Below are 57671 nucleotides of genomic sequence, written 5' to 3'. Positions count from 1 at the left end.
AGGCATAGCACAACCAGTACCGTCCATGCATAGGTCAGCAATGCCGCAGCCATGAAGGCAAAGCCCACAAGCAGGTACTTAACATTCTCTCGTGAAATTTTAACCGCTTTCGGGGACCAGGTCGGAATGTGGCTGATCATTGCCAGCCCCACCAGCACCATGGTGAGGCAGATCAGCAGCTCATGCAGCACCGGTTCGCGGCCGCCATAGGCAAAGGAGGCGAACATCGGCAGCAGCGCCAGCAGCGCTCCGGCGGGCGACGGGATGCCCTCGAAATACCCTTTTCGCAGCTTCGGCGCCTCGTCCTCCGACTTGCTGCTGACATTGAACCGCGCCAGCCGCACCACACAGCAGACCGAGAACACCAGCACCGAAATCCAGCCGATCCCGCGCATGTCCTGCAGCGCCCACAGGTAGATCACCATCGGGGTCGCCACGCCGAAGTTCAGGAAATCAGCCAGCGAGTCCAGCTCCGCCCCCATCTTGCTGACGCTGCGCAGCGCCCGCGCCAGCCGTCCGTCCAGGCCGTCCAGAACCGCCGCCAGCAGGATCAGCATCACCGCCAGCTTGAAGTTGCCGGAGATGGCAAAGCGGATCGCTGACAGCCCGGCGCAGATGGCGCCGATGGTCATCAGGTTCGGCATCAGCTGGATCAGCGCAAATTCCGATTTCTTCTTTTCCGGGGCGTCATACATGGCGGTGGCTCTTTCTTCCTCGCGGGGCGCGCACGCGCGGACATGCGGGCGTCCTCAGCAAGAGGGTAACAACGGGGCAGGATATGCCGTGGCGCACATATGCCCCAAGACCCGCCCCGGCGCAACGGCTCTGCCGCGGCCGTTGCCCTCTGTTCCAGCCGGACACAAGCCAATTTAGCCCCTGCCCCTTGCAGCCGCAGCAGACCACCCGCGCTTTTTTGCGGGCACCAGCATCCCTTCACCAATTGTTAGACACGCCCGTGGAATATGCAGGTCAGTGGCATTTGCTTCAAATGAGGAAAAAACTTGCCTGAAAGACTTCCCCCTGCCCGTTTCCCGGAAAATCCCCTTCTCAACGCCCAAGACGCAGACAGACTCGTCGAAACCGCAAAGACCGCCCCGCTGACCGATGGCGGCCTCCAGACCGCGCAACGCCTCTCCGAGGCTCTCAGCCTGGATCCCAGCCACCACGAAGCGCAGATCCTGCAGGAGCGGCTGCACCAGACATTTGTGCCCCGCTGGCATTTTCCGATGCTGTCAGACACGGCACGCAACAAGGCCTATGCCAAGGCCATCGCAGCCAAGGTGAAACCTGGCGATGTCGTACTGGACATCGGCTGCGGCGCCGGCTTGACCGCCATGCTGGCGGCGCGTGCGGGCGCGAAACATGTCTACACCTGCGAACAGCAGCCGCTGATCGCCCAGGCCGCCACCCGGGTCATCGCGGCAAACGGCCTGAGCGACTGTATCACCGTCATCCCGAAATGGTCGCACGACATCGTCATCGGCACCGACATTCCGGAACAGGCAGATGTGGTGATCTCGGAAATCGTTGACACGGTTCTGCTGGGCGAAGGCGCGCTTGCCACCCTGACCCACGCCATGTCGGCGCTGGCCAAACCTGGCGCACGCGCCATCCCGGAACGCGGGACATTGTTGGCCCAGCCGGTGGAAAGCTCCGGCCTCTTGGACCTCTGGCGCCCGCAGGAGGCAGAAGGTTTCGATCTCAGCGCCTTTCACCACTTCGCCCGCGTGGCGCAGCTCACCCCGAACGATTTCGAAGCCTGCAAGCTCCGCCCCTTGGGCCCGGCGGCAGAGTTGTTCGAGTTCGACTTCACCCGGCCGAATATCAATCCGGCGCGGGTTGCAAAGGATCTGGCCTGCACCGCACCGGGCAGCATCCACGCGGTGCTGGTCAGCTTCGAAATGAACCTGGCACCTGGGGTGCAAGTGGCGAACGGGTTGACGTCCGGGGGGCATTGGGGGCGCACCGCGTTTCTGCTGGATCACCCGGAAACGGCCAAGTCCGGGGACCTTCTCAGGGTGACTGCCCAGCACGACGCCGCGCAGCTGAGCCTGTCGGTGCACGAACTGCTGCACGCTGCACAAGAACCTGCTACTGCCGCCCTGTGGATGACGCGGGCGTGGAAAGCGACCCCCCCGCTGCAAGCCGACCGTGATGCGGCGGTTCCGCAGGCCCCGGTTTGCCCGCGGTCCCAACCCGCGCAGACCCGGCCTTTGGACCAAGCCTATCACTAGACTAAACCCCCTGTGCACCTGCCCGGTGCACAGGGGGTGTACAGGGGGTGCACGCATGGCACCCCCTGCATTTTCGTGTTTAGCCGGCCTCAGCCGACAACGTTGAACTCCGGCCCATAGGGGTATTTGGTGATGTTCTCGTTGCCGTCCTCGTGGATGATCAGGATGTCATGCTCACGGTAGCCGCCGGCACCCGGCTGGCCGTCGGCGATGGTCAGCATGGGCTCCATCGAGATCACCATGCCCGGCTCCAGCACCGTGTCGATGTCCTCACGCAGCTCCAGCCCAGCCTCGCGGCCATAGTAGTGCGACAAGACGCCGAACGAGTGGCCATAGCCGAAAGTGCGGTACTGCAGCAGATCCTGCTCTTCAAAGAAGGCGTTGATCTTATGGGTGATTTCCGCACAGCTCGCACCCGGTTTCAGCAGCGAGATACCCAGCTCATGAGCCGCCACATTGGCCTCCCAGATGCGCAGAGAGTCGGCATCCACTTCCTTCACGAACATGGTCCGTTCCAGAGCAGTGTAATACCCTGAAATCATGGGGAAAGTGTTGAGGGACAGGATGTCGCCGCGCTCCAGTCGGCGACCCGTCACCGGGTTGTGGGCGCCATCGGTATTGATGCCGGACTGGAACCAGACCCAGGTGTCGCGGTACTCCGCATCCGGGAAGCGCTTGGCAATCTCCAGCTCCATCGCATCGCGGCCCGCCATCGCCACGTCGATCTCCCGCGCGCCTTCCTTGACCGCATCGCGGATCGCAAAGCCGCCGACGTCGGCCACCGCCGCACCGGCCCGGATCATCTCCAGTTCAGCGGCGGACTTGCCCATCCGCTGGCGCATGGTCGGCTCATAAAGGTCAACCAGTTCGGACGGTTTCAGGAACCCTTCCAGCTTAGCCTTCTGCAGCAGGGTCAGGTGGTCGCTTTCATAGCCGACCACCGCACCCTCGCCCGATACCGACTTGATTGCACGCCAGAAATTGTCGCGCTGCCAGTCGGTATAGGTGATGTTGTCGCAGAACGATCGGCGCCAGGGCTGGCCCGCGTCGATGCCGGCCGAGATGGTCACGGCTTCGCTTGCGGTCACCACTAGGCCGTAAGGGCGGCCAAAGGCGCAGTAGGTGAAGCCCGAGTAGTAGGAGATGTTGTGCATCGAGGTGAAGACCGCGGCGCTCACCCCTTTGTCGGCCATGATCTTGCGCAGGCCAGCGATCCGCGCCTCATACTCGGAGACAGCAAATTGCAGCGGCGCCTTCTCACCGTTGTGAAAACGGTACATTTCAGGACGTGCAGTCATATCAGACCCTTCCTTCTTACAAGAAAGGTCCCGGCGTTCAGGACAGTTTTGGAATGTGGGGGCTGGCATGTATTCCATGCGGCGACGCCATCGCCTGGCCCTTAAACCGGAAAATGCGGCGGAAAGGGGATTCTGGCAAGAACTATTTTCGCCCTGTTCAGAGGGGGCGTTTCCGCCCCCTCCAAGCGCTCAATTCACGATCAGAGCCACCAGATCGCTGTCCGGGTCGGCCAGCGGGTCAATCACGTTGAAATGATGCTTTCCGAAAGCAATCACATGGTCCGTCTCCCAGGCTTCCACCAGCCAGACCGCCTGATCCAAAAACGCCGGACGCTCCTCGCCGCCGACCCAGACGGTGACCTCCGCCGAATAGCGATCCTGCATCTCAACCGGGCTTTCGGCCACAGCTGCAGCCGAATCCATCTTGAACTTCTGGTTCATCGAGGTGCGCAGCAGCGGCAGCAAGTCCGACAGCGGCGAAATCGGGATCACTGTCTTGATCCGCTCCCCCACGTCCGCTGGCAGCAGCGCTTTGTCCAGCATCCGCGCCACAAGGTGACCACCCGCCGAATGGCCCGCCAGTGCAATTGGTCCATCAACTTCGGCCGCAGCTTGCTTGACGGCCGCTGTTACCTGCCGGGTGATATCGGCAATCCGCACCTCCGGGCACAGGTCGTATGATGGCATCGCTACAGCCCAGCCGTGTGCCAGCGCGCCGCGCGCCAGATGCGACCAGGAACTTTTGTCGAAAGCCAGCCAATAGCCGCCGTGAACAAAGACAAACAGTCCCTTGGCGGTGCCTTCAGGCAGGAACAGGTCGAAAGTCTGCCGCTCCCCTTCGCCATAGGGAATGTTCAGCCGGGCGCGCTCATGCAGGCTGTTGCGGAAATCCTCCGCCGAGGCCGCCCAGCGCGGCGGATACTTGTCTGCATTCTCGATATAGGCCCCATTGGCATAGGCATCATCCAATTCCATGCCCAATCTCCCCTGTTCTTATTCTTTGCGGCTACCAGACAGTCTGGCACAGAACATGTCAAATTTCTTGACCCAAAAATCTTTGTCGGAAATTTGATCAAATTCTGGACTCATCAATGCTTCTGGACATATCAATGCGCAGCTGATTTCCATTCCAGCAATAGAACACCCGGGAGGCCCGCAATGCTTGACGCTAACACTGACCTGAAATCCCTGCTCAAAGACCCCAGCCTGCTGGAAACCCGCGCCTATATCGGTGGCCAGTTTACCGATGGCGAAGGCACCTTTGACGTGACCAACCCGGCCCGCGGCGACGTGATCGCCCAGGTCTCCGACACCAGCCGCGCGCAGGTCGCGGGCGCCATTGCCCAGGCAGATGCCGCCCAAAAAGAGTGGGCCAAGTGGACCGGCAAGGAACGCGCCACAGCAATGCGCAAATGGTTCGACCTGATGATGGAGAACCAGGAGGATCTGGCGGTGATCCTGACCGCCGAGATGGGCAAACCGCTGGCGGAATCCCGCGGCGAGATCGCTTATGGCGCGTCCTTCATTGAGTTTTTCGCGGAAGAGGCCAAACGGATCTACGGCGAAACCATCCCCGGCCACCAGCGCGACAAGCGCATCACCGTGCTGAAACAGCCGATCGGCGTTGCAGCCTCGATCACGCCCTGGAACTTCCCCAACGCGATGATCACCCGCAAGGCCGGCCCGGCGCTGGCCGCAGGCTGCGCCTTTGTCGCCCGACCCGCCGCGGAAACCCCGCTGTCGGCCATCGTGCTGGCGGTACTGGCTGACCGGGCCGGCATTCCGGCAGGCGTGTTCAGCGTGGTGCCGTCATCGCGCGCCTCCGACATCGGCAAGGAATTCTGTGAGAACGACGCGGTGCGCAAGCTGACCTTCACCGGCTCTACCGAGGTCGGCCGCATCCTGCTGCGCCAGGCCGCCGACACCGTCATGAAATGCTCGATGGAACTGGGCGGCAACGCGCCCTTCATCGTGTTTGACGATGCTGATCTCGATGCCGCGGTCGAAGGCGCTATCATGTGCAAGTTCCGCAACAACGGCCAGACCTGTGTCTGCGCCAACCGGATCTATGTGCAGGCCGGCGTTTACGATGCCTTCGCGGAGAAGCTGAAGGCCGCAGTTGCAGCGATGAACGTCGGCGACGGCCTCAAGGACGGCATCCACTTCGGCCCGCTTATCAACATGGAAGCGGTCGAGAAGGTGCAGGAGCATATTGCCGATGCCACCTCGAAGGGCGGCGAAGTAATTCTGGGCGGCAACCCGTCGGAACTGGGCGGCAGCTTCTTCCAGCCGACCATCGTCAAGGGCGCAACCCAGGAAATGGCTTTTGCCACCGATGAGACCTTCGGCCCCCTCGCCCCGCTGTTCAAGTTCGAGGACGAGGACGAGGTGATCGCGATGGCCAATGACACCATCTTCGGCCTGGCCTCCTATTTCTACGCCAAGGACCTCTCCCGCGTGCACAAGGTGGCCGAAGCGCTTGAATACGGGATCGTCGGGGTGAACACCGGCATCATCTCAACCGAGGTGGCCCCGTTCGGCGGCGTCAAGCAGTCGGGTCTGGGCCGTGAAGGCAGCCATCACGGCATCGATGACTATCTGGAGATGAAGTACATCTGCATGGCGGTCTGATCAGCCCCTCGGACCGGCAAGGCCAGATGCTCAGTGCCGGGTCAGTGTCCCGGCCACCCGGCTGATGGCACTGGCCCAGGCAAACTCGGTCTCCGTGTCCAGTTCCGCCCCCAAAACATCGCGCAAAGCGGCGATCAGCGCCCGCTTTGCCGCCTCCGCTTCCCGCAGGCCAATGTCCAGATGAGCGTGTTCCTGCGCCAGCTGGGCGCTGATCTCCTCCAGCATGCGGGGATCATCCAGGTTGCGCACACAGGACGCGATCATCGCCGTCAGCATCGTTTTCTGCTTCACGAAGTTACCGCGGAACATCCCCCGTGCTTCCGGCAGGCGGGTGAACAGATGCACATAGAACCGTTCCGCCAGATCAGCCTTGCGGGCGAAGATGCCTGCAAAGCTCTGCTGAACATGCTGAATCTGCTGTGGTCCCATGCGGCTCACCCGGACCGCGCTTTGACAGCACCGGCGGGCGGTCAGACACCGGCGCAACAACCATTCACCGCCTCAGTGTGCCGCCAAATTCCTAACAAGCAGTTGCCTTGCAACTCCTGACCGTTTCCGCAGGGACAGCCCCAAAACAAAAGCCCCCTGGCAAAACCAGGGGGCTTCGTGCGCACGAACCGTTGTCCAGGGGATCAGTTGACCGCTTTGGCCTCGATCTCCGGGCGGCCCGGGCGGGAGGAGGAGATTTCGATCCGGCGTGGTTTCAGCGCCTCTGGCACCTCGCGGTGCAGATCGATATGCAGCATGCCGTTTTCATGGCTGGCCCCGGTCACATGGACATGGTCGGCCAGGGTGAAACGGCGTTCAAAGGCACGGGTAGCAATGCCACGGTGCAGGAAGGTGCGGCCGTCGCCGTCGTCCGCTTTTTTCGCGGACACCACCAGTGCGTTTTCCTTCACTTCGACGTTCAAGTCCTCGTCAGAGAACCCCGCAACAGCGATTGAGATGCGGTAGCTGTCGGCGTCGGTCTTCTCGATGTTGTAGGGCGGGTAGCTGGACTGCGCGGCATCGGCGCTCAGGGCGCGGTCCATCAGGCTGGCGATCTGGTCAAAGCCGATAGTGGCACGGTGCAGCGGTGCAAAATCAAAAGTACGCATTTTCCATCCTCATTCATGAGCGATTTCAGAGTGCCTTCCCCGCGGGGACAGGCTGGTTTTGCGCCGGGCCCCAATCAGCGGCTGCCCGGACAATTCTGAGATAGGAAACGCGATTTACGGCTTCAAGAGGTTTATCAGTCGCCAACGCTGACAAATTTTGCACCGCCAGCAGAGGTGCCGCCGCCAACCTGGATCCGCTTGATCCGCCGGTCCGGCGAGGCCACCGGATTGCGGCGCAGCTGTGCTTTCAGTTCGGCCACCCGCTGTGGCAGCTTCATGCCGAAGGCCACTTGCTTGCCCCGGAAATTGCCGCCGCCGGACACCAGCGACAATATCCGCCCGCGGCCGCCCACCTGCGAAAACACCGGCGCCCCGGAGGAGCCGAAGGTGACATTGCAGTCAATCATCAGCACGTCCCTGTGCTCCCCCATCAGGTTGCACTGACGCTGGCGCGACAGCGCTTCGTCCCGGCCTTTGCCATAGGAGGTTACGGAGATACCGCTCCCGTAATCCTCGCCCGAATGCAGCACAAACGCATTCGCCTGGCTGCTGAGAATGGGCTCCGCTAGACGGATCAGCGCCACATCGTGACGGATGTTTTCCATATTCAGGCGGCGGCGCGGGTCATAGCCTGGATGGGCCGCAATCTGCAGTGCCTGGCGGTCGGCAACCGCAACCCCGTCGCGCAGCCCGGCGCGGAACCTGATCTGCTCTGCCGGGCGCAACCCGCCGTCCTTGCCGTAAACACAATGCGCCGCCGTCAGCACCAGCTCCGGCGCAATCAGCGTGCCGGTGCAGTAGCCCTTACCGTTCAGCTCCAGCCGCCCGACGGCTTCCCAGCCCAACAGGTCGTCGCGGTCGGTCAAGCGGCGCAGGCCGGTCCCCTGTGCCAGCGCGCTCCCGGCATAGGCCAGCATGACCGCCCCCAGTATCAGCGCCCGCCAGCTCATTGCTTGACGAACTTCGCGCCAAAGGAACCGCCCCGTTCCCCCGCTTTCACCCGGCCCACACCAGGCGGCAGCTGCCCGCCAGTGTTCACACCGGTCAGCTGCGCCTGCAGCAGCGTCAGCTCCTCTGCCAGGGCAGATCCAAGAGACACCTGCTCACCGCTGACTTCCGCCTTGGCAGAGATCACCGAAACAATCCGCGGGGTTCCGTTCTCAAAGGAAAAGACCGGCGCGCCGGAGGACCCGAAGTCCACGTCGCAGGACATCACCAGAACCCCCTGCTGGCGGGCTTTCACTGCGCAGACCTCCTGCAAGGACGGCGCCTCCGAGCGGTCATGGGCGTATGAGACCACACCGATCTTGGCGCCCTTGCGCGGGCGTTGTTCGGTCTCAAAAGGGGTCACGGTGGTATTGCGGATCGGGCGCTGCAGTTGCAGCAGGGCAATGTCATTGCGCACCCGGTCCGTCGACAGTTCACCGTCATAGACATAGGAGGGATGCTGCACCGCCCGGCGCACGGAGCGGTAGGCCGAGGCGCGCCCGTTGCGCCAGCCGGCCAGGAATTCGATCCTGGTGGGGTCGATCGGCGCCTTGGTGCGGCTGTCATAGAGGCAATGCGCGGCGGTCAGCACCAGATCGGGCGCAATCAGCGCGCCGGTGCAGAACCCCTCGCCGTTCACATCGAGCCGCCCGACGGCCTCCCACTTGCGGCCCGCATCCAACGTGTCCATCCGCTGCAGCCGGCTGTCCTGCGCCATCGCCGCGGCTGGCAGCAACACTGCTGCAACCGCAAGAATCCACTGCCTCACATGCGTCTCCTCTTATCCACCGGCTGGGAGATTATTTGTCTGTTCAGGCAAAATTACGGCAAGCCTGCGGTGAATGCAGCCCGATTCTTTCTGCCGCCGGTTTCAGCGCAGCACCGGCACCTCCGGCGCGCGTTTACCCGGTGCAGTCAGCGCAGGCGGCTGCGGGCCGCCGGTGGCCCAGTCCAGCAGTTCCACCGTATGCACGATGGGCACTTCGGTGCCCCCTCCGATCTGCATCATGCAGCCAATATTGCCCGCGGCAATCAGATCAGGCTGCTTCGCCTCCAGCGTTTTCACCTTGCGCGCCTTCAACTGGGCGGAGATTTCCGGCTGCATCAGGTTGTACGTCCCGGCCGAACCGCAGCACAGATGGCTGTCGGCGGGTTCCACAACCTTGAAGCCCGCACGCTTCAGCAGCGTTTTGGGGTGGGTCTTGATCTGCTGACCGTGCTGCAGCGAGCAGGCCGCGTGATAGGCAACCGTCAGCCCTTTGTCCGCGCCTTCCGGCAGCTCCAGCTGCATCAGCAGCTCCGAGATATCCATCGCAATCCCTGCGATCCGCGCCGCATCTTCCGCCAAGGCATCATTGCGGAACATATGCCCGTAATCCTTGACCGAGGTGCCGCAGCCAGAGGTGTTGATGACGATTGCATCCAGCCCCTGCCCGTCCAGCTCTGCTGTCCAGGCGCGGATGTTTCTGGCGGCGGCGGCGTGGCTCTCCTCCTCCCGCCCCATGTGGTGGGTCAGCGCGCCGCAGCAGCCTGCGCCCTTGGCAACCACCACCTCACAGCCCAGCCGGGTCAGCAGCCGGATGGTAGCGTCGTTGATATCCGTGTTCAGCGCCTTCTGCGCGCAGCCCGTCATCAGCGCCACACGTTTTTTGCGCGGCACCTCCGGCACAAAACTTTGCGGGTCGTCGTTTCGGCTGACCGGCGGGATGGTTCTTGGCGCCATCTCCAGCATCGCACGCAGCCGCGCATCCGGCAGCAGACCCTTGAACGGTTTCGCCAGCTTCGCTCCCAGCAGCGCCAGCCGGAACCGGCCCGGATAGGGCAGGATCCGCGCCAGCAGCCAGCGCAAGGCGCGGTCGCTCCACGGGCGGTCATAGTGCTTTTCGATATAGGCACGGGCATGGTCCACCAGATGCATGTAATGCACGCCTGACGGACAGGTGGTCATGCAGGCCAGGCACGACAGGCAGCGGTCGATGTGCTTGACGGTCTTTTCGTCCGGCACCCGTTCGTTTTCCAGCATGTCCTTGATCAGGTAGATCCGCCCGCGCGGGCTGTCGAGTTCGTCGCCCAGCACCTGATAGGTCGGGCATGTAGCGGTGCAAAAACCGCAATGCACGCAAGAGCGAAGGATTTCGTTGGCTCGTTTGGTGGCGGGGTCTTGCAGTTGCTTTTCTGTAAAGGTGGTCTGCATATCTTACCCCATCAGCCCCGGATTAAGAATGCCGCGCGGGTCGAATTGCCGCCGCAGCCCTTCGGAGACGGCCGTCAGGGGACCGGGCTGCGGCTGGAACACGCCGAGCCGCGCCCGGGTCTCCTGCGCGGCGCGCACCAGCGTGGCATGGCCCGGCACATTGATCCGGTTTCGCAGCTCCGTCCCAGCGGGGACAAGCGCCCAGATCAGCCCGCCGCCCCAGTCGAACTGCAGCGCCTCTGCCTCCAGATGCGGCACCAGTTCCACCGCATCCGTGGGCTTCACCGAAATCCTCCAGACATCGCCATCCCGTCCCTGGAAGGCCGCAACATCCCTGATGCCCCGCCACAGGCTTTCTGCATCCTCCAGCACCTCCGCCATGGCAAAGGGCGACAGCAGCTTGACCAGTTCCGCACTGCGGTAGGCAGCGGAGTCCCGGAACCCCTCCACCCGGATGTGCGCCTGATAGGTTTCCGCATCATAGGCCGCGCCGGTCACGTCATAAGGGGAACCCAAAGCTGCAGACATCGCCCGCACCGCAGCAGGGAGGTCGAGGCCGGTCAGGGTCACGGTGGCGGCGGCTTCAGCCCGCGGCAGCACCTTCAGCGACACCTCTGTCAGCACCCCAAGAGTGCCGTGGGCGCCGCACATCAGCTTGACCAGATCATAGCCGGTCACATTCTTCATAACCCGGCCGCCGTTCTTGACCACTTGGCCGGCTCCATCCACGAACCGTACCCCCAGAAGGTGGTCCCGCGCGGCACCGGTTTGAATCCGCCGGGGGCCGGAGACATTGGCCGCAATCATCCCGCCGATGGTCGGCTCTCCGCCTGTACCCAGCAGTCCGCGGTGGTCCATCGGCTCAAACGCCAGCCGCTGGTTTTCCGCCGCCAGCAGCGCCTCAACCTCCGCCACCGGGGTGCCCGCATTGACCACAAGCGTCAGCGCTCCGGGCTCATACAACTCCACGCCGGACAACCCGCGTGTGCTCAGTACTTCCCCTTCCACAGCTAGCCCGCGGGTGCCGCCGCCCTGGATACACAGCGGCCCGCTTGCGCCTGCAATGGCCTCGGCTAGCTCTGCCTCGCTCCCTGGTGTCATCATTTTCATCTTTCCGGAAATACTCTGGGGGTTTGGGGGCTAACCCCCATCACTCGGCAGCCAACGCGACCGCGCGGCGGCTTTCGGTTACTTTCAGCGGAAACACCTTGGCCGGGTTCAGAAGCCACTTGGGGTCAAACACGTCCTTGACCTTCAGCTGCGCTTCCAGATCCGCCGCACTGTACTGATGCAGCATCAGGTCGCGTTTCTCGATCCCGACCCCATGCTCACCGGTCAGACATCCGCCTGCTTCAACGCAAAGCTTTAGGATTTCGGCTCCAAAGGCTTCGCAGGTTTCAAGATCGCCCGGCTTGTTGGCGTCAAACAGGATCAAGGGGTGCATGTTGCCGTCGCCTGCGTGGAAGACATTGGCTACAGCCAAGCCGAATTCCTTGCTCATCTCACCGATCCGGCGCAGAACGAAGGGCAGCGAGGAGACGGGGATGGTCCCGTCCAGGCACATGTAATCGTTGATCTGCCCCATGGCGCCAAAGGCGGATTTGCGGCCCAGCCAGATCCGGGCCGCCTCATCCGCATCCCCAGCCTCGCGCAGCTCCACCGGGTTGTGGGAGCGGGCGATCTCCGTGATCAGCCCCAGCTGGTGATCGATTTCCGCTTCGCTGCCCTCGACCTCGATGATCAGCAGCGCCTCGCACATCGGGTAACCCGCCTTGGCAAAGGCCTCGCAGGCCTCAATGCAGGGGCGGTCCATGAATTCGATGGCCACCGGAAGCACGCCTGCCTTGATAATGTCCGATACGCAGGCGCCGGCCACCTCGTTGCTGTCGTAGCCGATCAGAACAGGACGCGCGCCTTCAGGTTTGCGCAGAATGCGCAGGGTGGCCTCTGTCACCACCCCCAGCTGCCCTTCGCTGCCGCAGATCACGCCCAAGAGGTCCAGCCCGCCCGCATCCAGATGCGCGCCGCCGATCTCCGCCACTGTGCCGTCCATCATCACCATGGTGACACCCAGCAGGTTGTTGGTCGTCACCCCGTATTTCAGGCAATGGGCCCCGCCGGAGTTCATCGCGATATTGCCGGCAATGGCGCAAGCCAGCTGCGAGGACGGATCCGGGGCATAGAAGAAATCCTCGTCCTCCACCGCACCGGAGACGCTCAGATTGGTGCGCCCGGTCTGCACCCGGATGATACGGTTTTCAAAATCGGTTTCCAGCACCTCATTCATCCGCGCCACACCCAGGATCACGCAATCCGCCGTCGGCAGCGCCCCGCCCGCCAGCGAGGTGCCCGCACCGCGCGGCACCACCGGCACGCCCTCGTCGTGGCAGATCCGCAGCACGGCTGAGACCTCTTGCGTGCTCCTCGGCAGCACCGCCAGCAGCGGCGGGCATCTGTAGGCGGTCAGAGCGTCGCATTCATAGGCGCGGGTCTCCGCCTCGTCCTGGATAACCGCATCCGTGGGCAGCACAGCCAGCAGACGCTCGGCAAGCCGCGTCTTGCGGGCCAGAATGGCGGGGTTCGGGGATGGCATCTCCATCGGGTTCTCCTATTTGGTAAAATGATATTACCAATTCTTGCAGTCTGGCAAGTGGCGTATCGCCGCGATAGGGTCGGCCCATGATCTGGACCACCCGCCTTGCGCAATTCACCCTCTTTGACCTAGCCGCGCTGACCCTGCTGATCGCAGGCTGGCTGTGGATCGGCTGGCGGATCGAAAACCCGCCTTCAGGGCGGCCCTCGGTGTCCTTGCTGATGGAGGATTTCCGGCGCGACTGGATGAAGCGGATGGTCGAGCGCGACCCGCGCATCTTTGACGCCCAGCTGGCCGGAAATCTGCGCCAGGCCACCGCCTTCTTTGCCTCCGCCGCGATGATCGCCATCGGCGGCGGGCTGGCGCTGATCGGCAATACGGACCAGCTGGCGGGCGTCGCAGAGGACCTGATCCAGGACAGCGCCCCCGCCTTTGTCTGGGAAGTGAAAATCCTGGTGGTGCTGCTGCTTCTGTCCAATGCGTTTCTGAAATTTGTCTGGTCGCACCGGCTGTTCGGCTATTGCGCGGTGCTGATGGCAGCGGTCCCGAACGATCCCGCCCACGACCTCGCCTACCCCCGCGCTGCGCAGGCGGCGGAAATCAGCATCACCGCCGCGCGCAGCTTCAACCGCGGCATGCGGTCAACCTATTTCGCGCTGGCGGCCGTGGCCTGGCTTGCGGGCGCCCTGCCGTTGGGCGCGGCGGCACTGATCACCATAGCAGTGCTGTACCGGCGCGAGTTTGCCTCTACTTCCCGCCGGATCCTGCAGCGCATCCCGCCCGAAAGCAGCGGGGACACGGTTTCGTGACCGCACTGCGGTCTCTGCAAAGCTATGGTGCGGGCATGAAACACCTGCTTCTGACCTGCGCACTCAGCACTGCCGCTCTGCCTGCCCTTGCGGATGAACCGGTGATACAGAACGCCACCGCCCGCCAATCCGGCGGCAGCTGGACCTTCAGCGTCACCCTGTCCCACCCGGATACCGGATGGGAGCACTACGCCGACGGATGGCGGATCCTGGATATGGACGGGAACGAATTGGGCCTGCGGGTTCTGGCGCACCCGCATGAGCACGAGCAGCCCTTCACCCGGTCCCTAGGCGGCGTGCAAATCCCGGAGGGCACCACTCAGGTGCAGATCCAGGCGCGCTGCCTGACGGATGGATGGGGGCAGCAGCGGTACCCGCTGAAGCTGCCCTGAAGCGCCATTTACTGCTGACGGAACTGGAACGTGTCGGAACTGGCGTCGAACTGGGGTACCGGATGATGGACTTGGACCGCAGCCTCCGGCCTGATGGCAGACGGCCTGTCCTGCCTCCCCAGCAGCCTGAATAGTAACTTCCGGCGTAACGACAGTTCTTCCTTGCTCATCTCCATCTCAGGCTCTCCGCTTCCTGCTGCTCTGCTGCAGCATTCCGGAACCGGCCTGATGGCACCTGAACCGTTGCCCCGTGCGGGGTACAGCCCTTTGCCTGACGCCGCGCAACTGTTCCGGCTTCTGGTTAACGCACCAGAAGATGCTGGAGACCGGCTGCGGCGGGAGCGGGGCGGGTTTGCGGCTTTTTCACGGCGGCTGATGTGCCGCCCCGGTCAGACCCGGTGATAGGGGCTGCCTGCCAGAATGGTGGCGGCGCGGTAGATCTGCTCCGCCAGCATCACCCGCACCAGCATATGCGGCCAGACCATCTTGCCGAAGGAGATTGAGAAATCCGCTTCGGCCCGCAGCGAGGGGTCGATCCCGTCTGCGCCGCCGATGATCAGCGCCAGATCCTGGCGGCCGCTGTCGCGCCAGCCAGCCAGCCTGTCCGCAAAATCGGGGGAGGACAGCACCTTGCCGCGCTCATCCAGGGTGCAGATTACCGCCCCCTTGGGCAGCGCCTTGCGCAACAACGCAGCCTCGGCTGCCATGCCTGCATTCTTCTTGTCCTCAATCTCCACCACCCGCGCAGGCCCCAGGCCCAGCGCGCGGCCGGTCCGGTCGAACCGGGTCAGGTAATCGTCGATGAGGGATTTTTCCGGGCCAGAGCGGAGGCGTCCGGCCGCACAGATATGCAGACGCATGAAATTCCTGAAGCAATCCGGCCCGCACCCATCGCGCGGGCCTGCATCAAATCAGCCTTGGATCAGCCTTCGGCTGCCGGTGCAGCCTCGGTGCCAGCGGGCATCCACATCTTCTCGAGCTGATAGAACTCGCGCACTTCCGGGCGGAAGATATGGACGATCACATCACCGGAATCGATCAGCACCCAGTCGCCGGCATCCTTGCCTTCGACCTTGCAGGTGATCCGGTACTCCTGCTTGAGCCGGTCGGTCAGCTTTTCAGCCATCGCAGCAACCTGACGGGTGGAACGGCCGGAGGCCAGCACCATGTAATCGCCGATCGAGGTTTTGCCGCGCAGGTCGATCTGCACAACATCTTCGGCTTTGTCATCGCTGAGTGAGGAGAGAATCCGCTCCAGCAGCTGTTCGCTGGTGGGCTGGGACTGGGCGGCCATCACGGCTGCCCCATTAACAGCGGCATCCGCCGCTTGAGGTACGGGTGACAGGACATAGTCCTCCTTGCAACGCGCCGCCAAGCCCCGGCGCCGGGCCTAATAATAATGTAGCAACCGGAGGGTAACTTTTCAATAAAACCACGCCCCGGCGATGCAAGCCCTGTGCTTTATCCGTCATTGCCCGAAGGTGCAACCCTCACCGGCAACGGGTCGTTCAGCATCCGCACCTCACGCTGCGGGAACGGGATGGAAATATCCTGTTCCTTGAACGCATCCCACAGCGCCAGATAGACATTGCCGCGGATGTTGGTCAGGCCGCCGGTGGGATCGTCGATCCAGAACCGAAGCACGTAATCAACGCTGCTGTCGCCAAAGCCGGTGATGTGGCAGACCGGCTTCTTGCTGCCGTACTGCAGCACCCGCGCGACGCTGGACGCAGCCTCAATCGCGATTTTGCGGACCAGGTGGGGGTCATCGCCATAGCCGGTACCGAAGGTCAGATCCAGGCGCACATATTTGTCGGAATGCGACCAGTTCACCACCTGAGTGGTGATCAGGTCCTCGTTTGGGATCAGGTATTCGCGACCGTCCCGGGTCACGACCGAGACATAGCGCGCACCCAGCGCATTGATCCAGCCGAAGGTGTCGCCAAGGCTGATCACGTCGCCCGGCTTGATCGACTTGTCCAAGAGAATGATCAGCCCCGACACCAGGTTCGACACCACCTTCTGCAGGCCAAAGCCCAGACCCACGCCGATGGCCCCCGAAAGCACCGCCAGACCGGTCAGGTCGATGCCGATAGCCTTGAGCCCGATAAAGAAGGCACCGCCGAACAGCAGGATCTGCGCCAGCTTGGCCGCCAGCACCTGCATTGACGGGGAGATGTCGGAATTTGCGCGGATGCGGTTCGCTGTCACCGAGGATATGACCCGCGCCAGCGTCAGCATCACGCCCAGGATCACCACTGCCTGCACAACCAGGAACAGCGAGATCCTGAGGTCCCCGAAACTGATGGCAACCCCGTCCAGCAGATGCACCGCATCTTCGGTGATGCCGAGAATACGCAGGGTGATCCAGGCCCAGGCGCCGTATTTCACCAGGTTGCGCAGCAGCGGGTTGCCCACCAGCCGGGTGGCAAAGGCGACGATCAGCCAAGCCAACGACAGGTTGGCGATGACCGTCAGCAACCGCGACCGGCTGGGCCAGGTCATCTCCTGCATGATCAGGACAACCATCCAGATCAGCAGCACAAACAGGATACCCCGGATCCGCTTGTGAACCACCAGCCCGGCCCGGATCCGCCAGCGCGGCCAGCCTTCCCTCGCGCGCAGCCAGTCATGAAAAGCGCTTTTCAGCGGCCGCGCGATCAGGGTGGCAAGCACAAAAACCGCCAGCACGATCCCTGCCTGATAGGCGTTCCAGGGCCTCAGCAGCAGCTCTATGCCCTCAGCTGCCAGGTCCCACAATTGCTGGCCAAGCTCCAGTGCTTCGGCGGTGCTTTCAGCAATCGCGTCTCTGGGTGGTGTCTGCTCTTCCGGCTCCATCGCGCGCCCCCATTTTTCTGCCAGTGTGCCGCCGCGATGCGCCCGGATCAAGGCAAGAGCCGTCCTGCCCGGCTCTCCAATCAGCGGGAAAAGGCACCGGCCGGTGCACAGGGGGTGTACAGGGGGTGCACGCCCTGTGCCGCGCAGTCTGAGCGGGGCAGGCTTTCTTTTCCGCACCTAGAACGAATCTTGATTGCCGGCCCGCCGGGATGTATCTGACAGCCATGACCCTCGTATTGGCGCAAAAGATCGAACTGCAAGACCGCGCGCGGCTGCGCGAACGGTTCTTTGGCGCCGCCCGCACGGTCCTGGCGCGCCTATAAGGTGCTTGCCCAGCCCAAAGCCAGCATACCCAATACATCACGGGAGAGGACCCATGTCCCCCAAGACACTCTATGACAAGATCTGGGATGCGCATGTTGCGCATGAAGCAGAGGACGGCACCAGCCTGCTCTATATCGACCGCCACCTGGTCCACGAAGTGACCAGCCCGCAGGCGTTCGAAGGCCTGCGCATGGCCGGCCGCAAGGTGCACGCGCCCGAAAAGACCATCGCGGTGCCGGACCACAATGTGCCGACCACGCTCGACCGCGCCAAAGGCATCGAGAACGAGGAAAGCCGCATCCAGGTCGAGGCGCTCGACAAGAACGCCAAGGAATTCGGCGTGCACTACTACCCAGTGGATGACGTCCGCCAGGGCATCGTGCACATCGTCGGCCCGGAACAGGGCTGGACCCTGCCCGGCATGACCGTGGTCTGCGGCGACAGCCACACCGCCACCCACGGCGCCTTCGGCGCACTGGCGCATGGCATCGGCACCTCCGAGGTGGAGCACGTGCTGGCCACCCAGACGCTGATCCAGAAGAAATCCAAGAACATGAAGGTGGAGATCACCGGCAAGCTGAAGCCGGGCGTCACTGCCAAGGATATCACCCTGGCCGTGATCGGCGAGACCGGCACTGCCGGCGGCACCGGCTATGTCATCGAATACTGCGGCGAAGCGATCCGCGATCTGTCGATGGAAGGCCGCATGACCGTCTGCAACATGGCAATCGAAGGCGGCGCCCGTGCCGGCCTGATCGCGCCGGACGAGACCACCTTTGAATATGTCAAAGGCCGCCCGCACGCCCCCAAGGGCGCCCAGTGGGAAGCTGCGCTGAGCTGGTGGAAGACACTCTACACCGACGAAGGCGCGCATTTCGACAAGGTCGTCACCCTGAAGGGCGAGGAGATTGAGCCGGTCGTGACCTGGGGTACCTCCCCTGAGGACGTGCTGCCGATCACCGGCGTGGTGCCGAACCCCGAAGACTTCTCCGGCGGCAAGGTCGAAGCGGCCCGCCGCTCGATCGAGTACATGGGCCTGACCCCCGGCCAGAAGCTGACCGACATCGAGATCGATACCGTATTCATCGGCTCCTGCACCAACGGCCGCATCGAAGACCTGCGCGCCGTGGCAGACGTGGTGAAGGGCAAGAAGATCAAGGACGGCATGCGCGCCATGATCGTTCCGGGTTCCGGCCTGGTGCGGGCGCAAGCCGAGGAAGAAGGCCTGGCCGAGATCTTTGAATCCGCCGGTTTCGAGTGGCGCCTTGCGGGCTGCTCCATGTGCCTGGCGATGAACCCCGACCAGCTGGCCCCGGAAGAGCGTTGCGCCGCAACCTCGAACCGGAACTTCGAAGGCCGCCAGGGCTACAAGGGCCGCACCCACTTGGTGTCCCCAGCCATGGCTGCCGCCGCTGCCCTCACCGGCAAGCTGACCGACGTGCGCGAGCTGATGTAAGGAGCCAGAAGCATGGAAAAATTCACCAAGATCCAAGGCATCGCGGCCCCCATGCCGCTGGTCAACATCGACACCGATATGATCATCCCCAAGGTGTTCCTGAAGTCGATCCAGCGCACCGGGTTCGGCAAGAACCTGTTTGACGAGATGCGTTATAACCGCGACGGCACCGAGATCGAGGACTTCGTGCTGAACAAGCCGCAGTACCGCAGCGCCGAGATCCTGATCGCGGGCGACAACTTCGGCTGCGGCTCCTCGCGCGAGCACGCGCCCTGGGCGATTGCCGATTTCGGCATCAAGTGCATCGTGTCGACCTCCTTTGCCGACATCTTCTTCAACAACAGCTTCAAGAACGGCATCCTGCCGATCGTTCTGCCGCAGGAACAGGTTGATGTGCTGATGAAGGACGCGGAGAAGGGTGCCAACGCCCGCATGACTGTGGACCTGGAAGCGCAGGAGATCACCACTTCCGACGGCGAAGTGATCAGCTTCGATGTGGACGCCTTCAAGAAGCACTGCCTGCTGAACGGTCTGGATGACATCGGCCTGACCATGGAAAAGGCCGACTCGATCAAATCGTTCGAGGATAAAGCCGCGCAGGAGCGCCCCTGGGTCTGATCCCCGGCTGATTGCCGAAAAACTGAAAACCGCTCCGGTTTGGGGCGGTTTTCTTTTTGCGCGCCAGCTTCGCGCCGCATTTCTGCCGCATTTGCCTGGCGGCACCTTGCTTGTGCACCGGATGAGCAGACACACAGCATCTGGTGGCAAGACCGCCAACACCCTCAAATAGAACTGAAACCCTGATGCAATCCCGCACCAGTGCGGCAGGGAAAGTGTCCATGCATCAGCCGCGCCCTCTTGAGCGGAAAGCCGCCAGCCGGGCACAATGGGGCAAAAATGAGGCAGAGCGCCCCGGAACACTTTGCGGGGGGCTTCAAATCCGGACGCAAGAGGCCAAACGCCCGCGCTGGTTTGAAGGGAATGAAAGACGTGTTTGCACGTATCACAGGCGCGGCGTTCCGCGGCATACTGGTGGCCATGCTGTTTGCGATGCCGACGCTGATTCTGCCGGCATCCGCCACCCAGTCGCCGGAAATCATCCTGTTCATCGCGCTCTTGGGCTGCGCCTTGGCCTTCAGCGAATACGCTTCCCATTTCCCCAGTTTCATCGAATTCCGCAACGCCCCGCCCATTAACCGCATGCGGTTTTCCGCGGCTGCCGCCGCCGTTGGTGCGCTCAGCCTGCTGGCGGCCCACCCGGTCGCGCCTACAGGGCTGACCGCCTTGGTGCAGCAGCTGGGCAGCTGGCTGGGCGGTGGTCTCGACTTTGCCTATTCACCGGTGCAGATGACGGTTCTGATGATGCCGCCGCAGGTGCCGGAACCGGTTGTGCTGATGGTGCGTGACGCGGCTGGACTGGCCAGTGCGATCGCTGCGGCCGCCATCGCCCTTTTTGCGCTGGTCATCCGGGTCGGCCACTGGCCGGTGGGCAACGGCGCCTTCAATGTCTGGGTCAACCTGCCCCTGTTCGATCCCACCACTGGTGGCGATGTGGTGCAGCGCCTGCAACGGGACGGCCGCGTCAATATTGCCGGCGGCGTGCTATTGCCCTTTGCTCTGCCTGCCGCGGTCAAACTTGCCTCCGGCTTCGTGGATCCGGGCATTCTGGCGTCACCGCATATGCTGATCTGGGTGATCGGCGCTTGGGCGCTGGTGCCTGCTTCAATGATCATGCGGGGCATGGCTATGCTGCGCATTGCCGGGCTGATTGCCCTGAAACGGCGCGCGGCCAGCCTCGGCGCGGATGAGGCCTTGCAAACCGCATGAGGCAACTGGCGGCGGGTCTTCTCCTGATCCTTGCTGCCGGGACCGGCTGGGCAGATACCCTCCGCATTGCAACCTTCAACACCGAATTGTCGCGTGCCGGTCCAGGCTTGCTGCTGAGGGACATCACTGGCGGCAGCGATCCGCAGGTCGCCGCGGTGGTGGAGGTGATCACCACCGCGCGGCCGGATATTCTGGCGCTGCAGGGGATCGACTGGGACTACGAAGGCCGGGCGCTGGCAGCGTTCGCTGCGCTGATGGCGGACAGGGGGCTGGACTACTCTTACCGCGTTGCGCTGCAACCCAATTCCGGCCTGCCGCCCCCTGCTCCGCTGGACCTGGACGGCAATGGGAAAACCGGCGAACCGCGCGACAATCAAGGGTACGGAAGGTTCCGTGGCCAGAGTGGCATTGCGCTGCTGTCCCGGCTGCCAGTGGATCATGAAGGCATCCGGGACATTTCCTCTCTCCTGTGGAAGGACATGCCGGGAGCCCTGCTGCCGCATTACCCGGATGGCAGCCCATTCCCTTCAGCCGAAGTGCAGGCGGTGCAACGCCTGTCCGCCACGGGCCACTGGCTGGTGCCGCTGGTGCTGCCGGATGGCTCCCGCCTCAATGTGATGACCTTCCACGCGACCCCGCCGCTGTTTGACGGGCCAGAAGACCGCAATGGGAAACGCAACCACGATGAAATCCGCTTGTGGCAGCTTCTGCTGGACGAAACGTTTGGACCTGCGCCCGAACCTCCCATTGTCATTGCAGGCGATGCCAACCTCGACCCGGAGCATGGTGAGGGCCGCAAAGACGCCATCCGCAGCCTTCTGGCCGATTCCCGCCTTCAGGATCCCCTCCCGCAGAGCCCCCAGGGCGGCACCGCCACAGTGGAGTGGGAAAGCGCAGGCCGCAGGCGGGTGGACTATGTGCTGCCTTCCGCTGGCCTTACCGTGACCGCCAGCGGCGTGGTGTGGCCGGACGGCCAGGATACTCCCGCAGCAACCGCCAGCCGCCACCGGCTGGTCTGGGTGGATTTGCTGATGGACTGACCCGCCTTCCACAACTTCGTTGCGCAGGCAAATCCTCATCTTACCCCTTTATTTCCAAGGGCCGTTATTGACCCTGCCCCGCTGTCCCGCTACGCCCTTGCCAGCTGTTTTTTTGGAGGATCCCATGCCCAACCCATCGATTCTGATTCTGCCCGGCGACGGCATCGGCCCCGAGGTCATGGCCGAGGTGCGCAAGACCATCTCCTGGTTCGGGGATAAGCGCGGCCTGGAGTTCGATGTGAGCGAGGATCTGGTTGGCGGTGCGGCCTATGACAAGCATGGCAAGCCGCTGGCGGATGAGACCATGGCCAAGGCGCAGGAAGTCGACGCGGTTCTCCTGGGCGCAGTCGGCGGCCCGGCCTACGACGACCTGGATTTCTCGGTGAAACCCGAACGCGGCCTCTTGCGCCTGCGCAAGGAAATGGACCTTTACTCCAACCTGCGCCCGGCGCAGTGCTTTGACGCGCTGGCGGATTTCTCCTCGCTGAAGAAGGACATCGTCGCAGGCCTCGACATCATGATCGTGCGCGAACTGACCTCGGGCGTCTACTTCGGCGAGCCGCGCGGCATCTTCGAGGAAGGCAACGAGCGCGTCGGGATCAACACCCAGCGCTACACCGAGAGCGAGATCGAGCGTGCCGCCCGTTCCGCGTTTGAGCTGGCGATGCGCCGGAGCAAGAAGGTCTGCTCCATGGAGAAGGCCAATGTGATGGAATCCGGCATCCTGTGGCGCGAGGTGGTGACCCGCGTAGCAGCAGATTACCCGGAGGTCGAGCTGAGCCACATGTACGCCGACAACGGCGCCATGCAGCTGGTGCGCGCGCCCAAGCAGTTTGACGTCATCCTGACCGACAACCTGTTCGGCGATATCCTGTCCGACTGCGCCGCTATGCTGACCGGCTCGCTTGGCATGCTGCCTTCTGCCTCGCTTGGTGCGCCGATGGAAAACGGCCGCCCCAAGGCACTGTATGAGCCCGTGCACGGCTCTGCGCCGGACATCGCTGGCCAGGGCAAGGCGAACCCGATCGCCTGCATTCTGAGTTTTGCCATGGCGCTGCGCTACAGCTTCGATCAAGGCGCCGAGGCCGACCGCCTGGAAGCCGCGGTCGAGAAGGTTCTGGCCGATGGCGTCCGCACGGCGGATCTTCTGGCAAGCGAAGGTGTGGAGCCGGTCTCCACCAGCCAGATGGGCGATGCGGTGATCGCTGCGCTGGACACAAGTCTCTGATTTTCAGACGCTAATCAGAAACGAACACAAGCCCCGCCCGCCCCCCGGCGCGGGGCTTTTCCGTGGTATTTCCTCCCGGCCCTCAGTGCAGAAAAGATTTCCCGAAATCCACATCTTTCTGTGGAATCGCCCTTGTCAAACCCTGCGCCCTGAGCTATTTCGCCCTCCACGGTCGGAGTGTAGCTCAGCCTGGTAGAGCACTGTCTTCGGGAGGCAGGGGTCGGAGGTTCGAATCCTCTCACTCCGACCAATAAAACAAGGCGCCTTCGGGCGCCTTTTTTGTTGCCTCAATCTGAGTTGCAACCATGTGCCCTGGCCGCACAGCCCGGGATCCAGGGCGCAGCAATTACCCAGTTGCAGGAGCGCTGCCACCCTCCGGAAGCTGTAGGCGGATACCCAGACTGAATCCCTCTGGCGGATTGTCCAGAATGCTGATCTTGCCACCCATCAGCGCCGCCAGCTCGTGGCAAATCGACAGCCCCAGGCCAGCCCCGCCCTTGTGCGAGGATATGGCGTTGTCGAGCTGGGTGAACCGTTCGAAAGCCCGGCCGCGGTCCTCTTCTGCAATGCCCGGTCCGGTATCCAGAACGGTGATACTGACGGGACATGCAGCCGAAGCGTCATGTTCCAGTGTAATGCACACACTCCCATCGGCCTCACGCGCGGACGTGAACTTCATCGCATTGTCGATCAGGTTGTTGATCACTTGGGTGACTTTCGGGAGATCAATCACGAGCTGCTCCGGCAGATCATCCGCTGCGGAAACCCAAGTACGCATAGGCTTGCCATACCGAATGGCAGAGCCCTCTAGCGCCTCCCGCCACAGCACGACCAAAGCAGCGGTCTCTTCAGCCTTGGGGGTATACTCCGCAGCATCGGAATCAATCCGCGCTGCCTCCAGAACATTGACCAGTTGGGTCATCAGCATCTCCGCTGCCCGGTAGCCGACATCCGCCCGCTCCCGCGTCTTGTCCGAAGCCGTATCGTCGCTCTTGATGAGGTGAAGCAAACCAAGAATCACATTCAGAGGCGTGCGGATCTCGTGACTCATCGTGGCCAAAAAGGCGGTGCGGGCCTCCACTGCGGAGTTTGCACGCGTCACTTCCGCAGCCAAGCCGGTTATGGCTGCGGCCAGCTCGGCCTCCCGCGCCTTCAGTTCCGTCAGGTCATTATGGGCGCCCAGCATCCTCACTGGTTTGCCTTCTTCATTCCGGATTGCTAGTCCACGGCAGCGCACTGTGACCATATGGCCGTCGGCATGGCGGTAGCGAACAATCTGATCATAGGGGTGGTCCGGGTTTTCCAGGTGCTTCTGGAAATTATCAAGCGCCAGCGCCAGATCGTCCGGATGAATCAGGTCCTGCCATTCGGAGGCGAAATGCCCCTTGGCTTGCGGATCCACACCGAACAGGCGCCAGAGTTCCGGGCTCATCCATTCGTGTTCGGGGCTTTCCAGGTCCCAGTACCAGATCCCGTCCAGCGAGCCGATCTGCAGGAAGTCAAAAATGGCGTCATCGCTTTTGACCAGATCGTACAACTCGCGTTTGAGATAATGCATGTCCACCTGTCCCTGATCGTGCCTGGTCCGCACCTAGCAATGTCAGATTTACTGTGCGGCGGCCAGCACAATCACCGGGCGACTGCCTGGCAGCCCGCCTGTCACGCCGCTTTCATAGCGGAGCGTTTCAGCTGCTTCCACAGAACATCCAGCGTCTGCTTGGTACTGCGCGGATCACGATACAGGCGAATTTCCAGGTCTGTGCCCAGCCTTTCATCCACAATCGCAAAACGGCCGGACGCGATTTCCTGGCGGCAGAGGCTCAGCGGCAGCCAGCCCATGCCGAAGCCTTCCTGGATCATCGCCTTGACGCTGTTGGCCAGCGCGTTCTGGTTGACAACGAACACCTTCTGATCGGGCAGCAGCTGGGTCAGGGCAAATTCCTGCACCGAGCGTAACGCTGACACCGCACCATAGGACAGCAGAGGCACCGCGTCTTTGCTGCCGGGTTTGAAAGCGAATTCCGCCGTGCTGTCCGGGGCCGTGCGGGAAACCGGCACATAGCGGTCGGTGGACAGTGTTAGGTATTCGAAATTGGCAACCTCCAGCGGCCCCAGGAAATCCATCGACGGATGCCAGTAGGTCAGGATCACATCGCAGTAGCCCTGCTGCAGCGCGCTTACGAACTGGTCGGCCGCCCAGGAAGTGGAGTTGAGGTCGGTGTCCACCCCGCCTTCGCTGGCAAGCGGCGCAATCAGGGTCTTGTAGTGAGTCATGTAGAGCGACTGCGAGGCGGCGAAGCGGATCACGTTTTCGCTTGCCGCGTCGATGGTCTGGCAACGCTCAATCGTTTCCTCGTAGGTGCGCAGCATGATGCGGGACTGCGACAGGAACACCTCGCCTGCCGGCGTCAGGGTCAGCGGCAGGGTTTCGCGGTTGATCAGCCGCACGCCGATCTCGTTTTCCAGTGCCCGGATCCGGCGGGAGAAGGCCGGCTGGCTGACATTACGCTCTTCGGCCGCGCGCGAGAAGTTCTTGCACGCGACCAAAGCTTCGAAGTCCTTGAGCCAGATGATGTCCAACTGGGCGTCCCGTCTTAACCGGCAGCCACCGCATCCAGCCTGTCTTCTTCGACGGCATGGCATGCAACCATGCTGCCGTCGGGCTGGTGAATGGCCTTGGGCTTTTCACTCTTGCATCGTGCGTCCGCAAAGGCGCAGCGGCTTTGGAACGGGCAGCCTTTCGGCAGATTGATCGGCGTCGGGATCTCGCCCTTGAGGCGGATGTGGTTAGGCCGGTCGTCCTTCAGCTGCGGCACCGCGGACAGCAAGGCCCGAGTATAGGGGTGTTTGGGGTTGGAGAACAATGTCGCGGTGTCCGCAACCTCGCAAACCGACCCAAGGTAAAGAACCGCCACCCGGGTGCCGAAATGCTCCACCACGCTCAGATCGTGGGTGATGAACAGATAGGTCAGGCCGCGGCTTTCCTTGGCCTCCAGCATCAGGTTCAGAACCTGCGCCTGGATCGACACATCCAGCGCGCTGATCGGCTCATCGGCAATGATGAATTCCGGATCCACCGTCAGGGCGCGGGCGATGGCGATCCGCTGGCGCTGGCCGCCGGAAAACTCATGCGGGTAACGCTTGGCCCAGCTGGGATCGACGCCAACCGAAAGCATTACCTCGGTCACCTTGTCGCGCACCTCTGCCGCCGAGGCATTTGGATAGTGGTGGCGCACCGGCTCCTCCAGCGCCTGCCGGATTGTCATGCGCGGGTTGAGCGAGGCATAGGGGTTCTGGAAGATCATCTGAATCTTCTTGCGCAGCGGCTGCATGCCGGACCGCGACAGGTTGTCGATACGCTGGCCGCCATAGTGGATCTCACCTGCGGATGGGGTCAGCAGGCCCGCCACCAGCCGCGCTACGGTGGACTTACCGCAGCCCGATTCACCCACCACACACAGCGCCTCGCCCTTGCGGGCCTCCAGCGAGATGTTGTTCACTGCATGGACAGACCGGCTCTCGCGCACGATCTTGCCCTGCTTGAACTTGAGGGTTTCCAGAAAGCCCTGATCAAGGTCGAACCGTTTTTCCAGGTTCTTGATCTCCAAGAGCGGGCGGTCAGTCTTTGCGTCGCTCATGCCCGTGCCTCCTGACGGTCTTCATCGCTGTTCAGGCGCTGCACCTCGTGGCAGGCCACCTCGACCTCGCCATAGTGCACGATTTCCGGAATCCGGCTGCGGCACAGATCGGTGGCGTATTTGCAGCGCGGATTGAAAGCGCAGCCTTCGGGAATGCTGGCCAGGCCAGGCATGTTGCCCGGGATCTGCTTCAGCCGCTGGCCCGGCACCGTCTGCTGCGGCAGCGCGTTGATCAGGCCCTGGGTATAAGGATGCTGCGGATCGTTGATAATCTCGCGGGTGCGCCCGGCTTCGATGATCCGGCCGGCATACATCACCAGGGTGCGCTCGGTCATCTGGCTGACCACGCCCAGGTCATGTGTGATCAGGATCAGACCCACCTGGTTCGACTGGCACAGCTCCAGCATCAGCTCCATGATGTCGGCCTGAATGGTCACGTCCAGAGCCGTGGTCGGCTCATCAGCTATGATCAGCTGCGGGTCCAGCAGCAGCGCAATCGCAATGATGATCCGCTGGCGCATACCGCCAGACAGCTCGTGCGGGTATTGCTCCAGACGCTCTTCCGGCGACGGGATATAGACCTCGCGCAGCTTGACGATGGCGATCTGGCGCGCTTCCTCATGACTCAGCTTGCGGTGCGCCATCAGCGTTTCGATCATCTGCTGACCAATGGTAAGCACCGGGTTCAGCGTCACCATAGGATCCTGGAAGATCATCGCCATCCGGTTGCCGCGCAGATTGCGCAGGCGCTTGTCGTTCATCTGAACGACATCCTCGCCCTCAAACAGGATCTTGCCGGTGTCGATATAGCCCGGGCGGCTGAGCAGGTTCATCAGCGAGAACCCGGTGATCGACTTGCCCGCGCCGCTTTCGCCGACGATGCCCAGACGCTCGCCCTTGGCCAGGTCAAAAGAGATGCCGTTGAGGGCAGTAACCGTCTGGTCGCGCATGGCGAATTTGACGGTGAGGTCGCGAACGGAAAGAAGGCTCATCGCGTTACCCCTTGTAGAGTTTCGGGTTCAGGACGTCGCGCATCCAGTCGCCCAGCAGGTTGATGACAAGGACCAGAACCACCAGCACCACACCGGGAATGGCGGTGATCCACCAGCTGCCGGAGAAGATGTAGTCGAAACCGGAAGAGATCAGCGAGCCCAGCGACGGCTGGCTCGGCGGCATGCCGAGGCCCAGGAAGCTGAGAGAGGCCTCGGAGATGATCGCATTTGCGACCTGCACGGTGGAGATCACAAAGATCGGCGACAGCGAGTTCGGCAGGATGTGCCGCACCATGATCCGCATCGGGCCAAAGCCCAGCACCCGGGCGCTGTCGACATATTCCTTCTTTTTCTCGGCCAGAACGGTCGCACGCACGGTACGGGCATACTGCGGCCATTCCGCCACCCCGATTACCGCAATCAGGAACACCACCGCATATTTGTTGAAGGTATCGGTGCCGAACATCGCCTGGGTGACGGCCAGGAAAATGATCGCCACCATCAGGGTCGAGAACGACAGTTGGATGTCAGCAAGCCGCATCAGAAGGCTGTCCAGACGGCCGCCGACATAGCCCGCAATCAGGCCGATAGAGATACCAAGGAAGGCCTGCAGCGCCACCGCGCAGATCCCGATCAGCAGCGACAGGCGGGTCCCGTACAGGATGGTCGACCACAGATCGCGGCCCTGGTCATCGGTGCCCAGCACAAATTCGGGCAGCGACCCGTTGACCCAGGCCGGCGGATACTCGGAGTTCATGATGTCGATCTGCGCCGGATCGTAGGGATCATAAGGAGCAATCACCGGCGCCAGGAAGGACGCAATGGCGATCAGCAGGAACACAATCATGCTCACCACGGCCACCGGGTTGCGGCGGAAGCTGTAGCCCATGTTGGAGTTCCACACCTTGGACCAGCGCGAGGGTTCGGATTTCGGGTTCAGAGTTTCGGTGCTCATGCGCCCATCCTCGCAATATTCACGGTCGGGTTCACCAGGCCGTAGATCAGGTCGACGATGGTGTTGGTGACCACAAAGATGAAGCCGACAACGATCAGATAGGCCACGATCAGCGGGGTATCGACGCGGTTAACCGCCTCAAGGAACATGAAGCCCATGCCCGGCCACTGGAACACTGTCTCAGTCAGGATGGTATAGGCCACCATGGTGCCGATCTGCACACCGCCCACGGTGATCACCGGCAGAAGCGTGTTCTTCAACGCATGCACAAAGTAGATGCGCCACGGATTGATCCCTTTGGCCTTGGCGTATTTCACGTATTCAGATTGCAGCACTTCCATCATCTCGGCGCGGATCAGGCGGACAAACAGCGGCAGCATGATAGAGGCCAAAGCAATCGAAGGCAGGATGATGTGCAGCCAGCCGTCAGCGGTGGCAAAGTTGGTTTCCCAGTAGCCCCATACATGCACGGTGTCGCCGCGCCCGTAGGAGGGGAACCAGCCGTATTCCACCGAGAAAACAAAGATCATCAGGATGGCGGTCAGGAACACCGGGATCGAGATGCCGATAATCGACAGGCCCATGATGATGCGGCTCAGGATGCTGTCCGGCTTGATCGCGGTATAGACGCCCAGCGGCACCGAGAAGCCGACGATGATCAGCGTTGCGCCGAACACCAGCTCCAGCGTCGCGGGCAGCTTCTTCAGGATCACGTCCAGTGCCGGCTCCTTGAAGAAATAGGAGGTGCCCAGGTCACCCTGCAGCGCATTGCCCGCAAACCGCAGGTATTGCGTCACGAAGCTGTCGTTCAGCCCCATTTCGTCGCGCAGCTGCTGGCGCACTTCTTCCGAGACCGACTGCCCGACCAGCTCGCGCAGCGGGTCGCCCAGGTTGCCCTGGATGGCAAAGGCAATCAGCGAGATGACGAACATCACGGCAACCGCCTGAATCACTCGCTTTGCGAGATAGGCAAACATCGTCCTGACCTTTGTAGAGTTTGATTACAGTGCAGGGCGCAGTGTCCGATGGAACTGCGGGTCCTGCAAGCACAGCCTTGGCAGCCGCTTGTTATTGAAAAGGTCCGGGCCGGCCGGGGGAGACCGGCCCGGAAGTATTCAGTGATCAGCTGCCGGTTTCGACAACTAGGTCACCGAAGTAGGGGAAGTTCAGCGCGTTCACGATGTCGGCCGAGTTCATGCCGGACTTGGAACCCCATGCCAGGTTCTGCCAGTGCAGCGGAATGAAGGCCGCTTCATCATACAGGATGCCTTCCAGCTTCTGCAGCATTTCCGCGCGTTTGGCCGGATCGGTTTCCGCGTTCGCGGCATCCATCAGCGCATCGGCTTCCTCGTTGCAGTAGTTGCCCGAGTTGTACTGGCCGTTGCCGTTATCCGGGTTCGGGCAGGCAGTCAGGAACTGGTGGAAGTTTGCAGAATCCTCGGTGTCCGAGTGCCAGCCGATCATCATCATGTCTGCTGCGCGTTCATCAAAGGTCGGCCAGTATTGCGCCTTGGGCATAGTCTGCAGGTCAACTTTGATGTTGATCTGCGCCAGCATCGAAGCCACCGCTTGCGCGATCTTGTCGTCGTTCACATAGCGGTTGTTCGGCGCCATCATGGTGATCGAGAAGCCGTCAGCATAGCCCGCCTCAGCCATCAGGGCCTTGGCTTTCTCCAGGTCAAAGCGCGGTGCCAGGGCTTCGTTGTAGCCCAGGTAGCCGGCCGGGCTGGCCTGTGCCCCCACAGTGCCGAAGCCGCGCATGATGCGGTCAACGATGCCTGCATTGTTCACTGCATAGTCGATTGCCTGGCGGACACGGGCGTCTTTGAAGGCCTCGACACGGTTCTGGTTCATCTGGAAAGTGATGATACGGGTGCCGGGCATGGTGATCAGGTCAACGCCCTCGGCCTCTTCCACACGCTTCAGGTCGGTCGGCGGAACCGGCGCGATGAAGTCCACATCCCCGGACAGCAGGGCTGCCACGCGGGTCGGGTCTTCCTTGATCGGGGTCAGAACGATCTTGTCGACATTGCCGGCATCAGCGTCCCAGTAGCCGTCGAAGCGGTCGAACACCACGCGCACGCCCTGCTCACGCTCGGAGACCACAAACGGGCCGGTGCCGGAGATGTTGCGGGAGGCAAAACTGTCACCGTGCTTGACGATCTCAGACTTGTCTTTGCCGTCATCGGTGGTGCCGGTGTAGAACGCGCTGTCCATCGGGAAGATGTAGGTCGCGGTGTGCAGTACCAGCGGATAGGGTTCCGAGGTCTTGAGGTCGAAGGTCATGTCGTCGATGACTTCAACGTCGGTGAACGGGGCGAAGATCGCCTTGAAGTCGTCGCTCGCCTTCAGGCGGTCAAAAGTCCAGTCGACGTCATTGGCCGTCAGCGCGTTGCCGCTGTGGAAGGTGACGCCGCTGCGCAGCTTGAAACGCATGGTCGTCTCGTCGATCTGTTCCCAGCTTTCGGCCAGGCGCGGTTCGAACTGCAGGTCCTTGGTCCAGCGCACCAGCGGGTCAAAGACCATGTGAGACAGCTGCAGCGTGCCGCCGGACAGCTGTTCATGCGGATCCAGCGAGACCGGGTCGGCGTCATAGGCAACGCGCACGGTGGTTTCGGCATAGGCAACCGGTGCCATCGCCACCACCGCAGCAGCCGCCAGGCTTCTGACAAATTTCGTCATTAGGCATACTCCCCTGTGATTATGCCGCAAACGCTAGCCTGCGGTGAGCGGGCTGTGAAATGCCTATATCGCATAGGGTATGCAGGATGCACATTAGAGCCATGCAATATAGGAATATCACCCTTAGAACATGCGCTTAACGAAACTCAAAGCTGCATTGGACCGGTAAGGCCACGTGGGTCTCGGGACCAATCAGATGGATGCTGCAGACTTTCTGCAGTTGCCCCCCGGCTTTCAGCGTGCCCCTGTTCAGCCCCGTTTCGTACATCCAATTATGTGCGGGTTCCCTCGAAAGGGACGGGATTCGAGATTGCCCCGGCAGGAAGACCGGCACTTGCAACAGCCTGCAGCAGCGGGCCATGCCAGCTGGCGGATCCTCTAGCCCGCAGGCCTCCTACCTGCCCCTTATCCCGGTCTCCAGGACGGCACGAGGTGCAACGGTGAAATAGCACCTTGTCAAAGTTCCTCACCGGCCAAACTGCTGCGGATCCGTTCCGCAGCCAGGGCCGCACGCTTCCCCGCCAGCCCGGAACCCGCGAGGGCATCCAAGGCTGGCAAGGCTGGCTCTGCGGGGGCGCCGATGCTGCCCAGGGCGATGGCGGCCTCCTTGCGCACAAAGGCAGACGGGCTGTCCAAAAGGGCGGTCAGCTCCGGCACCGCGGGCGCGGCTGCGGCGCCGAACAGGCCCAGCGCCCGCGCCGCCTGCCGCTGGGTGCTGGCGTCCGTCAGCGACAATTCTGCCCTGAGGCTGGCCACTGTTGTGCCAGGCGGCAGAGCTGCAAGCAGCAGCCCATCCGTCAACCGCCGGTTCAGATGCTGGCTGGCTCCGGTCCAGCGCAGTATGAAAAAATAATCCTTCACTGCAGCCGGAAGAGAAGCAGCGCTGTTGCCGCTGTGCCATCGCTCGACCATGACACGTGCGTCCCGCTGGCTCCCTTGGAGCGCCAGCACCGAGGCCGCAAGCGGCATCAGCTCCTTAGCTCCGGGAGTGCGCTCGAGCTCTGCCAGCAGCAATGCGGATGCCTGCGTGTAATCGGCCATTGCAAAATGCGCCGCAGCTTCGAACAAGGTATAATGGCTGGGGTGTTTGGGATCGAGCCGCATTGCGGCACGGACAAAGGCCAGCCCCTCCTGCGGCTCACCCGCAGCGATCAGCGCCCAGCCCATGACCAGATGAGCCTCCGGATCGCTGGGCTGGAGTGCAATCGCCTTGGCAGCTTCCTGCCGGGCCTCACCGATGCCCCGGTTGCCGCCCCCTCCTTGCCCCCAATCGTTCAGGTTGAGCCTGACCATGGCCCTGATCACATGCACCAGCGGGGCTTCATGCTTGGATGTCTCTTTCAAATATTTGTAGAATAATCCGATGTGCATCTGGCTGCTCTGTCCGGCAAAAGCATTCCAGTGAAGAAAGATATGCGGGCGCAGATGCGCCATCGCCAGAAAGGCCCATGCCCGGCCATATTCCGGATCCAGCGACACCGCTTGTTCGAAATGCGGAATGGCAGCCAGATTATCCGCCTCGTTGAACCGCGCGTAAAGCGCCCAGCCCTGCTGGAAAGCCTCGCGTGCCGCTATGGTCGCGGTATCCACCTGTTCGATCCCGGTGCGCTCTTCGTTGTCCAGCGGCAGATCCAGCGCCTTGGCGATATCCAGTGCTATACGGTTCTGAACCGAGAAGATGTTCTCCAGCGGACCGTCAAAGCGCTCCGCCCAGACCAACTGACCGCTGGATGTGTCGGTAAGCCGGATATTGGCCCGGAAGGCAGTCCCGGTGCGGCGCAGGCTGCCATCGACAACATAGCGCACGCCCATCTCCTCAGCGAATTGCGCGGTGCTGATCTGCCGGTCCTGGTAGGCAAAGGAACTGTTGCCGGAGATCACGAACAGGCCGGAAATCCGTGACAGATCGGTGATCAGATCCTCGGAAAACCCGTCCGCCAGCATCGCGTTACCGGTTTCGCCTGTGGCATCGGCCAGCGGCAGCACCGCAACAGAAGGAAGATCCGGAAGCGGAAAGGCCATACGCGCCACGACAGCCTGGTCCGGGTTTGGCTGCCAGGGAGAGAGCCACAAAACCGCGCCCGCCGCTGCCGCGGCCAAAAGGCAAGCCCCAGTGGCCAGCCGGGCGCGCAGGACCTTGGCACGCGCTGCCTTCTGCGGCGTATGTCCGCTCTTTTGAACACGGAAGGCTCCCACCGGCTCCGGGATATTCTTGACTCTTTGCGGGCCCATTGGAATGAAGTCGGCGGCAATGCTTTTGCGAGCATAGCCGACGACGGCCTCCGAAGCAGTGATTCCGCCCGGCTCAGCCAGCGCCTCCAGCCTAGCGGCCACGTTGACACCGTCGCCCAGAATATCGTCACCATTGGAGATGACATCCCCCACATTGAGGCCAATGCGCAGAAGGATGGCCTGGTCAGGTCCCGCATCCGCATTCCAGACCTGCAACAGGTCCTGGATGCTGAGGGCGGCGCGCAGCGCATCGACGGCACTGCGGAATTCGATCAGGAAACTGTCGCCTGCAGTATTGGCGATGCGGCCACCGTGCTGATCTGTGAGCGGCTCCACCACTTCTCTGCGGATGGCGCGGAGCGCCGCCACTGTGCCTTCCTCATCCGAGGCGGTCAGCCGGGAATAGCCCGCCACATCCGCGGCCAGGATCGCAGCCAGGCGGCGATTTGAAGGGCTTTTCATAGGGTTGGAGTGTACCAGTTCGGCCAGCGCCTGGGAACCGGTTTCGCAGCCGCCCTAGCCTGCCAGCAGCCGCAGGCCCTGGGTCACGTCAGAGCGCACTGCCAGCCGCAGACCGGGCTCGTCGCCCGCCTTCAGCGCGGCGATAATCAGGCGGTGGTTCTGCGGCGGATCGGTGCGGCGCAACCGTCCGTAAAGCGCCCGCATGGTAGGGCCGAGCTGCAGCCAGACAGTTTCCGCCATGGCCAGCATTGCCGGCGCCTGGGCACGCAGATAGAGGGTGCGGTGGAATTCCAGGTTGGTGCGGATATAACCAACGGCGTCGCGTTTGGAGACCATCTCTGCCACGTTGGAATTTATTGTCTGCAGCCGGTCGATCAGCGCCATGTGGGCGCGCGGCAGGGCGCGGCTGGCCAATTCCACCTCCAAAAGCGCGCGCAGAGCGGCCAGCTCCTCAATCCGTTCGTTGGTGAGCTCGGGCGTCGTCACCCGGCCTGAAGAGGACAGAAACAGCGCACCCTCGGCGGCCAGGCGCCGCACCGCTTCGCGCGCGGGCGTCATCGATACGCCGAATTCACCGCCAATGCCGCGCAGGGTCAGCGCGGCACCGGGGGTAATTTCGCCATGCATGATACGGGTGCGCAGCGCGCGGTAGACACGGTCATGGGCGGGCGCTGAGGCGGCTTCCTGGGTGGGGCGGACAGTCTGGTTCATGCCATTCATGTGATCACAAATCCCGCTGCGGTCAACCGCGCAATTGCGCGCGGCCTCAAGGGCGGCCCGCCAGCCCGGCTAGGCTGAGCCCGGTGCGCAGGGCCCGCCGCGGCGCCGCGGCGGAATAGGGAAATGCCGCTGCCGCCTGATCCAGCGTCAGCGGCGCGCCCTTGAGCCGGGCGCAGGCGGCGGCGGCCTCGTCAAAGCTGCCCAGCGCGGCCAAGCTGGCGCAGTGCAGGACCAGCGCCTGCTGTGCCGCTGGCTCCAGCGCAATCGCCTCAGCCGCCGCCGCGGCGGCCTCTGTGTCCTGTCCCGCCGCGAGGTGAAGAGCAGCCTGCACTGTCAGGGCCATCGGCTGCGGCAGCGGGTCGAGCTGGCGGACGTGTTCGAGCACTTTTTGAGCGCCGCCTCCCTGCCCCGCCAAATGCAAAAGCCACGCACGCAAAAGCTGGCCCTGGGCGTCGTTCGGGTATGCCGCTGCCAATTGTTCAGCCAGCTGCAAGGCTTCATCGGAACGCCCGGAAAACTGTGCCGCCAGCGCCCGCAATTGCAGCACACCGGGTTGCGGCGGCAGACCCCCTGCCATCTGCGCCGCCTCTGCCGCCCGGTCCGGAAGGCCGGCAACGGCGCCCGTCAGCATATCGAGATGCCAAAGCGCCGCCAGCACCTGCGCCTCCGGCCAGTCCGGCGCCATCTGCAGCGCCCGGCGCAAGGCCTGCTGCGCAGCGCCTTGGTTACCCTGTTCACTCAGGCTGCGGGCGGAGGACAGCTGCAACACGGCGCCATCAGGCACATCCGGCGGCGAAAGCGGCGGCAGCGGCTTGCCAAAGTAGCGGATGACACTGTCAGCCAGTTTCGGTGCAAGAACTGCCGCAACTGGCTGCGGCTGCGGTGGCAGGATACTGAGCGGTTTGGCCCCGGCCCCTCCTCCGCTGCCGGCGGCCGCCTGCAGGATTTCCAGCCGTACTCCCTGCTGCAGCGTTCCCGGCAGATGCCCTGTCACCACAAACTCCGCACCCAGGAGCGCAGCCGCCTCACCCGGCAGCAACCCGGCGGCGGCACGGGTACTGGAGGGAGCAATGATGCGGACGCCCCCGGCGGCAGCAAGGCTGCGGATCACGTCCTGAGAAAGTACCCGCGCGGTTTCCGGCAGCAGCGTGTCTGCGGTGAACGGCAGCACCGCGATCACCGGGCTGCCCTCGAATGCAGCGGCAGCGGGCTGACCGGGCACAGGCGCCGCAGCGCTGCCCTGGCGGCCCGCCTGCTGCCAGCCCCAGATCCCTGCAACGGCGGTGACCGCCCCCAGGCAGCCTGCCAGCAGCAGCACCGCAGGCCGCAGGCCCGCGCGCGGCGCAGGCGCGGGCGGCCTGGGCGGCTGGGTGCTACGGCGCAGAGAGGGCAGCGAGGTCAGCTCCTCGCCCAGAACATAGACCTGCACCGGATCGGGAATGTTCTTGACCTCATGCAGGCCGAAATCCTCGAAGTCATAGGGGATGCGGTTGCGAACCTGGTCATAGGCGGAGGCTGACAGCGCCACCCCGCCGGGCTGCGCCAGGCTTTCGAGCCGTGCCGCGATGTTGACTTCATCCCCGAACACATCGCCCTGCGCGATCAGTACTTCGCCCAGATTGATGCCGATGCGCAACTGCAGGTGCCGGGTGCGCGCCGCGTCGGCCTGGATCTGGGCCGCCGCCTCTACCGCCGAGATCACGCTGGGAAACAGCGCCAGCACCCCGTCGCCCATCAGCTTGACGATGCGGCCGCCGTGGCTGCGGATGGCAGGCGCAATCAATGTCTGCTGCTGGGCCAGCACCTGGTTCAGGGTGCCAGCCTCGTCCTGAGCCATCATCCGGCTGAAGCCGGAGACATCCAGCATGAAGATGGCGGCAAGGCGTCTTTGCGGCTTGTCTGACACGGAAGCGGGCCTTTTGACCGGGAACTGGCAACTGCAACTGGTGCCAGCTTAGCCCGCGCGCCCCTCGGCTCAAAGCCCTGATTCTATTCGCCGAAACGGTAGCGGTGCAGGCTGGCACCGTTTTCGCGCAGCCAGGCGCGCGGTTCCTGCCAGCGGCCGTGGATGCGCTCCACGGTGTCCCAGAAGACCTGCGAATGGTTCATTTCCTGCAGATGCGCCACTTCGTGGGCGGCGACATAGCGCAGCACCGCGGGCGGAGCCAGGATCAGCCGCCAAGAGTACATCAGCCCACCGTCCGCGGTGCACGACCCCCAGCGCGAGCGGGTGTCGCGCAGGGTCAGGCGGCTGTAGCCCCGGCCCAGCCGGGCCGCATAGAAATCAGACGCCTCGGCCAGCCGGTTGCGCGCCAGTTCTTTCAAGTAGCGCTGCAAGGGCCGGCCCGGATTGGGTCCCGGCACCGCGATGCGGCCGGCATCCAGCTGGATGCGCCGCCCCGGCGCAGGCTCAATCACCCGGTCTTGGCCGTCGATGGGCAGCACCGCGCCAAAGGCTGCGTCCACGGCTTCCGGGTGCTTTTCCAGATTGGCCCGGATCCAATCCGCCTTTTCCTCGGCAAAGGCCAGGGCGGTGCGTTCCGGCAGCCCATTGGGCAGGGTCAGCGTCACCCGCCCGTCCAGCGAAGAGATCCGCAGGCTGATCCGCCGGGCCCGCGCAGAGCGGCGCAGGGTCAGCGGCACCGGCGGGGTCCCGGACAAATGATATTCGGCCATGCACGCGCCCTTTCCAGGCTTTGGCTTTGACAGTGCCCCCCTCATATGGCAAGGCACCGGAATCGTCGATACGACTCACCAGTAAATCAAGGGGATCCACATGCCCAAGGAAGAATGGGGTGTAAAGCGCGTCTGCCCCACCACTGGCAAGCGCTTTTATGACCTGAACAAGGACCCGATCGTCAGCCCCTACACGGGCGAGGTCGTCGAGCTGGATACCGGCAAGACCCGGATGATCGAAGCCGATGCCGAAGACGCGGCCACCCTGAAGGCCAAAGAGAACATGGACGCGGATGACGTGGTCCTGGACGATGACGAAGACGTCGATGTCGATCTGGGCGATGACGTCCTGGACGATGACGATGATGATGACAACGTCTCGCTGGACGACATCGCCGACATGTCGTCGCCGGACGACGATTCCTAAGGCGTTTCAAGCGGTTCCGGGGCGCGGCCTGCTGTCCCCGGACCGTCCGCTTTGACCGGCGGCAAAAAATTTCGGACCCGGCGCATTTTTCCGCTTGCAGCCCGCGCCGCCGTCCCGTAAACGACGCTCACACCGCAAGACGGACCGCACCGGAAACGGATCGGACACTGAAAGCGGACAGGTTTGGGGCCTTAGCTCAGCTGGGAGAGCGCCTGCATGGCATGCAGGAGGTCAGCGGTTCGATCCCGCTAGGCTCCACCAAATCTTCAGTGAAAAGCATCAGATAGCTCTGCCTTTTTTGTCAGAGGATTTGCCTCTGCCGCGCAGACAGGTGCTATTTTCCCTACGAAAATACATACTGCTTTGATCCGCGCCTTGTCGGCGTGTTGATCTCTTCGCAGACCTCCCCTCGGCCAAAACCGAGGATGGCCCATTAACGACCATTTCTTCGTCGTGACGGGCGGCCCCGGTGCGGGCAACCCCAGCCTCATCACCGAGCTCACCCACCGCGGCTTACACACAATCCCCGAATCCGGCCGCGCGATCATCTGTGAGGAAGTGCAGAGCTGAGGAGACGCCCTCCCCTGCCGCCCAGTGCCAGCTCCGATCGACGCGGGTCGGCGCCCAGGTGAGTTGCACTCCAATCATCATGAACGACAAACTGATCGATCGCGGGCCAGAGCCCAGTTACGCGACACGTATACCTGCACGCCGGCCCAAGGGCAGCCAGCGCGCCTCTATGGTTGCCATGCTACTTGGCTTCCAGCACCCGCGCGTCATCTATTATGAGAGCACGCTCAAGTATGCTTTTCTTTGCCTGATGATGGTGCGGGATGACGTGCACCATATTCGGGAACAGCCGCCGCACACTTTTCAATATTCTGTTCAGGCCTGCAACCGCCAAGCATACTCAGGCCGTTCTGCGTCATCCCAAGACTGTTCCGGCACAGCAGAATTTGTGCGGAAGGCGCCCAGTGCGCTCGCCATAGCCTGAGCCTCCTTGGACAGCCCTTGGCTGGAGGAAGTCACCTCCTCAAACAGACCCGCATTCCGGGTGGTAGCGTCGTCCAAGTTCGCCATAGCTGAATTGATTTCCTGCAGGCTGCCGGATTGCTCAGACGATGCCTTGGAAATGGTCTTCATCAGGTCGGCGGCACTGGCAACGGATTCTGAGATTTCACCAATGGCTGACCGAGTCTGCTCGACAAGGTCGGCCCCCAGTTCAACATTCTGGCCCGCCTCATCGACAAGGGCGGCAATCTCTGTCGCTGCTTCCTTGGAACGATGCGCCAAAGTGCGAACTTCGGACGCCACCACCGCAAAGCCTTTACCAACGGTGCCCGCCCGGGCAGCTTCAACCCCGGCATTCAATGCCAGAAGGTTAGTTTGCTGTGCAATCGCCTCAATCATGCCGATGATGCGGGAGATTTTCTCGGAACTTTCCTTGATCGCCTCCATGGCACCATATGTGCGCTTCACGACGTCAATGCTATCGGTTGCGTTGCGGCGCGCAGCTTCGACTGAGGCCGAGGCCTCGCCTGAAGCCTGGGCGGTTCCGGTAATCGACACCGAGAGCTGGTTCACCGCAGCTGCGGTGCCTGCCAAGGTCTGCGCAGTTCGCTCGGAACGCTCAGACAGATCATGAGAGGCAGCAGATATTTCGCTGCTGACGCCGGCGATGGACTGACCATTGGCACTGAGACTGCGGACAGAGATTTCGAGCTTTTCAAGCGCCGCATTGAAGTCATCGCGCAGCTTAGCATACCCCTCCCCCATCTCCTCTCGGATTCGGAAGGTCAAATCGCCCTGCGACAACCGTTCAAGTCCATCACCTATGGCTGTCACTGCGGCGGTTTGCTCCGCTAGCCGGGCATTGCGCTCCTCATTTGCGGCGGCCTCAACCTCAGCCTTTTCCACCAGACCATCTCGGAACACTGCAAGGGCCGTCGCAATACGTCGGATTTCATCGCTGGAGCGCTCGTAGCCCTTTACCGGGCGCAGATTGCCCGCGGCCAGGCGTTCGGTTGTTCCGCTGATGTCGGCCAACGGGCGCAAAATCAGGAGTCTGGTGAGGATCAGAGCCACCACAAACACCCCGGCTGAAACTGCTGCCAGAAACTGAAGCTGCCGCTGGGCACCCTTCACATCAGCCGCCAGCCCGTTTGCAATTGAGGCAATTTCCAACTGGCTTCCGTTACCAAGCGCGGTTGCACGGCGGGCAAATTGCAGAACCGCCTTCACCGTGGCCCCGGACGCTCTGGCAGCTTCAGTTGCCGCCTCAAGCGAGGCGACCTTGAATGCCGGCAGACCCTGAACAGGATCAGCCAGCGCTATCATGCCCTCCAGCTCTTTTGCAAAAACCCCATCACCAAACCCGGTGTAGCCCTGCAGGGCGGCTGCCGCTTCCTGCAGAGGAGCTGCCGCTGCATTGGCCGCCTCGATATTCTGAGCTGCCGCCATATCCAGTGCAGCAACCTGGAAAGCGCTGGTCCAGCCATTGATTTCAAGGAGCCGCAAGAGCATATCAACCTGATTGTCCAGCAACCCCTGAATGGCGGTTCTGTTGTCGGCACTGGCCTGCGTGGCAGCCACTGACAAGGTAAACACCATACGCTCCATCGCCTGGGTCAGCGGACGAACGCTGGCGTTGCGGGCGCTCAGCACCTGCTTGCGGCTTTCCTTCAGCTCTTTGCGGCTTGCCGTCAGAGTATAACGAAACAACTCAACGCCTTCGCTCACCTTCTTGGCGCGGAATGCATCCAGCCCCAGTTCCTCAAGACGGCCCAGCACCGGCTCCAGGCGTTTCAGAGCGTCAGTAGCCATTTTCTTGAGCGCGCGCTTGGTCGGCACATCACGGACGTGCCCCAAGGCCAACGCGGCACCGGACAGAATACTGATGTCGGCGCGCGCTTCCAGCAGTGTCTGCAGGCTGCCGAACTGCTGATCCACCAAGTTATTCAGAACCTCGTCAACCTGTATGATGGTCTCTTCACCGCCATCCATCAGGCTGTCACGCGCCTCTGCCGCCACCCGCACGAGCTTCTCTTGAACTGCCTGGCTTAGGGTTTGCAAATCGGCGGTTTGAGTGTCGATCCAAGCTTGGTTTCGGAATGCTGCCTGACGGGAGGCAATCAGATTGTTCAGCCGGCCCGAGGCTTCGGCAGCTTCAGGCGCAAATTGCGCTCGTTCCGCGGACGGAAGTTCGGAGGCACTTCCCTCAAGCGCTGACACCGCTGCTGCCGCAGCGGCCTCCGCTGTGGACAGCTCCTCAGCCGAACCCGCCTGAAGAACGCCAATCATTGCATTTTTGGTCTGGCTTGCAGCATCAACCATATGACTGCTGAGTTCCAGTTGCGGCACCTTCTCGCCAGTCAAAACCTCCATCTGGCGGCCTGTCTGGGCAAAAACCAGTGTGACAAGGACCCCTCCGGCGGCGGCAGTCCCGCCCATCGCCATCAGGATAAGCGTGATCTTCGCACCAATGCTTGAAAATGGCCGAAACCCGCGTTTCGCCAAGAGGTCTTTCTTAGAACTCATCCTATCACCCAAGTCTTCCGCCCGTATTCCGCGCCCCGGGCAATTCATGCGGCAAGGGTCCCGCTGGTTGGCAGGAGACCCGCATCTCCCTTAAAGAAGCGCCGCAAGACGTAAAAAAAGGATGAGAGCGCCCCAGAAATTGCTGCAGATTTTAGTGATCCCCTGACCGCACAGAAAGCCCCCACACGATGCATGGGGGCAAAGCGGCATCCAACTGCAGAGAACATCGCCGCAAGCAGTTTTAAGGGAGCTTAGTCCGGCACTCCGGCCTGCCGCAGCGCGTATGCCCACTCCTGGCCTGCCGGACTCATCGCAGCCGGGTTGTCGCGCAGGAACTGCGACAGGCTGAATTCCGGAGCGGCCTCAAGCAGCTTTTGGACAGTGTTACGGGCCTCCTGGTCCTGGCCTGACAACTGCAGCGCAATCGCCTTGGAACGCAGCGGCACAGGAAAAGCGCCCTTGGCTTGCAGCGAGCGGTCTGCAAGTTCAATAGCGCGGCTATATTTACGCGCTGACAAATTCGCCAAGGCCGACAATGCATCAAAGTAATAGCATTGCGGCCCCAACGGCGTCAGCCGCCGGGCAGCATCGGTCATCTGCACGGCCTCGTCAGCCATATCCTGATATGCCATCGTGGCCCCTTTTAGGAGCAGTGCCAGAGCCTCATTTGGATTGTCGCGCAGCGCTAGATCATAGGCGTCCAGAGCTTGATCGAATCTGAAAGTGAGATGGCTGGAGATCAACCCCTTCAGCGTATGAGCCAAGGAAAAGCCCGGCGCGGCTTCAATCGCGGCTTCAGCCAGCTGGCTCGCCAGACGGCTGTCTTCCAGGCGATCCTTCGACAATCCCCGTTCGACCCTCATCACATGCCAGAACCCCATCCAGGTCAAGGGCAACGCATGGCCAGGCTCCCGCTCCTGCAAATGCGACAGGATGCTGTACGCCTGCTGAAACTTCTGCACATCCATTTCCTGCATCAGGGTAATGGACGCCATCAGAAGAGTATGGCTTTCCAGATCCTGCAGCGGCTTGAAGTCTGCCAGCCGCACAGCCTCTCCGGCAGCAGTTTGACCAATCTGCAAAGTGGCGTTCCTGAGGACCGAACTGCGCCCCTCCATCAAATTGTCCAACGAGCCTTCGAAACTGCGCGACCAAATCACCTTTTCGCGCAAGGCATCGTGCAGGTCTATCTCGGCGTGAAACCGGCCGCCGCCGCAGGTGACCGCCCCTGACACCAAATAGTCGGCACCAGCCACTGATGAAACTTCAGCCGGACGCACGGTTTCAGGATCAAACTGGCGCGACGCCAGATACGAGGTAACTGAGAATGCCCAGCTGCGCGAAAGGCAACGTGAAAGCTCTTCTGAAACCAGCGAACCCAGCGGCGCAGACGACTCGCCCGGATACCTATGCGCAAAGGGCAGCACGGCAATGGAAGGCAACAGCCCGTCCAGAATGACACGGCCCGGCGGCGCCCCTGTCCGGCCTGAAGGTCCCGCCGGCCTGCGGATAAGTTCCGCCCGTGTCTCTTGCAGCCAAGCATTGAACACGGATTCATGGGGCAATTCAAACCCTTCCATAAACTCCGCCCCGCCTGTGCATGTATCCAGCTCCAGGCAAGTCAGATCCAGAACGACCCTCTCGCGATTGGCATATAGCAGCTTGGCCGCCTCCGGCCCCAAGTGCCTCCGCAGCGTCGACAAGGCGGTGCGCAAGCTGGCCTTGGCCTGTTCCGGCTGCGCAAGGCACCACAATGTCTTTTCGAGAAAAGCCCGTGTCCGTATCCCCCCCTCGGCGGTGGACAGCAAGGCCACAAGAGCTTGGTGTTTGGCGCCGAGCTGCACGCCCGCACCATCTGCATGGAATACTCCAAATGCACCGAACCGGCGGATCTTCAGAAGGACAGTCATTCGCACCCCCACTCAACGCGTGATACAATAGATATTAAAGTATCGTTATGGTGCACACCTTTAGGTTGTTTTGCAATTGCCGATTGCGCCTCTTAGGTAATTAATTGCCCCGCGCCTGAACGCGACATTCCCCCAAATCAATTTTATTCATATTTTTCATAGCCATACTGGCACGCAGCTCTCTATTTGAACAGCGATTGAGAAAACCTCCGGACTGCCGACCTGGCTCATACACACTGCGAAAAACACTCAAGGGGTGTTTTTACGGCTTTTGCTGATCGCTGCCGTTCTACCTCAAATCAGGCCAGCCCCAGCTTTGTGCAAGTGCTGCGCAGAGCTTCGCAAAACCGGGCGGCGGCCGGGGACAGCTGGTGCTCCAGCCGGAGACATAATCCTACCGGCCCAAGGGTGCCGCCTGTGTCCATGGGCAGGGCCGCCATCGTGCCCGCAGCAAGATCCGGCCGCACCACGCCCTGACTTATGATCCAGATCGCCTGATGCTCCAGCACAAACCGCCGGCCTAAGGCCGAAGAAACCGTTTCTACCGGATAGCGCGGCAGCGCCAGTCCCTGTTCCAGAAACATCCGCTCCACAAGCGGCCGAATGACCGAACCCTCTGACGGCATCAGCACCGGGTGATCCTCGAAGGCGAAGGGCGGCAGGCGGCTGGCACCAGCCAGCGGGTGATCCGATGCGACGACCGTCACCACCCGTTCACGATAGAGCGGATCGAACCCTATCCCGGCCATGGTTTCCGGCGCAGGCATCCGTCCCGCCACCACGTCCAGCCGTCCCCGGCGCAGCTGGTCGATCAGGTAGTGGTTATCGCCGGACATAACCATGAACCGTCCCGGCGCGCCGCTGGCGCGCAGTTGCTCCAGCGCGTCCGGTACCAGATCCGCCGCCACCGTCGGCAGGGCACCAATGGCAACCAGCGGCCCCTCTGCCTCATCCAGACCTTGCAAGAGAGCCACCCCGTCACGGGCCAGCGCAAGGCTGCGGCCTGCATGATCCCGGAACAGTTCGCCATAGCTGCTAAGACGGATGCCGCGGCCGTATTTCTCCACCAGGGGCTTGCCGCAAACCGCCTCCAGTTCGCGCAGCGCCCGAGTGGCGGCGGGCTGGGTCATACCCAGCGCATCCGCAGCCTGGGTGACGCTCATTTTGCGAGCGACTTCGACAAAAACTTCCAAATGCCGCAGTTTCAGGGATGAGGAAAGACGCATACCGATACAGTTATTATTTCATGCCTTCTTGAGGATTATACAGATCACTTGCGGTATGCGATACTCTTTCAGAACTGGGAGACTGGAATGACGCAAGACCGTTTCAACCGTGGCATGCAGGTACGGCGCATGGTGCTGGGCGACGCCCATGTGGACCGGGCGGAGGCCGCCAAGACCGCGCTGGACCAGCCGTTTCAGGAACTGATCACCGAGGCCGCCTGGGGCAAGGTCTGGGCCTCGGACCGGATCAGCTTGCGGGAACGCTCGATGCTGACACTGGCGCTGCTGGCGGCAACCGGCAATTTTGACGAGATCCCGATGCATATCCGCGCCACCGCCCGCACCGGCGCCAGCCGGGAGGACGTGCTGGAAGCCTTCCAGCATGTGGCGATCTATGCCGGTGTGCCGCGGGCCAACCGTGCGCTGAAAATGGCCAAACAGACATATGCCGAAATGGAGAGCGAGGGAGGGGAAACCGCATGACCAAGCCGCCGCAGCCCGGGGAGTTCTATCAGAGGGACCGCCGCTGGCACCCCCCTGCCCTGTCGCAGGATTACAAGACCTCGGTCACCCGCTCGCCGCAGTTTCCGCTGATCAGCCTGGAGAATACCGCCAGCGAGATCACCGGGCCGGTGTTCGGCCATAACGACATCAATACCACCGACAATGACCTGCTGTCGAATTTTGCCCAGCCCGGCCAAAGCCCGATCGGCGAGCGCATCATCCTGCATGGCCGGGTCCTGGATGAAAACGCGCGGCCGATGCCGAATACGCTGGTGGAAATCTGGCAGGCCAATGCCTCCGGCCGCTACCGGCACAAGAAAGACACCTACCTGGGGGCGCTGGACCCGAGTTTCGGTGGCTGCGGCCGGACGCTGACGGATGAGAACGGCTGCTACCACTTCCGCACCGTGAAGCCCGGCGCCTATCCCTGGCGCAACTGGGTGAACGACTGGCGGCCCGCGCATATCCATGTCTCGGTTTTTGGCAGCGGCTTTGCCCAGCGGCTGATAACCCAGCTCTATTTCGAGGGCGATCCATTGATTGCGCGCTGTCCGATTGTGAACACCATTCCGGACCCGGAAGCGGTGGAGATGCTGGTGGCGCGGCTCGACATGAACGCCACCATTCCGCTGGACACCATCGCCTACCGCTTTGATATTGTGCTGCGCGGGCGGCGGTCCACCCTGTTTGAGAACCGGCTGGAGGGGAATTGATGCGCCAGAAGCTGGAGTACCTTAAAGAAACCCCGTCGCAGACCGCCGGACCTTACGTCCATATCGGCCTGGCCCCCGGCGCCGCAGGGTTTGAGATCTACGATCAGGAGCTTGGCTGGGACATTGCCGGGTCCAACGCAAGGGGCGAACGCATCCGGGTCGAAGGCGTGATCATCGACGGTACCGGCTCTCCGGTCAAGGACGTGCTGCTGGAGGCCTGGCAAGCCAATGCGGACGGCGTCTATGCCCACCCGGAGCACACAGGAGTGGTGGAGGACGGATTTCGCGGCTGGGGCCGGGTGATCACCGACTTTGAGACCGGCGAATGGGGCTTTGACACTGTGAAGCCCGGGCCGGTGACTGGCCGGGACGGCCAGATGATGGCGCCCCATATCAACCTGTGGATCGTGGCGCGCGGCATCAACGTGGGGCTGAATACACGGATCTACTTTGAGGATGAGGCTGCGTCCAACGCCGCCGACCCGGTGCTGAATTTGATAGAGTGGGAGCGCCGCCGCGCCACCCTGATCGCCAATCGAGAGCTGCGGGACGGACTAACCGTCTACCGGTTCGACATCCGCCTGCAAGGCGAGGATGAAACCGTGTTTTTCGACATCTGAAGGGGAATCCCATGAGCAAACCCTGCATCATCTGTGTTGCCATCACCGGCTCGGTCCCGACCAAGGAAAACAACCCGGCGGTGCCGGTCACTATCGAAGAACAGATCGAAAGCACGCATGAAGCGTTTGAGGCCGGCGCCTCGATTGCTCATTGCCATGTGCGGAACGACGACCAGACACCGACCTCGGACCCGGAAAGGTTCGCACGGCTGATGGAAGGTTTGCAGAACCACTGCCCTGGCATGATCATCCAGCTCTCGACCGGCGGCCGCTCCGGTGCGGGCCGCGAACGCGGCGGCATGTTGCCGCTGCGCCCCGACATGGCGTCGCTTTCGGTGGGCTCCAACAATTTCCCCACCAGAGTATATGAGAACCCCCCGGACCTGGTGGACTGGCTGGCATCGGAGATGCGCACCTACGACGTGAAGCCGGAGATCGAGGCCTTTGACCTGTCGCATATCCACCAGGCGGTGAAGATGAACCGCGAAGGGCGTATTCCCGGCACACTCTATGTTCAGTTCGTCATGGGGGTGAAGAACGCTACGCCGGTGGATAAGGACGTGTTTGACTATTACGTCAAAACCATGCAGCGGCTGGCACCTGAGGCCCAGTGGTGCGGTGCCGGCGTCGGGCCGGGGCAGATCCTGGTCAACGAGTGGTCCATCGCCGCGGGCGGCCATACCCGCACCGGGCTGGAGGACAACATGCGGCTGGACCGGAACACTCTGGCGCCCTCCAACGCGGCGCTGGTGAAACGCGCGGCAAAGCTGTGTGAAAAATACGAACGCCCGGTCGCCACCTGGCAGCAGGCCCGCGAGATCCTGGAGCTGCGCCCGGCCTGAAGGCGCCTGCTTCGGGCCGCAGGCCCGAAGCCATGCCCAAGGCCGCCAGGAAGCCCGTCAGGGCAGCCGCGGGCGCGGGAGCACGCCCGCCTCCCCCGCCGGATGGTTCACCCCTCGCCGGACAGATCCTTGAGGATCGGGCAGTCCGGGCGGCTGTCGCCCGCGCAGCTGTTGACCAGCTCGCCAAGCGTGTCGTGCATCGCCTGAAGATCTGCGATCTTCTCCTCGATCTTGGCCAGATGCTCCTGCGCCAGCTGTTTCACATCGGCGCTGGCGCGGCTTTCATCCTCGTAAAGCGCCATCAGCGTGCGGCAGTCCTCGATGGTGAAGCCCAGCGCCCGGGCGCGGCCCAAAAACGCCAGCTTGTGCAGGTCGGTCTCGGCAAAGCAGCGGTAGCCATTGGCGCTGCGGTGCGGTTTGATCAGGCCGATGTCCTCATAATAGCGGATCGTCTTGGCGGGCAGGCCCGAGCGGCTGGATACGTCCCCGATGTTCATGCGCGCGCCTCCTGCTTGCCGGCATCCTTGGCCGCAGATGCGGCCTGCTCCTCATCTATGGCAGGTTTAAGGCGGCGCAAGCGCAGGGCATTGGACAGCACAAACACGCTCGACAGCGCCATCGCACCCGCGGCCAATGCCGGCGACAGCAGCGGCCCGCCAAAGGGATAGAGCACCCCGGCGGCCACCGGGATCAGCAGCACGTTATAGCCAAAGGCCCAGCCCAGGTTCTGGCGGATGTTGCGCATGGTGGCGCGGCTGACGGTCAGCGCATTGACCACCCCGCGCAGATCGCCGGACACCAGCACCACATCTGCCGCCTCGATGGCGACGTCGGTGCCGGTGCCAATGGCGATGCCGGCATCCGCCGCTGCCAGCGCCGGCGCGTCATTGATGCCATCGCCGACAAAAGCCAGCGCGCCATGCTCCGCCTGCAGTTCCTGAAGCGTCTTGACCTTGTCCGCAGGCAGGCATTCGGCTTTCACCGCGTCAATGCCCAGCCGCCTGGCAATCGCTTGCGCCGTCGCGGCTGCATCGCCGGTGATCATCGCCACCTTCAGCCCCTGATCATGAAACGCCTTGATCGCCGCAGGGGTGCCCGGCTTGATCGGGTCGGCCACCGCGATCACCGCCGCCGCCTGCCCGTCAATGGCTGCGAACAGCGGAGTTTCACCGCGTTCCGCCAGCCTTTCGCCTTCCGCCTCCAGCGCGCCAAGCGCAATGCCTTCGCGCACCATCAGCCGGGCCGCGCCCACCAGAACCTCGCGCCCCTCGGCCTCTGCCCGCAGGCCATAGCCCGGGATCGCCTCAAAGGCGTCCGCCTTGGGCAGCCCCTTGCCGGCCGCTGCCGTGATGGCGCGGGCAATGGGATGTTCGGACTGCGCCTCAGCCGCACCGGCCAGGCGCAGGACCTCCTCGCGGGTGAAGCCGTCAGCGCAGATCAGCTCAGTCAGCGCCGGGCGGCCTTCGGTCAGGGTGCCGGTCTTGTCGAGCGCCACCACCTTGATCTCCTGCAGCCGCTGCAGCGCGTCGCCCTTGCGGAACAGCACCCCCATCTGGGCGGCGCGGCCGATGCCCACCATGATCGAGGTCGGCGTGGCCAGCCCCATCGCGCAGGGGCAGGCGATGATCAGCACCGAGACACCAGCCACCAGCGCCAGAGGCAGCGACGGTGCCGGGCCGAACAACGACCAGACCAGCACCGTAAGCGCCGCAACCGCGATGACCGCGGGCACGAACCAGAGGGTTATCCGGTCGACCAGCCCCTGCACCGGCAGCTTGGCGCCCTGCGCCTGCTCCACCATGCGGATGATCTGCGCCAGCACGGTGTCGCGCCCCACACGGGTTGCGCGGAATTCCAGCGCGGCGTTGCCGTTGATGGTGCCCGCTGTCACCTCATCGCCGCGGGACTTGGCGACCGGTACCGGCTCGCCTGAAATCATGCTTTCGTCGACGTAGGAACTGCCGGTGGTGATCTCGCCATCCACCGCGATCCGCTCGCCCGGACGGACCCGGACCAGGTCGCCGGTGCCAATCTCCTCCACCTGGGTTTCGATCGCCTCACCGCCGGAGACCACCATGGCAGTCTTGGGCTGTAATCCCGCCAGTTTGCGGATCGCGGCGCCGGTGCGGCCCTTGGCACGGGCCTCCAGGAAACGGCCCGTGAGGATCAGCACCACGATGACCGCCGCGGCCTCGTAATAGACATTGGCGGTGCCTGCGGGCAGCAGCCGGGGTGCGAAGGTGGAAATAACCGAGAAGCCGTAGGCCGCGGCAGTGCCCAGAGCCACCAGCGCGTTCATGTCAGGTGCACCCCGGAACAGCGCCGGGAAGCCCTTGGCATAGAACTGCCGCCCCGGCCCCGCCAGCACCGCGGTGGTCAGGGCAAACTGCAGCAAGTAGCTGTTCTGCATGCCGATATTCGCCGCCACCCAGTGGTGCAGTGCCGGCACCATGTGGCCGCCCATCTCGATCAGGAACACCGGCAGGGTCAGCAGCGCGGCGATCAGTACCTGACGGCCAAGTGCGGAAATTTCATCCGCCTTGCGCTGGCTGGCCTGTTCCGCCTCATCCTCCGCCGCGCCGCTGAGACGAGCCGGATAGCCGGCCTCCGTCACCGTGCGGGCCAGATCCGCAGCGCGGGCGGCACCGGTCAGATAGCGGATCTGCGCGGTCTCGTTTGCCAGGTTGACGCTCGCCGACAGCACCCCCGGCACCGCCAGAAGCGCCTTTTCCACCCGGCCCACGCAGGAAGCGCAGCTCATGCCGCTGATCACCAGCGCAGCCTGCGTTTCCGCGGCCGGATAGCCGGCAGCGGCCAGGGCGCCGGTCAGGTCGGTCAACGCCACATCCTGGGCGGCCTCCACCTGGCCGGTGGCGCTGGCAAGATTGACGGAGGCCGACTGGACCCCCTCCACTGCCGCCAGCGCGCGTTCTGCCCGGCCTGCGCAGCCAGCACAGCTGAGGTTGGTGATATGCAGGGAAATTCGGGTTGTGTCTGCCATAGGGATTCCGCCGGTTTTGCGCCTTTGACAATGGATATGAGGGTTCCAGTCAGGGGAAGGTCAAGAGGTCCACCCGAAATTCCTTCCCAAAACTGGAACCCTGAGGGCAAACTGCTGGAAACCGAGGATTTTTCATTGCGCCTGGATGGCGCGGACCGCGGCTCAGCTGTCGCTTTCGGGGCAAAGTCCAGGGTGCCTCCCCTGTTAGGGTGCCGAGGCAGTGCTTGCGCGTGCCGGTGCGCAAATGTAACGCTGGGTCATTCCGGCCCGCGGCGTAGTCGTCGGCACAGCATTCACCCCGGACCCGCCAAATGGCGGCCCGGTCCCGCAGATAAGAACGAAGGACCAGTCACATGATCAAGACCCGCGCTGCCGTTGCGGTTGCCCCCGGCAAACCGCTGGAAATCATGGAAGTGAACCTGGAAGGCCCGAAGGCGGGCGAGGTTCTGGTGGAAATCAAGGCAACCGGCCTGTGCCACACCGACGAATTCACCCGCTCCGGCGACGACCCGGAAGGCATCTTTCCGGCGATCCTAGGCCATGAGGGTGCAGGCGTTGTGATCGAGGTCGGCGAAGGAGTCACCAGCCTGAAGCCGGGTGACCACGTGATCCCGCTTTACACGCCGGAATGCCGCGAGTGCGAGTACTGCCTCAACCCCAAGACCAACCTGTGCCAAGCAATCCGTTCGACCCAAGGCCAAGGCCTGCTGCCAGACGGCTCCACCCGCTTCTCGATGCTGGACGGCACCCCGATCCACCACTACATGGGCTGCTCGACCTTCGCCAACCACACCGTCGTGCCGGAAATCGCACTGGCGAAAATCCGTGAAGACGCGCCTTTTGACAAGGTCTGCTACATCGGCTGCGGCGTCACCACAGGCATTGGTGCTGTGATAAACACCGCCAAGGTGGAAATCGGCTCGCGCGCAGTGGTCTTCGGCCTCGGCGGCATCGGCCTGAACGTGATCCAGGGCCTGCGGCTGGCCGGGGCTGACCAGATTGTCGGCGTCGACCTGAACCCGGGCAAAGTTGAAATGGCCGAGAAGTTCGGCATGACCGATTTCGTGAACCCGGCCGAGATCGAGGGCGATCTGGTGGCACATCTGGTCGAGCTGACCGGCGGCGGCGCCGACTACACCTTTGACGCCACCGGCAATGTGAACGTGATGCGCACAGCGCTGGAATGCGCGCACAAAGGCTGGGGTGAATCGATCATCATCGGCGTGGCGCCTGCCGGTGCCGAGATTTCCACCCGCCCGTTCCAACTGGTCACCGGCCGCAGCTGGCGCGGCACCGCGTTCGGCGGCGCATCGGGCCGCACCGACGTGCCGAAAATTGTCGACTGGTACATGGACGGCAAAATCGAGATTGACCCGATGATCACCCACAAGCTGACGCTGGACCAGATCAATGAAGGCTTCGAGCTGATGCACGAAGGCAAGTCGATCCGCGCCGTGGTTGAATTCTGATCCCGGGATTCATGTGAAACAGATGAAACGCAGGCCTCCGGGCCTGCGTTTTCGCGCATAGGTTGTCAGCTGACAATCAGCTTTCGGTGGTCGCTTCCACTGCGTCCAGCCGGACATCATAGCCCCAAAGCGTGCGCAGGTGTTTCAGCACCTCTTCCTGGTCGTCCTCGTCCAGGTGGATGCCATCGCGCACGGTGTGGGTCAGCTTCAGCTCCCGGTCGCCGCGCAGGTCAGCATCCGTGACCTGAATGTCCGGTTCCAGATAGGCGAGGTCATACTGTTTCGCCAAGTCACGGCGTATCGCCTTGTATCCGGCCCGGTTGTGGATCTGGCTGACCACCAGATTGGGCAGCTCCGCGTCATTGGTCAGGGTGAACAGCTTGAACTTGCGGATCAGGTTCGGCGACAGAAACTGCTGGATGAAACTTTCGTCGCGATAGTTCGCCCAGGCATCCCGCAGCACCCCGCGCCAGTCCGGATTGCCGGCGAAATCCGGGAACCACTCGCGGTCCTCGTCGGTCGGGTCCTGGCAGATGCGGCGGATGTCCTGCATCATCGCAAAGCCCAGCGCATAGGGGTTGATGCCCGAATAACGCGGATCGTCATATTCCGGCTGCATCACCACATTGGTGTGGCTGTGCAGCATTTCCATATAGGCGCCTTGGGTGATCTGGCCCTGCTCATGGAGCTTGTTGATGATGTAGTAGTGCACGAAGGTCGCACAGCCCTCGTTCATCACCTTGGTCTGTTTTTGCGGGTACAGGTATTGCGCCAGCATCCGCACGATACGTAGGATCTCGCATTGCCATGGTTCCAGCACTGGGCTGTGCTTTTCCAGGAAATACAGGATATTCTCCTGAGGCAGGTTCATCAGCTTGCGCCGCGCACTGTAGTCGGCGTCCTCGGTCAGCTCCAGCTTGTCCCGGCCCAGGGTCGAATCCGTCCAGACGTCCAGCACGCTCTGGCCGCTTTCATAGCCTTCGCGCACCTTCTGCATCGCCACCAGTTCCTCGTTGGTGGGCTTGGGCGGGCGGCCATAGCGGAACACACCCTGCGACTGCATGGCATGGGCGGCGTCCAGAACCTCTTCCACCGCCATCGGGCCGTATCGCTCCTCGCAGGCGGCGATGTAATTCTTGGCGAACGCCAGATAGTCGTGGATGCCCGCCGCATCGGTCCATTGCTGGAACAGGTAGTTGTTCTTGAAGAAATGGTTATGGCCGAACGCCGCGTGAGCCATCACCAGCGTCTGCATCGCCATGGTGTTTTCTTCCATGTTGTAGCTGATGCAGGGGTTGGAGTTGATGACGATCTCATAGGCCAGGCCCTGTCGGCCGGTCCGGTACAGTGCCTCGTCGCGGGCGAAATGCTTGCCGAAGGACCAGTGCTGATACATCAGCGGCAGGCCGACGCAGGAATAGGCATCCAGCATCTGCTCGGCCGAGATGATCTCGATCTGGTTCGGGTAGACATCCAGCCCAAGATCTTCGAGCGCGATCTTCTCGATCGCGTCGCGCGCCTTCTCCATGAGTTCGAAGGTCCATTCCGGCCCGTAGAACAGCGGCTCGCGCGCCGTTTCAGCTGCCTGCATTCTGCACCCCTTTCACCTTGGGGAGGAAGAACTCCCGGAAAATCGGATAGATGTGGCCCGGCTGCGAAACCCGCTGCATCTCGAAATGCTGCGCCTGGCTCTTCACTTCGCGGTAGTTCTGCCACAGGTCTTCGCCTGCTTCGGGGTTGTTGAGCAGCATCTCCGCCGCCTCATCGACGATCTCCACATAGGCGTAGAACTGGCTCACCGGCAGCAGGTCATTCAGCAACAGGTTCTTGCAGCGCACCGAGTCATTGCCGAAGTTCTCCCCGTCCGAGGCCTGGGCGCCGTAGATGTTCCACTCATCCGGCGGATAGCGTTCCTCGATGATCTCCTTCATCTTCTCCAGCGCGGTCGACACGATGGTGCCGCCGGTTTCACGGGCATAGAAGAAGGTTTCCTCATCGACCTCCTGGGCGTGGTGGGTGTGGCGCACGAACACCAGTTCGGTGTGCTCATAGCAGCGTTCCAGGAATAGATGCAGAAGCAGGAAGAAGCGTTTGGCCAGGTCCTTCTCGCGCTCTTGCATGGAGCCGGAGACATCCATCAGGCAGAACACCACGGCACGGGAATTGCGGATTTTTTCCGGCACAAAGGTGTCATAGCGCAGATCCAGCGGGTCGATGTAGCCGACCACCTTGCGCTTGCGGATGATGCCCTCCAGCCGCTTTTTCAGCGCCTCCAGGAAATCCTCCTGCGGCGGGGTGCGCTCATCCAGCGCCTCCAGCTCAGAGATCTGTTCTTCCAATTCGCGCTGGGATTTGGTGGTGGGGCGCTGCAGGGCGATGCGGCGGCCCAGCGAATTGCGCATGGTGCGCACCAGGTTCAGGTTGTTTGGCGTGCCCGCAGTGGTCAGACCCGCGCGGCGGGTGCCAATGGTTTCGGTTTCCACCGTCGCCTTTTCCACCAGATCCGGAAGTTCAAGCCCCTCAAACAGGATTTCCAGGTACTCTTCCTGGGTCAGGGTGAAAGAAAACTCGTCCTCGCCATCACCGTCCTCAGACGCTTGGCGGCCGCCCTGCCCGGCACCGCCCTGCGGCCGTTTGATGGTGTCGCCGACAACAAAATCCTTGTTGCCTGGCAGCACATGGCGGCGCATGCCGCCCTTGGAGGAATGAAAGAACCGCGGCTCCTTCAATCCCCGGGTCGGGATGGTGACCTTTTCGCCTTCATCCGGGACACCGCTTCCGTTTTGGATCGACTTCCCCCGGACCGACTGGTCGACGCGCTCCTTAATGTTCTCACGGGCCCGCCGCAGGAACCGCTGGCGGTTCCCTAGGCTCTTGCCCTTTGGATTGGCGCGCCTGTCGATGAAATGATGCATGTTGCACAGCGCTCCTCTTTAGCCCGCCTTGTTGACCCGCATGTACCATTCGACCAGACGCCGCACCTGGCGATCGGTATAGCCATGGCCGCGCATCCGCTCGACGAACTCCTGATGCTTGCCTTCGGTCTTGCTGTCTTTCTTGGACCCGAAGGAGATTACCGGCAGCAGTTCCTCAACCTGGCTGAACATGTGCTTCTCGATCACATCGCGCAGCTTCTCATAGGAGTTCCAGGCCGGGTTCTTGCCGGTATTTGCGCGGTGGCGCAGAGCGAACTTGACCACCTCGTTGCGGAAGTCCTTGGGATTGGCGATGCCGACCGGCTTCTCGATCTTGCTAAGCTCGGCATCCAGAACCTCGCGGTTGTAGAGCTGGCCGGTATCAGGATCTTTATAATCCTGCTCCTCGATCCAGGCATCGGCATAGGAGATGTAACGGTCAAAGACGTTCTGGCCGTATTCTGTATAACTTTCGAGGTACGCCTTCTGGATTTCGTTGCCGATGAACTCCTCATAACGGGGGGCAAGTTCGGTCTTTATGAACTCCAGATATTTTTGCTCTGTCTCCTGCGGAAACTGCTCGCGTTTGATCATCTGCTCCAGCACATACATCAGATGCACCGGGTCCGCTGCCACCTCGTTGGTGTCGAAGTTGAAGGTGGTCGACAGCACCTTGAAGGCGAAGCGGGTGGAAATACCATTCATCCCCTCATCCACGCCGGCGCGGTCCTGATACTCTTGCACCGTCTTCGCCTTGGGGTCGGTGTCCTTCAGGCTTTCGCCGTCATAGACCCGCATCTTGGAGTAGAGGTTGGAATTCTCATGCGGCTTCAGGCGCGTCAGCACCGAGAAGCGGCTGAGGATCTTCAGCGTTTCAGGTGCGCATGGGGCCTCCCGCAGTTCGCTGTACTCGATCAGCTTTTCATAGATCGAAGTTTCATCCGAAACCCGCAGGCAATAAGGCACCTTGACGATCGACACCCTGTCGATGAACGCCTCGTTGTTCTTGTTGTTCTTGAAAGACTGCCATTCTGACTCATTGGAATGCGCCAGGATCAGGCCATTGAACGGGATCGCGCCAAAGCTTTCGGTTCCCATGTAGTTGCCTTCCTGGGTCGCCGTCAGCAGCGGGTGCAGCATCTTGATCGGCGCCTTGAACATCTCGACAAATTCCAGAATGCCCTGGGTCGCCCGGTTCAACCCGCCGGAGAAGCTATAGGCGTCCGGATTGTCCTGGCTGAAATGTTCCAGCTGCCGGATGTCGACTTTGCCGACGAGGGTCGAGATATCCTGATTGTTCTCATCGCCCGGCTCCACTTTGGCCACACAGATCCGGCGCAGGCGCGACGGATACAACCGGACAACCGAGAACTTGTTGATATCGCCATCAAATTCATCCAGCCGCTGCACCGCCCAAGGCGACATCAGACCCGGCAGGCGATGCTGCGCAATACCGTATTCTTCTTCCAAAACCTTGCCCATGCGGACAGGGTCGAACAGCCCCAGCGGGCTTTCGAAAATCGGTGATATCTGGTCACCAGCTTTCAGCACAAAAATCGGCTGATCCTCAACCAAGCGTTTCAGACGCTCCGCCAAAGAGGACTTGCCGCCGCCAACGGGGCCCAGCAGGTAGAGGATCTGCTTGCGTTCCTCCAGCCCCTGAGCGGCGTGGCGGAAGTATCCGACGATCCGCTCAATTGTATCTTCCATACCGAAGAAATCGTGGAAGGCGCTGTAGCGTTTGATTGTCCGGTTCTGAAAGATCGGCCCGAGCCGTACGTCCTTGGACGTGTCCACCAGCTCCTCTTCGCCAATTGCCTTCAGCATCCTCTCGGCGACGTTTGCGTACAGGCTTGGATCGTCGCGGCAGGCGTTCAAATACTCCTGCAACGGCATTTCCTGCTCGCGCGTTTCGCCGTACTGCTCTGCAAAAAGTTCGGCAATGTCTTTCATCTTGGATCAAGCCTCCTGGTTAACTCGCGCCGTTCCTCCTGGCGTTTAAGATCGCGCACGGACAGAGAGTGCCCAGCGCGTGGGCATGGATGTCCGCGTTAGTGTTGAGTTCTGATTTCTGCTCGGCGCCGCTTCTGGCGGTGTTACGTCCGGCTGGCCGCTCTTGGCGGCGGCCTGCGCCCGGAATCCAGGGCTATCGGCGTCGTATTACTTACTCTCGAGCTTACACCAATTACGAACTTCTTACTATCTGAAAGTGGTGTACTTTTAATTAATTGCCAGAAAGTTTTGCGGGAAATTATCTTCACATCACAGCGATCACTGTTGGTACACAACCTTTTTGCAGCGCGGCATTTGGGAGATTTTTACATCGACATCTCCTTCAGAAACCCGCTTCAGAAAGAAGGTACCCCCAGCCCGCTCCCCTCCCCCCGGACTATTCTGACAAGGCGTTCACGTCTCCCCACAGCATCGCCTCCGCAAGTAAAAGCAACCGAGGCCGCATCACACAAGCGTGAAAAACCTTAGAGAATCTGCGGCAGTCAGGACACGGTCAGTGATAAAATGTCCTCAAATGCGCAGCACAAATACTGGACAGACCTGGAAAGATTGTCACATTGTGGCCTCAAAATAGCCGCAAAAGACGGCAGCTGGGCAAAAACACAGGCAACGAAACCACACGCCGACGGCCGGACTCCGGGCCGCGGCGCTTATAGATGGGCAGTAAGTTTATGAGCACGGTCGCATATATCACCCGCGACATGGCGGGCACTACACAGCATGGAAATTTTTCAGAGGGAACACCAGCAAGCCTTGATGCGTCTCATTCCAAGGACATCTCGCTGAACCTCAGGCCTGCTGATGTTGAGAGTTACTCCAGGCAGGGAAACAACCTTCATATCATACTGGCAAACGGCCAGGAGCTGGTGCTGGAGAACTATTACTCCTTCGGCACCGGGGGCAGCAAAAACCTGTTCCTTAGCCAGGAAGGCGAGTTCATGGAAGTCGTGCTGGAGGACAAATCCGGCGGCATGCTGTTTGCCACCTACGAGCCGCTCGATCTGGCCGGCAAGTGGAGCGCCTATGACGACATGGTCTTTCTGGACGTCGACCGGATCGAACCAGTGGTTGCGCCGCTGGCTGCTCCATTGTTCGGTGGCCTTGGCGCGGCCGGCGCTGCAGCAGGTGTGGCTGGCGCCGCAGCCATTGTTGGCGGCGGTGGTGGCGGCGGCGCCAGCCACACCTGCTG

Annotated in this window: 49 protein-coding genes and 2 tRNA genes (1 of these 51 running past the window's edge); 19 read left to right on the top strand and 32 right to left on the bottom strand. The window is 62.3% G+C overall.

Annotation, left to right across the window (positions count from 1 at the left end; all coding sequences use genetic code 11):
- Window positions 1–695, bottom strand: the 5' portion of a protein-coding gene (gene pssA / locus RA26_RS05715) for a CDP-diacylglycerol--serine O-phosphatidyltransferase (RefSeq protein WP_039181190.1). 52 nt of this gene lie to the left of the window's left edge; 695 of the gene's 747 nt are visible here — the first part of the coding sequence; it begins with the start codon at window positions 693–695; its stop codon lies off the left edge, out of view.
- A gap of 306 nt (window positions 696–1001) precedes the next feature.
- On the opposite strand from pssA, the gene RA26_RS05710 reads away from it, so the two are divergent.
- Window positions 1002–2234: a 50S ribosomal protein L11 methyltransferase gene (locus tag RA26_RS05710; protein WP_052272326.1), complete on the top strand. Its 1233-nt coding sequence runs from the start codon at window positions 1002–1004 to the stop codon at window positions 2232–2234.
- An 89-nt stretch (window positions 2235–2323) separates the two neighbouring features.
- On the opposite strand, the gene RA26_RS05705 is transcribed toward RA26_RS05710, so the two are convergent.
- Window positions 2324–3532, bottom strand: a complete 1209-nt coding sequence (locus tag RA26_RS05705; protein WP_039181188.1) for an aminopeptidase P family protein — start codon at window positions 3530–3532, stop codon at window positions 2324–2326.
- 189 nt (window positions 3533–3721) lie between these two features.
- Window positions 3722–4507, bottom strand: coding sequence for an alpha/beta hydrolase (locus RA26_RS05700; protein ID WP_039181186.1), 786 nt, complete (start codon window positions 4505–4507; stop codon window positions 3722–3724).
- 183 nt (window positions 4508–4690) lie between these two features.
- On the opposite strand from RA26_RS05700, the gene RA26_RS05695 reads away from it, so the two are divergent.
- Entirely contained in the window at window positions 4691–6163 is a 1473-nt protein-coding gene (locus tag RA26_RS05695; protein ID WP_039181184.1) for an NAD-dependent succinate-semialdehyde dehydrogenase, read from the top strand.
- Window positions 6164–6193: 30 nt separating this feature from the next.
- Here RA26_RS05695 and RA26_RS05690 read toward each other — a convergent pair whose 3' ends face one another.
- The 7 genes from RA26_RS05690 to RA26_RS05660 all read right to left on the bottom strand — a co-directional run bounded on the left by RA26_RS05690 (window position 6194) and on the right by RA26_RS05660 (window position 13040).
- Complete coding sequence (locus tag RA26_RS05690; RefSeq protein ID WP_039181182.1) at window positions 6194–6592, bottom strand: globin domain-containing protein; 399 nt, start codon at window positions 6590–6592, stop codon at window positions 6194–6196.
- Window positions 6593–6795: 203 nt separating this feature from the next.
- Complete coding sequence (locus RA26_RS05685; RefSeq protein ID WP_039181180.1) at window positions 6796–7260, bottom strand: Hsp20 family protein; 465 nt, start codon at window positions 7258–7260, stop codon at window positions 6796–6798.
- A 134-nt stretch (window positions 7261–7394) separates the two neighbouring features.
- The gene (locus RA26_RS05680) at window positions 7395–8210 is read right to left on the bottom strand and encodes a trypsin-like serine peptidase (protein WP_039181178.1); all 816 of its coding nucleotides are present in this window, start codon (window positions 8208–8210) and stop codon (window positions 7395–7397) included.
- Window positions 8207–8965 (bottom strand): trypsin-like serine peptidase, encoded by a 759-nt coding sequence (locus tag RA26_RS05675; RefSeq protein ID WP_241482602.1) that lies wholly within the window; start codon window positions 8963–8965, stop codon window positions 8207–8209. The genes RA26_RS05680 and RA26_RS05675 overlap by 4 nt, the downstream gene beginning before the upstream one ends.
- Window positions 8966–9118: 153 nt before the next feature.
- Window positions 9119–10441 carry a glycolate oxidase subunit GlcF gene (gene glcF, locus RA26_RS05670; protein ID WP_039181174.1) on the bottom strand — a complete coding sequence of 441 codons (1323 nt, stop codon included), beginning with the start codon at window positions 10439–10441 and terminating at the stop codon, window positions 9119–9121.
- Window positions 10442–10444: 3 nt separating this feature from the next.
- On the bottom strand, window positions 10445–11542 hold the full coding sequence (locus RA26_RS05665; RefSeq protein WP_039182028.1) for an FAD-binding protein: 1098 nt from the start codon (window positions 11540–11542) through the stop codon (window positions 10445–10447).
- A 49-nt stretch (window positions 11543–11591) separates the two neighbouring features.
- Window positions 11592–13040 (bottom strand): FAD-linked oxidase C-terminal domain-containing protein, encoded by a 1449-nt coding sequence (locus RA26_RS05660; protein WP_039181172.1) that lies wholly within the window; start codon window positions 13038–13040, stop codon window positions 11592–11594.
- Window positions 13041–13120: 80 nt separating this feature from the next.
- On the opposite strand from RA26_RS05660, the gene RA26_RS05655 reads away from it, so the two are divergent.
- Both RA26_RS05655 and RA26_RS05650 read left to right on the top strand, forming a co-directional pair.
- Window positions 13121–13843, top strand: coding sequence for a DUF599 domain-containing protein (locus RA26_RS05655; protein ID WP_039181170.1), 723 nt, complete (start codon window positions 13121–13123; stop codon window positions 13841–13843).
- Between the two features lie 35 nt (window positions 13844–13878).
- Entirely contained in the window at window positions 13879–14235 is a 357-nt protein-coding gene (locus RA26_RS05650; RefSeq protein ID WP_039181169.1) for a hypothetical protein, read from the top strand.
- A gap of 389 nt (window positions 14236–14624) precedes the next feature.
- Here the strand turns inward: RA26_RS05650 and rlmH are convergent, their stop codons facing one another.
- The 3 genes from rlmH to RA26_RS05635 form a co-directional block, all read right to left on the bottom strand.
- Window positions 14625–15095, bottom strand: coding sequence for a 23S rRNA (pseudouridine(1915)-N(3))-methyltransferase RlmH (gene rlmH / locus RA26_RS05645; protein WP_039181167.1), 471 nt, complete (start codon window positions 15093–15095; stop codon window positions 14625–14627).
- A 62-nt stretch (window positions 15096–15157) separates the two neighbouring features.
- Complete coding sequence (gene rsfS / locus RA26_RS05640) at window positions 15158–15529, bottom strand: ribosome silencing factor (protein WP_039181165.1); 372 nt, start codon at window positions 15527–15529, stop codon at window positions 15158–15160.
- A 167-nt stretch (window positions 15530–15696) separates the two neighbouring features.
- On the bottom strand, window positions 15697–17073 hold the full coding sequence (locus RA26_RS05635) for a mechanosensitive ion channel family protein (protein WP_039182025.1): 1377 nt from the start codon (window positions 17071–17073) through the stop codon (window positions 15697–15699).
- A gap of 224 nt (window positions 17074–17297) precedes the next feature.
- On the opposite strand from RA26_RS05635, the gene RA26_RS05630 reads away from it, so the two are divergent.
- The 7 genes from RA26_RS05630 to RA26_RS05600 all read left to right on the top strand — a co-directional run bounded on the left by RA26_RS05630 (window position 17298) and on the right by RA26_RS05600 (window position 23198).
- On the top strand, window positions 17298–17396 hold the full coding sequence (locus RA26_RS05630; protein ID WP_226429013.1) for an isopropylmalate isomerase: 99 nt from the start codon (window positions 17298–17300) through the stop codon (window positions 17394–17396).
- A 53-nt stretch (window positions 17397–17449) separates the two neighbouring features.
- The gene (gene leuC / locus RA26_RS05625) at window positions 17450–18853 is read left to right on the top strand and encodes a 3-isopropylmalate dehydratase large subunit (protein ID WP_039181163.1); all 1404 of its coding nucleotides are present in this window, start codon (window positions 17450–17452) and stop codon (window positions 18851–18853) included.
- 12 nt (window positions 18854–18865) lie between these two features.
- Complete coding sequence (gene leuD / locus RA26_RS05620) at window positions 18866–19471, top strand: 3-isopropylmalate dehydratase small subunit (protein WP_039181161.1); 606 nt, start codon at window positions 18866–18868, stop codon at window positions 19469–19471.
- Window positions 19472–19843: 372 nt separating this feature from the next.
- Window positions 19844–20680, top strand: a complete 837-nt coding sequence (locus RA26_RS05615; RefSeq protein WP_039182022.1) for a hypothetical protein — start codon at window positions 19844–19846, stop codon at window positions 20678–20680.
- On the top strand, window positions 20677–21720 hold the full coding sequence (locus tag RA26_RS05610; RefSeq protein ID WP_039181159.1) for an endonuclease/exonuclease/phosphatase family protein: 1044 nt from the start codon (window positions 20677–20679) through the stop codon (window positions 21718–21720). The genes RA26_RS05615 and RA26_RS05610 overlap by 4 nt, the downstream gene beginning before the upstream one ends.
- A gap of 124 nt (window positions 21721–21844) precedes the next feature.
- A complete protein-coding gene (gene leuB, locus RA26_RS05605; protein WP_039181157.1) occupies window positions 21845–22948 on the top strand; it encodes a 3-isopropylmalate dehydrogenase in 1104 nt (367 codons plus the stop codon).
- A gap of 173 nt (window positions 22949–23121) precedes the next feature.
- Window positions 23122–23198: transfer RNA gene (locus RA26_RS05600), tRNA-Pro, on the top strand.
- A gap of 96 nt (window positions 23199–23294) precedes the next feature.
- Here the strand turns inward: RA26_RS05600 and RA26_RS22050 are convergent.
- The 11 genes from RA26_RS22050 to RA26_RS05545 all read right to left on the bottom strand — a co-directional run bounded on the left by RA26_RS22050 (window position 23295) and on the right by RA26_RS05545 (window position 37305).
- The gene (locus tag RA26_RS22050) at window positions 23295–24506 is read right to left on the bottom strand and encodes a PAS domain-containing sensor histidine kinase (RefSeq protein WP_052272325.1); all 1212 of its coding nucleotides are present in this window, start codon (window positions 24504–24506) and stop codon (window positions 23295–23297) included.
- A 101-nt stretch (window positions 24507–24607) separates the two neighbouring features.
- Window positions 24608–25528, bottom strand: a complete 921-nt coding sequence (locus tag RA26_RS05590; protein WP_039181154.1) for a LysR family transcriptional regulator — start codon at window positions 25526–25528, stop codon at window positions 24608–24610.
- A gap of 14 nt (window positions 25529–25542) precedes the next feature.
- Window positions 25543–26586 (bottom strand): ABC transporter ATP-binding protein, encoded by a 1044-nt coding sequence (locus RA26_RS05585; RefSeq protein WP_039181151.1) that lies wholly within the window; start codon window positions 26584–26586, stop codon window positions 25543–25545.
- Window positions 26583–27578: an ABC transporter ATP-binding protein gene (locus RA26_RS05580; protein ID WP_039181147.1), complete on the bottom strand. Its 996-nt coding sequence runs from the start codon at window positions 27576–27578 to the stop codon at window positions 26583–26585. Before RA26_RS05580 ends, RA26_RS05585 begins: the two co-directional genes overlap by 4 nt.
- A 4-nt stretch (window positions 27579–27582) precedes the next feature.
- A complete protein-coding gene (locus tag RA26_RS05575) occupies window positions 27583–28533 on the bottom strand; it encodes an ABC transporter permease (protein ID WP_039181144.1) in 951 nt (316 codons plus the stop codon).
- Window positions 28530–29510: an ABC transporter permease gene (locus RA26_RS05570; RefSeq protein WP_039181141.1), complete on the bottom strand. Its 981-nt coding sequence runs from the start codon at window positions 29508–29510 to the stop codon at window positions 28530–28532. Before RA26_RS05570 ends, RA26_RS05575 begins: the two co-directional genes overlap by 4 nt.
- Before the next feature lie 145 nt (window positions 29511–29655).
- Window positions 29656–31215 carry an ABC transporter substrate-binding protein gene (locus RA26_RS05565; protein ID WP_039181138.1) on the bottom strand — a complete coding sequence of 520 codons (1560 nt, stop codon included), beginning with the start codon at window positions 31213–31215 and terminating at the stop codon, window positions 29656–29658.
- A 456-nt stretch (window positions 31216–31671) separates the two neighbouring features.
- Window positions 31672–33909 (bottom strand): HEAT repeat domain-containing protein, encoded by a 2238-nt coding sequence (locus tag RA26_RS05560; protein ID WP_039181135.1) that lies wholly within the window; start codon window positions 33907–33909, stop codon window positions 31672–31674.
- Window positions 33910–33963: 54 nt separating this feature from the next.
- Window positions 33964–34620 carry a GntR family transcriptional regulator gene (locus tag RA26_RS05555; protein ID WP_152612571.1) on the bottom strand — a complete coding sequence of 219 codons (657 nt, stop codon included), beginning with the start codon at window positions 34618–34620 and terminating at the stop codon, window positions 33964–33966.
- A gap of 55 nt (window positions 34621–34675) precedes the next feature.
- Window positions 34676–36496 carry an adenylate/guanylate cyclase domain-containing protein gene (locus RA26_RS05550; RefSeq protein WP_241482592.1) on the bottom strand — a complete coding sequence of 607 codons (1821 nt, stop codon included), beginning with the start codon at window positions 36494–36496 and terminating at the stop codon, window positions 34676–34678.
- A gap of 122 nt (window positions 36497–36618) precedes the next feature.
- Window positions 36619–37305 (bottom strand): M48 family metallopeptidase, encoded by a 687-nt coding sequence (locus RA26_RS05545; protein ID WP_039181126.1) that lies wholly within the window; start codon window positions 37303–37305, stop codon window positions 36619–36621.
- A gap of 100 nt (window positions 37306–37405) precedes the next feature.
- Here RA26_RS05545 and RA26_RS05540 point away from each other — a divergent pair, with 100 nt between their 5' ends.
- Together RA26_RS05540 and RA26_RS05535 are read left to right on the top strand one after the other, a co-directional pair.
- Window positions 37406–37732, top strand: coding sequence for a TIGR02300 family protein (locus tag RA26_RS05540; RefSeq protein ID WP_039151541.1), 327 nt, complete (start codon window positions 37406–37408; stop codon window positions 37730–37732).
- A 185-nt stretch (window positions 37733–37917) separates the two neighbouring features.
- Window positions 37918–37993, top strand: a tRNA-Ala gene (locus RA26_RS05535).
- A gap of 624 nt (window positions 37994–38617) precedes the next feature.
- Here the strand turns inward: RA26_RS05535 and RA26_RS05530 are convergent.
- From RA26_RS05530 to pcaQ, 3 genes are all read right to left on the bottom strand, one after another.
- Window positions 38618–41116: a methyl-accepting chemotaxis protein gene (locus RA26_RS05530; protein WP_241482591.1), complete on the bottom strand. Its 2499-nt coding sequence runs from the start codon at window positions 41114–41116 to the stop codon at window positions 38618–38620.
- A gap of 404 nt (window positions 41117–41520) precedes the next feature.
- Window positions 41521–43179: a transcriptional regulator gene (locus RA26_RS05525; protein ID WP_039181122.1), complete on the bottom strand. Its 1659-nt coding sequence runs from the start codon at window positions 43177–43179 to the stop codon at window positions 41521–41523.
- 299 nt (window positions 43180–43478) lie between these two features.
- Window positions 43479–44405 (bottom strand): pca operon transcription factor PcaQ, encoded by a 927-nt coding sequence (gene pcaQ, locus RA26_RS05520; protein WP_039181119.1) that lies wholly within the window; start codon window positions 44403–44405, stop codon window positions 43479–43481.
- 87 nt (window positions 44406–44492) lie between these two features.
- Here pcaQ and pcaC point away from each other — a divergent pair, with 87 nt between their 5' ends.
- From pcaC to RA26_RS05500, 4 genes are read left to right on the top strand one after another with little or no spacing between them, the layout of a single operon-like run.
- Window positions 44493–44888 carry a 4-carboxymuconolactone decarboxylase gene (gene pcaC / locus RA26_RS05515; RefSeq protein ID WP_039181116.1) on the top strand — a complete coding sequence of 132 codons (396 nt, stop codon included), beginning with the start codon at window positions 44493–44495 and terminating at the stop codon, window positions 44886–44888.
- Entirely contained in the window at window positions 44885–45622 is a 738-nt protein-coding gene (gene pcaH / locus RA26_RS05510) for a protocatechuate 3,4-dioxygenase subunit beta (RefSeq protein ID WP_039181113.1), read from the top strand. Before pcaC ends, pcaH begins: the two co-directional genes overlap by 4 nt.
- Window positions 45622–46242: a protocatechuate 3,4-dioxygenase subunit alpha gene (pcaG, locus tag RA26_RS05505; protein WP_039181110.1), complete on the top strand. Its 621-nt coding sequence runs from the start codon at window positions 45622–45624 to the stop codon at window positions 46240–46242. The genes pcaH and pcaG overlap by 1 nt, the downstream gene beginning before the upstream one ends.
- Before the next feature lie 11 nt (window positions 46243–46253).
- Window positions 46254–47084, top strand: coding sequence for a 3-keto-5-aminohexanoate cleavage protein (locus tag RA26_RS05500; RefSeq protein WP_039181107.1), 831 nt, complete (start codon window positions 46254–46256; stop codon window positions 47082–47084).
- Between the two features lie 107 nt (window positions 47085–47191).
- Here the strand turns inward: RA26_RS05500 and cueR are convergent, their stop codons facing one another.
- Entirely contained in the window at window positions 47192–47581 is a 390-nt protein-coding gene (gene cueR, locus RA26_RS05495) for a Cu(I)-responsive transcriptional regulator (protein WP_039181103.1), read from the bottom strand.
- Complete coding sequence (locus RA26_RS05490) at window positions 47578–50085, bottom strand: heavy metal translocating P-type ATPase (protein ID WP_039181100.1); 2508 nt, start codon at window positions 50083–50085, stop codon at window positions 47578–47580. The genes cueR and RA26_RS05490 overlap by 4 nt, the downstream gene beginning before the upstream one ends.
- A 356-nt stretch (window positions 50086–50441) precedes the next feature.
- On the opposite strand from RA26_RS05490, the gene RA26_RS05485 reads away from it, so the two are divergent.
- Window positions 50442–51554 (top strand): S-(hydroxymethyl)glutathione dehydrogenase/class III alcohol dehydrogenase, encoded by a 1113-nt coding sequence (locus RA26_RS05485; RefSeq protein WP_039182017.1) that lies wholly within the window; start codon window positions 50442–50444, stop codon window positions 51552–51554.
- 76 nt (window positions 51555–51630) lie between these two features.
- Here RA26_RS05485 and RA26_RS05480 read toward each other — a convergent pair whose 3' ends face one another.
- From RA26_RS05480 to RA26_RS05470, 3 genes are read right to left on the bottom strand one after another with little or no spacing between them, the layout of a single operon-like run.
- Window positions 51631–53145 (bottom strand): SpoVR family protein, encoded by a 1515-nt coding sequence (locus RA26_RS05480; RefSeq protein WP_039181097.1) that lies wholly within the window; start codon window positions 53143–53145, stop codon window positions 51631–51633.
- Window positions 53132–54469, bottom strand: a complete 1338-nt coding sequence (locus RA26_RS05475) for a YeaH/YhbH family protein (protein WP_039181094.1) — start codon at window positions 54467–54469, stop codon at window positions 53132–53134. The genes RA26_RS05480 and RA26_RS05475 overlap by 14 nt, the downstream gene beginning before the upstream one ends.
- A gap of 18 nt (window positions 54470–54487) precedes the next feature.
- Entirely contained in the window at window positions 54488–56422 is a 1935-nt protein-coding gene (locus RA26_RS05470; protein ID WP_039181091.1) for a PrkA family serine protein kinase, read from the bottom strand.
- 731 nt (window positions 56423–57153) lie between these two features.
- On the opposite strand from RA26_RS05470, the gene RA26_RS05465 reads away from it, so the two are divergent.
- The coding region (locus RA26_RS05465) for a BapA/Bap/LapF family prefix-like domain-containing protein (protein ID WP_039181088.1) at window positions 57154–57671 on the top strand (518 nt) is incomplete at its 3' end.

It is taken from the genome of Leisingera sp. ANG-M7, assembly GCF_000813965.1.
In the GTDB taxonomy this organism is placed as follows: domain Bacteria; phylum Pseudomonadota; class Alphaproteobacteria; order Rhodobacterales; family Rhodobacteraceae; genus Leisingera.
Note: the sequence above shows the minus strand (reverse complement) of the source record. Positions and strands in the feature narration are given on the sequence as shown.

Bases quoted from the DNA above. Each gene is read 5' to 3' on its own strand.
- RA26_RS05705 (WP_039181188.1), bottom strand. From the start codon at position 3,532: ATGACTGCACGTCCTGAAATGTACCGTTTTCACAACGGTGAGAAGGCG.
- RA26_RS05700 (WP_039181186.1), bottom strand. From the start codon at position 4,507: ATGGAATTGGATGATGCCTATGCCAATGGGGCCTATATCGAGAATGCA.
- RA26_RS05695 (WP_039181184.1), top strand. From the start codon at position 4,691: ATGCTTGACGCTAACACTGACCTGAAATCCCTGCTCAAAGACCCCAGC.
- RA26_RS05690 (WP_039181182.1), bottom strand. From the start codon at position 6,592: ATGGGACCACAGCAGATTCAGCATGTTCAGCAGAGCTTTGCAGGCATC.
- RA26_RS05685 (WP_039181180.1), bottom strand. From the start codon at position 7,260: ATGCGTACTTTTGATTTTGCACCGCTGCACCGTGCCACTATCGGCTTT.
- RA26_RS05680 (WP_039181178.1), bottom strand. From the start codon at position 8,210: ATGAGCTGGCGGGCGCTGATACTGGGGGCGGTCATGCTGGCCTATGCC.
- RA26_RS05675 (WP_241482602.1), bottom strand. From the start codon at position 8,965: ATGGCGCAGGACAGCCGGCTGCAGCGGATGGACACGTTGGATGCGGGC.
- glcF (WP_039181174.1), bottom strand. From the start codon at position 10,441: ATGCAGACCACCTTTACAGAAAAGCAACTGCAAGACCCCGCCACCAAA.
- RA26_RS05665 (WP_039182028.1), bottom strand. From the start codon at position 11,542: ATGACACCAGGGAGCGAGGCAGAGCTAGCCGAGGCCATTGCAGGCGCA.
- RA26_RS05660 (WP_039181172.1), bottom strand. From the start codon at position 13,040: ATGGAGATGCCATCCCCGAACCCCGCCATTCTGGCCCGCAAGACGCGG.
- RA26_RS05655 (WP_039181170.1), top strand. From the start codon at position 13,121: ATGATCTGGACCACCCGCCTTGCGCAATTCACCCTCTTTGACCTAGCC.
- RA26_RS05650 (WP_039181169.1), top strand. From the start codon at position 13,879: ATGAAACACCTGCTTCTGACCTGCGCACTCAGCACTGCCGCTCTGCCT.
- rlmH (WP_039181167.1), bottom strand. From the start codon at position 15,095: ATGCGTCTGCATATCTGTGCGGCCGGACGCCTCCGCTCTGGCCCGGAA.
- rsfS (WP_039181165.1), bottom strand. From the start codon at position 15,529: ATGGCCGCCCAGTCCCAGCCCACCAGCGAACAGCTGCTGGAGCGGATT.
- RA26_RS05635 (WP_039182025.1), bottom strand. From the start codon at position 17,073: ATGGAGCCGGAAGAGCAGACACCACCCAGAGACGCGATTGCTGAAAGC.
- RA26_RS05630 (WP_226429013.1), top strand. From the start codon at position 17,298: ATGACCCTCGTATTGGCGCAAAAGATCGAACTGCAAGACCGCGCGCGG.
- leuC (WP_039181163.1), top strand. From the start codon at position 17,450: ATGTCCCCCAAGACACTCTATGACAAGATCTGGGATGCGCATGTTGCG.
- leuD (WP_039181161.1), top strand. From the start codon at position 18,866: ATGGAAAAATTCACCAAGATCCAAGGCATCGCGGCCCCCATGCCGCTG.
- RA26_RS05610 (WP_039181159.1), top strand. From the start codon at position 20,677: ATGAGGCAACTGGCGGCGGGTCTTCTCCTGATCCTTGCTGCCGGGACC.
- leuB (WP_039181157.1), top strand. From the start codon at position 21,845: ATGCCCAACCCATCGATTCTGATTCTGCCCGGCGACGGCATCGGCCCC.
- RA26_RS22050 (WP_052272325.1), bottom strand. From the start codon at position 24,506: ATGCATTATCTCAAACGCGAGTTGTACGATCTGGTCAAAAGCGATGAC.
- RA26_RS05585 (WP_039181151.1), bottom strand. From the start codon at position 26,586: ATGAGCGACGCAAAGACTGACCGCCCGCTCTTGGAGATCAAGAACCTG.
- RA26_RS05580 (WP_039181147.1), bottom strand. From the start codon at position 27,578: ATGAGCCTTCTTTCCGTTCGCGACCTCACCGTCAAATTCGCCATGCGC.
- RA26_RS05575 (WP_039181144.1), bottom strand. From the start codon at position 28,533: ATGAGCACCGAAACTCTGAACCCGAAATCCGAACCCTCGCGCTGGTCC.
- RA26_RS05570 (WP_039181141.1), bottom strand. From the start codon at position 29,510: ATGTTTGCCTATCTCGCAAAGCGAGTGATTCAGGCGGTTGCCGTGATG.
- RA26_RS05565 (WP_039181138.1), bottom strand. From the start codon at position 31,215: ATGACGAAATTTGTCAGAAGCCTGGCGGCTGCTGCGGTGGTGGCGATG.
- RA26_RS05560 (WP_039181135.1), bottom strand. From the start codon at position 33,909: ATGAAAAGCCCTTCAAATCGCCGCCTGGCTGCGATCCTGGCCGCGGAT.
- RA26_RS05555 (WP_152612571.1), bottom strand. From the start codon at position 34,620: ATGAACCAGACTGTCCGCCCCACCCAGGAAGCCGCCTCAGCGCCCGCC.
- RA26_RS05550 (WP_241482592.1), bottom strand. From the start codon at position 36,496: ATGCTGGATGTCTCCGGCTTCAGCCGGATGATGGCTCAGGACGAGGCT.
- RA26_RS05545 (WP_039181126.1), bottom strand. From the start codon at position 37,305: ATGGCCGAATATCATTTGTCCGGGACCCCGCCGGTGCCGCTGACCCTG.
- RA26_RS05540 (WP_039151541.1), top strand. From the start codon at position 37,406: ATGCCCAAGGAAGAATGGGGTGTAAAGCGCGTCTGCCCCACCACTGGC.
- RA26_RS05530 (WP_241482591.1), bottom strand. From the start codon at position 41,116: ATGGAGGTTTTGACTGGCGAGAAGGTGCCGCAACTGGAACTCAGCAGT.
- RA26_RS05525 (WP_039181122.1), bottom strand. From the start codon at position 43,179: ATGACTGTCCTTCTGAAGATCCGCCGGTTCGGTGCATTTGGAGTATTC.
- pcaQ (WP_039181119.1), bottom strand. From the start codon at position 44,405: ATGCGTCTTTCCTCATCCCTGAAACTGCGGCATTTGGAAGTTTTTGTC.
- pcaC (WP_039181116.1), top strand. From the start codon at position 44,493: ATGACGCAAGACCGTTTCAACCGTGGCATGCAGGTACGGCGCATGGTG.
- pcaH (WP_039181113.1), top strand. From the start codon at position 44,885: ATGACCAAGCCGCCGCAGCCCGGGGAGTTCTATCAGAGGGACCGCCGC.
- pcaG (WP_039181110.1), top strand. From the start codon at position 45,622: ATGCGCCAGAAGCTGGAGTACCTTAAAGAAACCCCGTCGCAGACCGCC.
- RA26_RS05500 (WP_039181107.1), top strand. From the start codon at position 46,254: ATGAGCAAACCCTGCATCATCTGTGTTGCCATCACCGGCTCGGTCCCG.
- cueR (WP_039181103.1), bottom strand. From the start codon at position 47,581: ATGAACATCGGGGACGTATCCAGCCGCTCGGGCCTGCCCGCCAAGACG.
- RA26_RS05490 (WP_039181100.1), bottom strand. From the start codon at position 50,085: ATGGCAGACACAACCCGAATTTCCCTGCATATCACCAACCTCAGCTGT.
- RA26_RS05480 (WP_039181097.1), bottom strand. From the start codon at position 53,145: ATGCAGGCAGCTGAAACGGCGCGCGAGCCGCTGTTCTACGGGCCGGAA.
- RA26_RS05475 (WP_039181094.1), bottom strand. From the start codon at position 54,469: ATGCATCATTTCATCGACAGGCGCGCCAATCCAAAGGGCAAGAGCCTA.
- RA26_RS05470 (WP_039181091.1), bottom strand. From the start codon at position 56,422: ATGAAAGACATTGCCGAACTTTTTGCAGAGCAGTACGGCGAAACGCGC.